Source organism: Aquabacterium sp., assembly GCF_048860245.1.
GTDB lineage: Bacteria > Pseudomonadota > Gammaproteobacteria > Burkholderiales > Burkholderiaceae_C > Aquabacterium.
The window spans coordinates 1-54,120 of the sequence record NZ_JBLIZW010000115.1; the positions used below are offsets into that span (position 1 = coordinate 1).

Annotated in this window: 59 protein-coding genes and 1 tRNA gene (1 of these 60 only partly in view); 36 read left to right on the plus strand and 24 right to left on the minus strand. The window is 62.1% G+C overall.

Features of this window, described 5'->3' with window-relative positions; genetic code table 11:
* The coding region (locus tag ACMV18_RS12840; RefSeq protein WP_420818170.1) for a pyridoxal phosphate-dependent aminotransferase at positions 1–966 on the minus strand (966 nt) is incomplete at its 3' end.
* A 112-nt stretch (positions 967–1,078) separates the two neighbouring features.
* Between ACMV18_RS12840 and ACMV18_RS12845 the strand changes: the two genes are divergently transcribed.
* The 3 genes from ACMV18_RS12845 (at position 1,079) to ACMV18_RS12855 (ending at position 4,095) form a co-directional block, all read left to right on the plus strand.
* Positions 1,079–1,459, plus strand: coding sequence for an Mth938-like domain-containing protein (locus ACMV18_RS12845; protein WP_420818171.1), 381 nt, complete (start codon positions 1,079–1,081; stop codon positions 1,457–1,459).
* A gap of 100 nt (positions 1,460–1,559) precedes the next feature.
* Entirely contained in the window at positions 1,560–2,039 is a 480-nt protein-coding gene (locus ACMV18_RS12850; RefSeq protein WP_374256752.1) for a peroxiredoxin, read from the plus strand.
* Positions 2,040–2,325: 286 nt separating this feature from the next.
* On the plus strand, positions 2,326–4,095 hold the full coding sequence (locus tag ACMV18_RS12855) for a PhoH family protein (protein WP_420818172.1): 1,770 nt from the start codon (positions 2,326–2,328) through the stop codon (positions 4,093–4,095).
* A gap of 71 nt (positions 4,096–4,166) precedes the next feature.
* Here ACMV18_RS12855 and rlmD read toward each other — a convergent pair whose 3' ends face one another.
* Genes rlmD through surE form a run of 4 tightly spaced genes read right to left on the minus strand, consistent with a single transcriptional unit; the run spans position 4,167 to position 8,259 of the window.
* Positions 4,167–5,594, minus strand: a complete 1,428-nt coding sequence (gene rlmD / locus ACMV18_RS12860; protein ID WP_420818173.1) for a 23S rRNA (uracil(1939)-C(5))-methyltransferase RlmD — start codon at positions 5,592–5,594, stop codon at positions 4,167–4,169.
* 52 nt (positions 5,595–5,646) lie between these two features.
* Positions 5,647–6,570, minus strand: a complete 924-nt coding sequence (locus ACMV18_RS12865; protein WP_420818174.1) for a peptidoglycan DD-metalloendopeptidase family protein — start codon at positions 6,568–6,570, stop codon at positions 5,647–5,649.
* 43 nt (positions 6,571–6,613) lie between these two features.
* Positions 6,614–7,513, minus strand: coding sequence for a protein-L-isoaspartate O-methyltransferase family protein (locus tag ACMV18_RS12870; protein ID WP_420818175.1), 900 nt, complete (start codon positions 7,511–7,513; stop codon positions 6,614–6,616).
* Positions 7,510–8,259, minus strand: a complete 750-nt coding sequence (surE, locus tag ACMV18_RS12875) for a 5'/3'-nucleotidase SurE (protein ID WP_374256760.1) — start codon at positions 8,257–8,259, stop codon at positions 7,510–7,512. Before surE ends, ACMV18_RS12870 begins: the two co-directional genes overlap by 4 nt.
* A gap of 197 nt (positions 8,260–8,456) precedes the next feature.
* Here surE and ACMV18_RS12880 point away from each other — a divergent pair, with 197 nt between their 5' ends.
* Positions 8,457–9,104 (plus strand): response regulator, encoded by a 648-nt coding sequence (locus ACMV18_RS12880; RefSeq protein WP_374256762.1) that lies wholly within the window; start codon positions 8,457–8,459, stop codon positions 9,102–9,104.
* Here ACMV18_RS12880 and ACMV18_RS12885 read toward each other — a convergent pair whose 3' ends face one another.
* On the minus strand, positions 9,105–10,919 hold the full coding sequence (locus ACMV18_RS12885) for a GspE/PulE family protein (protein ID WP_374256764.1): 1,815 nt from the start codon (positions 10,917–10,919) through the stop codon (positions 9,105–9,107).
* Positions 10,916–11,689, minus strand: coding sequence for a methyltransferase domain-containing protein (locus ACMV18_RS12890; protein WP_374256766.1), 774 nt, complete (start codon positions 11,687–11,689; stop codon positions 10,916–10,918). Before ACMV18_RS12890 ends, ACMV18_RS12885 begins: the two co-directional genes overlap by 4 nt.
* 27 nt (positions 11,690–11,716) lie before the next feature.
* Between ACMV18_RS12890 and ACMV18_RS12895 the strand changes: the two genes are divergently transcribed.
* On the plus strand, positions 11,717–12,256 hold the full coding sequence (locus ACMV18_RS12895) for a DNA-deoxyinosine glycosylase (protein ID WP_420818177.1): 540 nt from the start codon (positions 11,717–11,719) through the stop codon (positions 12,254–12,256).
* Positions 12,253–12,948 (plus strand): phosphatase PAP2 family protein, encoded by a 696-nt coding sequence (locus tag ACMV18_RS12900; protein WP_420818178.1) that lies wholly within the window; start codon positions 12,253–12,255, stop codon positions 12,946–12,948. The genes ACMV18_RS12895 and ACMV18_RS12900 overlap by 4 nt, the downstream gene beginning before the upstream one ends.
* Here the strand turns inward: ACMV18_RS12900 and ACMV18_RS12905 are convergent.
* Genes ACMV18_RS12905 through ACMV18_RS12920 form a run of 4 tightly spaced genes read right to left on the minus strand, consistent with a single transcriptional unit; the run spans position 12,930 to position 15,962 of the window.
* Positions 12,930–13,784: a TatD family hydrolase gene (locus tag ACMV18_RS12905; RefSeq protein WP_420818179.1), complete on the minus strand. Its 855-nt coding sequence runs from the start codon at positions 13,782–13,784 to the stop codon at positions 12,930–12,932. The two genes, ACMV18_RS12900 and ACMV18_RS12905, sit on opposite strands and share 19 nt — an antisense overlap.
* Before the next feature lie 21 nt (positions 13,785–13,805).
* Entirely contained in the window at positions 13,806–14,489 is a 684-nt protein-coding gene (gene lolD / locus ACMV18_RS12910; RefSeq protein WP_420818180.1) for a lipoprotein-releasing ABC transporter ATP-binding protein LolD, read from the minus strand.
* Positions 14,489–14,698, minus strand: coding sequence for a DUF2788 domain-containing protein (locus tag ACMV18_RS12915; protein WP_374256773.1), 210 nt, complete (start codon positions 14,696–14,698; stop codon positions 14,489–14,491). The genes lolD and ACMV18_RS12915 overlap by 1 nt, the downstream gene beginning before the upstream one ends.
* A gap of 10 nt (positions 14,699–14,708) precedes the next feature.
* Positions 14,709–15,962, minus strand: coding sequence for a lipoprotein-releasing ABC transporter permease subunit (locus tag ACMV18_RS12920; protein ID WP_420818181.1), 1,254 nt, complete (start codon positions 15,960–15,962; stop codon positions 14,709–14,711).
* A gap of 36 nt (positions 15,963–15,998) precedes the next feature.
* Here ACMV18_RS12920 and ACMV18_RS12925 point away from each other — a divergent pair, with 36 nt between their 5' ends.
* Entirely contained in the window at positions 15,999–17,003 is a 1,005-nt protein-coding gene (locus ACMV18_RS12925) for a hypothetical protein (protein ID WP_420818182.1), read from the plus strand.
* A gap of 51 nt (positions 17,004–17,054) precedes the next feature.
* The gene (gene recJ, locus ACMV18_RS12930) at positions 17,055–18,773 is read left to right on the plus strand and encodes a single-stranded-DNA-specific exonuclease RecJ (RefSeq protein WP_420818183.1); all 1,719 of its coding nucleotides are present in this window, start codon (positions 17,055–17,057) and stop codon (positions 18,771–18,773) included.
* Positions 18,774–18,796: 23 nt separating this feature from the next.
* Here the strand turns inward: recJ and ACMV18_RS12935 are convergent, their stop codons facing one another.
* The 3 genes from ACMV18_RS12935 to flgA form a co-directional block, all read right to left on the minus strand.
* The gene (locus ACMV18_RS12935) at positions 18,797–19,180 is read right to left on the minus strand and encodes a hypothetical protein (RefSeq protein WP_420818184.1); all 384 of its coding nucleotides are present in this window, start codon (positions 19,178–19,180) and stop codon (positions 18,797–18,799) included.
* A gap of 23 nt (positions 19,181–19,203) precedes the next feature.
* Positions 19,204–19,512 carry a flagellar biosynthesis anti-sigma factor FlgM gene (flgM, locus tag ACMV18_RS12940; RefSeq protein WP_420818186.1) on the minus strand — a complete coding sequence of 103 codons (309 nt, stop codon included), beginning with the start codon at positions 19,510–19,512 and terminating at the stop codon, positions 19,204–19,206.
* 131 nt (positions 19,513–19,643) lie between these two features.
* Complete coding sequence (gene flgA, locus ACMV18_RS12945) at positions 19,644–20,378, minus strand: flagellar basal body P-ring formation chaperone FlgA (protein WP_420818187.1); 735 nt, start codon at positions 20,376–20,378, stop codon at positions 19,644–19,646.
* Positions 20,379–20,547: 169 nt separating this feature from the next.
* Between flgA and flgB the strand changes: the two genes are divergently transcribed.
* The 14 genes from flgB (at position 20,548) to ACMV18_RS13015 (ending at position 33,746) form a co-directional block, all read left to right on the plus strand.
* Positions 20,548–20,985 carry a flagellar basal body rod protein FlgB gene (gene flgB / locus ACMV18_RS12950; RefSeq protein ID WP_374256785.1) on the plus strand — a complete coding sequence of 146 codons (438 nt, stop codon included), beginning with the start codon at positions 20,548–20,550 and terminating at the stop codon, positions 20,983–20,985.
* A 23-nt stretch (positions 20,986–21,008) separates the two neighbouring features.
* Positions 21,009–21,419 (plus strand): flagellar basal body rod protein FlgC, encoded by a 411-nt coding sequence (gene flgC / locus ACMV18_RS12955; RefSeq protein WP_374256787.1) that lies wholly within the window; start codon positions 21,009–21,011, stop codon positions 21,417–21,419.
* A 41-nt stretch (positions 21,420–21,460) separates the two neighbouring features.
* Positions 21,461–22,114 carry a flagellar hook assembly protein FlgD gene (locus tag ACMV18_RS12960; protein ID WP_420818188.1) on the plus strand — a complete coding sequence of 218 codons (654 nt, stop codon included), beginning with the start codon at positions 21,461–21,463 and terminating at the stop codon, positions 22,112–22,114.
* 53 nt (positions 22,115–22,167) lie between these two features.
* Positions 22,168–23,466, plus strand: coding sequence for a flagellar hook protein FlgE (flgE, locus tag ACMV18_RS12965; protein ID WP_420818189.1), 1,299 nt, complete (start codon positions 22,168–22,170; stop codon positions 23,464–23,466).
* A 38-nt stretch (positions 23,467–23,504) separates the two neighbouring features.
* Positions 23,505–24,236: a flagellar basal-body rod protein FlgF gene (gene flgF / locus ACMV18_RS12970; protein WP_420818190.1), complete on the plus strand. Its 732-nt coding sequence runs from the start codon at positions 23,505–23,507 to the stop codon at positions 24,234–24,236.
* A 52-nt stretch (positions 24,237–24,288) separates the two neighbouring features.
* Positions 24,289–25,071, plus strand: a complete 783-nt coding sequence (flgG, locus tag ACMV18_RS12975) for a flagellar basal-body rod protein FlgG (RefSeq protein WP_374256794.1) — start codon at positions 24,289–24,291, stop codon at positions 25,069–25,071.
* Positions 25,071–25,742 (plus strand): flagellar basal body L-ring protein FlgH, encoded by a 672-nt coding sequence (locus tag ACMV18_RS12980; protein WP_374256796.1) that lies wholly within the window; start codon positions 25,071–25,073, stop codon positions 25,740–25,742. Before flgG ends, ACMV18_RS12980 begins: the two co-directional genes overlap by 1 nt.
* 42 nt (positions 25,743–25,784) lie before the next feature.
* A complete protein-coding gene (locus ACMV18_RS12985) occupies positions 25,785–26,915 on the plus strand; it encodes a flagellar basal body P-ring protein FlgI (protein WP_420818191.1) in 1,131 nt (376 codons plus the stop codon).
* Positions 26,915–27,835: a flagellar assembly peptidoglycan hydrolase FlgJ gene (gene flgJ, locus ACMV18_RS12990; RefSeq protein ID WP_420818192.1), complete on the plus strand. Its 921-nt coding sequence runs from the start codon at positions 26,915–26,917 to the stop codon at positions 27,833–27,835. Before ACMV18_RS12985 ends, flgJ begins: the two co-directional genes overlap by 1 nt.
* Before the next feature lie 18 nt (positions 27,836–27,853).
* Positions 27,854–29,620 carry a flagellar hook-associated protein FlgK gene (gene flgK, locus ACMV18_RS12995; RefSeq protein WP_420818193.1) on the plus strand — a complete coding sequence of 589 codons (1,767 nt, stop codon included), beginning with the start codon at positions 27,854–27,856 and terminating at the stop codon, positions 29,618–29,620.
* Between the two features lie 14 nt (positions 29,621–29,634).
* On the plus strand, positions 29,635–30,858 hold the full coding sequence (gene flgL, locus ACMV18_RS13000; protein ID WP_420818194.1) for a flagellar hook-associated protein FlgL: 1,224 nt from the start codon (positions 29,635–29,637) through the stop codon (positions 30,856–30,858).
* Positions 30,859–30,898: 40 nt separating this feature from the next.
* Positions 30,899–32,110 (plus strand): EAL and HDOD domain-containing protein, encoded by a 1,212-nt coding sequence (locus tag ACMV18_RS13005; protein ID WP_374256806.1) that lies wholly within the window; start codon positions 30,899–30,901, stop codon positions 32,108–32,110.
* A 25-nt stretch (positions 32,111–32,135) separates the two neighbouring features.
* Positions 32,136–33,188: a serine/threonine protein kinase gene (locus ACMV18_RS13010; RefSeq protein ID WP_420818195.1), complete on the plus strand. Its 1,053-nt coding sequence runs from the start codon at positions 32,136–32,138 to the stop codon at positions 33,186–33,188.
* Between the two features lie 111 nt (positions 33,189–33,299).
* Positions 33,300–33,746 (plus strand): flagellar basal body-associated FliL family protein, encoded by a 447-nt coding sequence (locus ACMV18_RS13015; protein WP_420818196.1) that lies wholly within the window; start codon positions 33,300–33,302, stop codon positions 33,744–33,746.
* Between the two features lie 107 nt (positions 33,747–33,853).
* Here the strand turns inward: ACMV18_RS13015 and ACMV18_RS13020 are convergent, their stop codons facing one another.
* Complete coding sequence (locus tag ACMV18_RS13020; protein ID WP_374256812.1) at positions 33,854–34,156, minus strand: hypothetical protein; 303 nt, start codon at positions 34,154–34,156, stop codon at positions 33,854–33,856.
* A gap of 259 nt (positions 34,157–34,415) precedes the next feature.
* On the opposite strand from ACMV18_RS13020, the gene ACMV18_RS13025 reads away from it, so the two are divergent.
* Positions 34,416–35,357, plus strand: a complete 942-nt coding sequence (locus tag ACMV18_RS13025) for a lipase secretion chaperone (RefSeq protein ID WP_420818197.1) — start codon at positions 34,416–34,418, stop codon at positions 35,355–35,357.
* A 12-nt stretch (positions 35,358–35,369) separates the two neighbouring features.
* A complete protein-coding gene (locus ACMV18_RS13030) occupies positions 35,370–36,314 on the plus strand; it encodes an esterase/lipase family protein (protein ID WP_420818198.1) in 945 nt (314 codons plus the stop codon).
* Between the two features lie 67 nt (positions 36,315–36,381).
* Here ACMV18_RS13030 and ACMV18_RS13035 read toward each other — a convergent pair whose 3' ends face one another.
* Together ACMV18_RS13035 and ACMV18_RS13040 are read right to left on the minus strand one after the other, a co-directional pair.
* A complete protein-coding gene (locus ACMV18_RS13035) occupies positions 36,382–36,717 on the minus strand; it encodes a hypothetical protein (protein WP_374256817.1) in 336 nt (111 codons plus the stop codon).
* A 125-nt stretch (positions 36,718–36,842) separates the two neighbouring features.
* Entirely contained in the window at positions 36,843–39,362 is a 2,520-nt protein-coding gene (locus ACMV18_RS13040) for a cation-translocating P-type ATPase (RefSeq protein WP_420818199.1), read from the minus strand.
* Positions 39,363–39,498: 136 nt separating this feature from the next.
* Between ACMV18_RS13040 and ACMV18_RS13045 the strand changes: the two genes are divergently transcribed.
* From ACMV18_RS13045 to ACMV18_RS13085, 9 genes are all read left to right on the plus strand, one after another.
* Positions 39,499–39,906, plus strand: a complete 408-nt coding sequence (locus tag ACMV18_RS13045; RefSeq protein WP_420818221.1) for a DUF1924 domain-containing protein — start codon at positions 39,499–39,501, stop codon at positions 39,904–39,906.
* Positions 39,907–39,929: 23 nt separating this feature from the next.
* A complete protein-coding gene (locus tag ACMV18_RS13050; RefSeq protein ID WP_420818200.1) occupies positions 39,930–40,415 on the plus strand; it encodes a diheme cytochrome c in 486 nt (161 codons plus the stop codon).
* Positions 40,387–41,148: a cytochrome b/b6 domain-containing protein gene (locus tag ACMV18_RS13055; protein ID WP_420818201.1), complete on the plus strand. Its 762-nt coding sequence runs from the start codon at positions 40,387–40,389 to the stop codon at positions 41,146–41,148. Before ACMV18_RS13050 ends, ACMV18_RS13055 begins: the two co-directional genes overlap by 29 nt.
* 52 nt (positions 41,149–41,200) lie before the next feature.
* Positions 41,201–41,866 carry a winged helix-turn-helix domain-containing protein gene (locus tag ACMV18_RS13060; RefSeq protein ID WP_420818202.1) on the plus strand — a complete coding sequence of 222 codons (666 nt, stop codon included), beginning with the start codon at positions 41,201–41,203 and terminating at the stop codon, positions 41,864–41,866.
* A gap of 4 nt (positions 41,867–41,870) precedes the next feature.
* A complete protein-coding gene (locus tag ACMV18_RS13065; protein ID WP_420818203.1) occupies positions 41,871–43,223 on the plus strand; it encodes an ATP-binding protein in 1,353 nt (450 codons plus the stop codon).
* Between the two features lie 332 nt (positions 43,224–43,555).
* Positions 43,556–43,792, plus strand: a complete 237-nt coding sequence (locus ACMV18_RS13070) for a hypothetical protein (RefSeq protein WP_374256826.1) — start codon at positions 43,556–43,558, stop codon at positions 43,790–43,792.
* A 45-nt stretch (positions 43,793–43,837) separates the two neighbouring features.
* Positions 43,838–44,104 (plus strand): translation initiation factor IF-1, encoded by a 267-nt coding sequence (gene infA, locus ACMV18_RS13075; protein ID WP_374256827.1) that lies wholly within the window; start codon positions 43,838–43,840, stop codon positions 44,102–44,104.
* A 73-nt stretch (positions 44,105–44,177) separates the two neighbouring features.
* Positions 44,178–44,492 (plus strand): RNA recognition motif domain-containing protein, encoded by a 315-nt coding sequence (locus ACMV18_RS13080; RefSeq protein WP_420818204.1) that lies wholly within the window; start codon positions 44,178–44,180, stop codon positions 44,490–44,492.
* 18 nt (positions 44,493–44,510) lie between these two features.
* Complete coding sequence (locus tag ACMV18_RS13085; protein WP_420818205.1) at positions 44,511–45,224, plus strand: class I SAM-dependent methyltransferase; 714 nt, start codon at positions 44,511–44,513, stop codon at positions 45,222–45,224.
* 47 nt (positions 45,225–45,271) lie between these two features.
* Here the strand turns inward: ACMV18_RS13085 and ACMV18_RS13090 are convergent.
* Both ACMV18_RS13090 and hrcA read right to left on the minus strand, forming a co-directional pair.
* A tRNA-Ile gene (locus ACMV18_RS13090) sits at positions 45,272–45,350 on the minus strand.
* Between the two features lie 83 nt (positions 45,351–45,433).
* Positions 45,434–46,453, minus strand: coding sequence for a heat-inducible transcriptional repressor HrcA (gene hrcA, locus ACMV18_RS13095; protein WP_374256835.1), 1,020 nt, complete (start codon positions 46,451–46,453; stop codon positions 45,434–45,436).
* 96 nt (positions 46,454–46,549) lie between these two features.
* Between hrcA and ACMV18_RS13100 the strand changes: the two genes are divergently transcribed.
* The 3 genes from ACMV18_RS13100 to rapZ are packed head-to-tail and all read left to right on the plus strand — an operon-like array spanning position 46,550 to position 50,068.
* Positions 46,550–47,452 (plus strand): NAD kinase, encoded by a 903-nt coding sequence (locus ACMV18_RS13100; protein WP_374256836.1) that lies wholly within the window; start codon positions 46,550–46,552, stop codon positions 47,450–47,452.
* Between the two features lie 4 nt (positions 47,453–47,456).
* Entirely contained in the window at positions 47,457–49,175 is a 1,719-nt protein-coding gene (recN, locus tag ACMV18_RS13105) for a DNA repair protein RecN (protein ID WP_420818206.1), read from the plus strand.
* On the plus strand, positions 49,172–50,068 hold the full coding sequence (gene rapZ, locus ACMV18_RS13110) for an RNase adapter RapZ (protein WP_374259159.1): 897 nt from the start codon (positions 49,172–49,174) through the stop codon (positions 50,066–50,068). The genes recN and rapZ overlap by 4 nt, the downstream gene beginning before the upstream one ends.
* A gap of 13 nt (positions 50,069–50,081) precedes the next feature.
* Here rapZ and ACMV18_RS13115 read toward each other — a convergent pair whose 3' ends face one another.
* The 5 genes in view from ACMV18_RS13115 to ACMV18_RS13135 are tightly spaced (at most 50 nt apart) and all read right to left on the minus strand, a layout consistent with a single transcriptional unit that may run on beyond the window.
* Positions 50,082–51,005: an SDR family oxidoreductase gene (locus ACMV18_RS13115; protein ID WP_374259151.1), complete on the minus strand. Its 924-nt coding sequence runs from the start codon at positions 51,003–51,005 to the stop codon at positions 50,082–50,084.
* 50 nt (positions 51,006–51,055) lie between these two features.
* Positions 51,056–51,520 carry a PaaI family thioesterase gene (locus ACMV18_RS13120; protein WP_420818207.1) on the minus strand — a complete coding sequence of 155 codons (465 nt, stop codon included), beginning with the start codon at positions 51,518–51,520 and terminating at the stop codon, positions 51,056–51,058.
* Positions 51,521–51,534: 14 nt separating this feature from the next.
* Positions 51,535–52,332, minus strand: coding sequence for an SDR family oxidoreductase (locus ACMV18_RS13125; protein WP_374259153.1), 798 nt, complete (start codon positions 52,330–52,332; stop codon positions 51,535–51,537).
* Between the two features lie 14 nt (positions 52,333–52,346).
* Positions 52,347–52,628, minus strand: a complete 282-nt coding sequence (locus ACMV18_RS13130) for a Dabb family protein (protein ID WP_420818208.1) — start codon at positions 52,626–52,628, stop codon at positions 52,347–52,349.
* An 18-nt stretch (positions 52,629–52,646) separates the two neighbouring features.
* Positions 52,647–54,120, minus strand: partial view of an acyl-CoA dehydrogenase gene (locus tag ACMV18_RS13135; RefSeq protein WP_420818209.1) — the 3' portion only. 404 nt of this gene lie beyond the right edge of the window; the window shows 1,474 of its 1,878 coding nt (coding positions 405–1,878); the start codon falls outside the window, past its right edge; its stop codon occupies positions 52,647–52,649.

The window sequence follows — 54,120 nt, forward strand, 5'->3', positions numbered from 1 at the left end:
ACCGGGAATCTTGTTGAGCATCTCGAACGCCAGATCACGCTGCTTGCACAAACGGCCGCTCGGCGCCACCAGATCCTTGATGCTTTGATAGCCGCCCAACGCCGTCTGAATCGCCAACTGACCAGGGGTGTTGGCACACAGGCGCATCGACGCCAGCATGTTCAGGCCTTCGATGTAATCCTTGGCATGACGCTTTTCGCCCGACACCACCATCCAGCCAGCGCGGTAGCCGCACGAACGGTAGTTCTTCGACAAACCGTTGAAAGTCAGGAACAGCACGTCGTCGGCCAGCGAGGCCATGGACGTGTGGGTGTTGCCGTCAAACAGGGTTTTGTCGTAAATCTCGTCGGCCAGCACGATGAGCTGATGCTCACGGGCAACCTGGATGATTTCCTTCAACAGGCTCTCGGGGTACAGCGCACCCGTCGGGTTGTTGGGGTTGATGACGACAATGGCCTTGGTGCGCGGCGTGATCTTGGCGCGAATGTCGGCAATGTCAGGATTCCAGTCATCGGCCTCGTCGCACACATAGTGCACAGGACGACCACCTGACAGGGACACCGCTGCGGTGTAGAGCGGGTAATCCGGCGAGGGCAACAGCACCTCGTCGCCTTCGTTGAGCATGGCATTGAGCGCCATCACGATCAACTCGGACGCGCCGTTGCCCAGGTACACGTCATCAACCGTGACGCCCTGGATGCCCTTTTCCTGGCAGTAATGCACCACCGACTTGCGTGGGGCAAACAAGCCCTTGGAATCGGTGTAGCCCGCCGCGCCCGACAGGTTGCGGATCATGTCCTGCACGATTTCGTCAGGCGGCTCCAGCCCGAACACCGCCAAGTTGCCAATGTTGAGCTTGATGATCTTGTGCCCGTCTTCTTCCATCTGGCGCGCCTTTTCCAGCACGGGCCCACGGATGTCATAACAGACGTTGGCGAGTTTGCTGGACTTGGTAACGGGTTTCAAGACGGACTCCAGGACGGACGAAAGGAGGGAAAGCTAGAATTTAACCACACCCGCTCCCCACACGAGCCCCCCGAGCACGACGATGGGGCGGGCTTTTTGCCTTTTATGCACCATGAAACTGCACGCTGACCGCGCCGAAGGCGTCAATGTCATCCACGCCTGTGACACACAGTCCGTGTCCGTGAACGGAACGCGCTTCACACACAGCGTCCTGATCCCTCACGCCGGCGACGTTCAAGCCTGGCACCCTCGAACCGCTTCGGCCCTGCAAGCATCGGACTTTGAAGCGTTGGCCGCACTGCAACCCGAAGTGGTCATTCTGGGGACCGGCCTGCGCCAGCAGTTTCTGCACCCTCGGCTGACCGCCGCGCTGCTGAGTGCGCGCATCGGCGTCGAAACCATGGACACCACGGCCGCGTGCCGCACCTTCAACGTGCTCGCAGCGGAAGGCCGCCGCGTTCTGGCGGCACTGTTGATCGAGTCGAACGAGTGAACGGCCGCCCCCTCTTCCCGGTGAGCAGCCCCATATCGAGGAGATGCTGCGAACCGCTTATAATGGAAGGCTATTCAAGCAGGTAGCTGATCTCTAGAACATGACACCCGCCCTCAACAAACCTTTGCCGGAATTCGAGGCCGTCGCGACTGGCGGCGTGAAATTCACGCCCCAAGGCTATATCGGTCGAACCGTGGTGCTGTACTTCTATCCGAAGGACCACACCCCAGGCTGCACCACTGAAGCCATGCAATTCCGCGACATGCACAAGGAATTCGTCCAGGCTGGTGCCGTGGTGTTCGGCGTCTCGCGCGACAACCTGGCCTCCCACGACAAGTTCAAGGAAACCTTGGAGTTGCCTTTTGAACTGATCGCTGACACGGAAGAAAAGCTGTGTCACATGTTCGGCGTGGTCAAGAACAAGATCATGTACGGCAAGAAGGTCAAGGGCATCGAGCGCTCGACCTTCCTGATCGGCCCCGATGGCGTGCTGCGTGAAGAATGGCGCGGCATCAAGGTCGCCGGCCACGTAGAAGAAGTGCTGAAGTCTGTTCAAGGCATGAAGCAAGAAGCAGCCTGAGCCCATTCGCTCGCGGTCTGAATCAAGGCGCCCATGTGGCGCCTTTTTCATGCCCGCAGATGTCGCGCCATGCAGACACCCGGCAATGCCATGACGCAGACAACGTACAGCAGGCATGGAGTGTGCATAATGGTTTGCATGCACCTGAGCTTTATCCAACTCGGTTCACCTCTTTCCCTCACGTTGTCTTGCTGCGCCACCGGCAGCACCAAGACGACTCAGCCAAAGGCCGCACCTTGCCTGTGCGGCCTTTTTTGTTTCTGATTCATCCACTGCGGACCTGCCTATGCCCCTGCCCAAGCCGCCCACCAAACGTGCTGACATGCTGCCGGATGACGCGTATACCGCGCAAGCCAAACCGGCCCGGTCCACCAAGGCGCCCCAAAGCGTCTCCAAAGCCAAAGCTGCCATTGAACCTGCACTGAGCCCGACGCTGGAGTTGGTCACGCCGCCCGCGGCACCTGCGATGGATGCGCCTGCACCTGCCGTTGTCAATACGCCTCGCAAGAGTTCGGCAAAGAAAGGTAAAACGCTGGCCGCGCCGGTGGTGGCTGAGCGTACTGAGCCAGCGGCCACGCCAGTCGACAATACGCCCACCAAGACCCCGAAAGCAAAGCCGCAGGTCAATGGCACTCGCCGCGTTCGCACCAGCGACGGCCCGCCCAAGCTGTTTGTGCTGGACACCAACGTGTTGCTGCACGACCCCATGTCGCTGTTCCGCTTTGACGAACACGACATCTACCTGCCCATGATCACGCTCGAAGAGCTGGATGGGCACAAGAAGGGCATGACCGAAGTGGCGCGCAACGCTCGCCAAGTCAGTCGGGACCTGGATGCTTTGGCAGCCGACTTGAGCAATCGCCTGCAAGCCGATCCCGCTGCGGGCATTGACCTCGCCAAGACCGGGCACACGGAAGCCGGCGGAAAGCTGTACTTCCAGACGACCGGTCTGGCGGTCGAGCTGCCTATGGGTTTGCCACAGGGCAAGGCTGACAACCAGATCCTGGGCGTGGTGCAAGCGCTGCGCCACCGCCACCCCGGGCGCGATGTGGTGCTGGTGTCCAAAGACATCAACATGCGCATCAAGGCCCGCGCTCTGGGCCTGCCTGCCGAAGACTACTTCAACGACAAGACGCTGGAAGACGGCGACCTGCTGTACACCGGCGTGCTCGCCCTGCCCTCGGACTTCTGGGAGCGGCACGGCAAAGGCATGGAAAGCTGGCAGCAAGGCGGCGCCACTTACTACCGCGTCAGCGGCCCGATGGTGCCGGCTTTCATGGTCAACCAGTTCGTGTACCTGGAGAGCCCGGGTGCCACACCCTGGTATGGCAAGGTCGCGGAAGTCACCGGCAAATCGGCCGTGTTGCGGACACTGAAGGACTACGCGCACCAGAAGAATGCCGTGTGGGGCGTGGCCGCTCGCAACCGCGAGCAGAACTTTGCACTGAACCTGCTGATGGATCCGGAGTGCGACTTCGTGACACTGACTGGGTCGGCGGGCACCGGCAAGACGCTGATGACCCTGGCATCGGCCCTGTCGCAGGTGCTGGACGAGCGCCGCTACACCGAGATCATCGTGACCCGTGTGACCGTGCCTGTGGGTGAGGACATCGGCTTCCTGCCCGGCACGGAAGAGGAAAAGATGTCGCCCTGGATGGGCGCGCTGGATGACAACCTGGAAGTGCTCGCCCGCGGCGACACCAGCGCAGGCGAATGGGGCCGTGCAGCCACCAATGAACTGGTGCGCAGCAAGATCAAGATCAAGAGCATGAACTTCATGCGCGGGCGCACCTTCCTGAACAAGTTCCTCATCATCGACGAGGCGCAGAACCTGACGCCCAAGCAGATGAAGACCTTGATCACCCGTGCAGGCCCCGGCACCAAGATCGTCTGCCTGGGCAACCTGGCGCAGATCGACACCCCCTACCTGACCGAGGGCTCATCCGGTCTGACTTATGCGGTCGACAAGTTCAAGGGCTGGCCGCACAGTGGCCACGTGACCCTGGCGCGCGGCGAACGCTCGCGTCTGGCGGACTTTGCCTCTGAAGTGCTGTAAGTCGCAGCCCTTCTCCCAACAAAAAGCCGAGGTCAACGCCTCGGCTTTTTTCATGGTGATGTGGCGAACGATCAGGCGCGCTCGAACACGGCCATGCTTTCCACGTGCGCCGTGTGCGGGAACATGTTGACCGCGCCAGCAGACACGCAACGGTAGCCGGCCTGGTGCACCAGCAAGCCAGCGTCACGCGCCAGGGTGCTGGGGCTGCAGCTGACGTACACGATGCGCTGGGGCGGCACCCAGTCCGGCACCAGCGTCGGGTCCTGATGCAGGTCAGCCAGTGCCTTGGCCAAGGCGAAAGCACCTTCACGCGGCGGGTCGATCAGCCACTTGTCGGCATGGCCGTAGCCTGCCAGTTCTTGCGGCGTGATTTCAAACAGGTTACGCGCCACGAAGCTGGTGTTCTCGGCCACGCCGTTGTGACGGGCGTTTTCGCGCGAACGCGCCACCAGGGTTTCGCTGCCCTCGATGCCCAGCACCTCGCGCGCCTGGGTGGCCAAGGGCAGCGTGAAGTTGCCCAGACCGCAGAACCAGTCAATGACCCGCTCGCTCTTTTGCACCTGCAGCAGACGCAGCGCACGCCCCACCAACACCTGGTTGATCGCGTGATTGACCTGCGTGAAGTCGGTCGGCTTGAACGGCATGGTGATGCCGAACTCGGGCAAGGTGTAATCGAGCTTGGGCGCCGACTCGTCCAGCGGGTGGACAGTATCCGGGCCCTTGGGCTGCAACCACCAGGACAAGGTTTCCTGGCCGCCTTCAGCGGGACTGTGTTGGGCGGCAAAGTCCAGCAGACGCTGCGTGTCTGCGGCAGTCAAGGGCTCCAGATGACGCAGCACCAGCACGGTCACCTGCGTGCCCACCGCCACCTCGATCTGGGGCAGACGGTCACGCTGGTCCATGCTGCCGATCAGCTCGCGCAGCGGCATCAGCAAACGGCTGACGTGCGGGGGCAGGATTTCGCAGGTGCGCATGTCGGCCACGTAGCGCGATTTGCGCTCGTGGAAGCCCACCAGCACAGTGCCCTTTTTGGCCACGTAACGCACCGACAGGCGGCCACGGTAGCGGTAGCCCCACGCGGGTCCTTCAATGGGGCGCAGCAGGGTTTCGGCCTTGACCTTGCCCAAGTGCCACAGGTTGTCTTCCAGCACGCGCTGCTTGACGGCCACTTGGGCGCTGGCATGGAAGTGCTGCATCTTGCAGCCGCCGCACAAGCCGAAGAATTCACACTTCGGCGTCACACGCTGCGAGCTGTCACGACGACGGTCGGTCATCGTGGCCTGCTCCCAGTTGTTCTTGCGGCGGGTCACGCTGACGCGCACCTCTTCGCCGGGCAAGGCATCTTCAATGAAGACCACCTTGCCATCGGCACGGTGGGCCACGCCCTGGGCTTCAAGATCCAGGGATTCCACCTTCAGCCACTCCAGATGCGGCGGAACGGGTGCCACCTCGGCTTCAGCGGGGGCGGCAGAAACAGAAAAGGGGGATGATTCGCTCATCCCCCGATTGTCTCAGGACTCTGGGCCGATCCGAAAACCGGCTTGCATCGACTTAACGCGTGGGCAACTGCTTGACCGGGTCAATCGGCTTGCCTTGCTTGCGGATTTCAAAGTGCAGTTGCACCCGATCCGCGTCGGTGGCGCCCATTTCGGCGATCTTCTGACCCTTGCGCACCACCTGGTCTTCCTTGACCAGCAAGGTCTGGTTGTGAGCGTAGGCCGTCAGGTAGTCGCCGGTGTGCTTGATGATGACCAGGTTGCCGTAGCCGCGCAAACCGGAGCCGGCATACACCACGCGGCCGTCACCCGCAGCCACCACGGGATCACCCGCCTTGCCCGCGATGGCGACGCCCTTGCGCTTGCCCTCTTCAAACTGGCCGATGATGGCGCCGTTGGCGGGCCAGATCCAGGCAGGTTCGTCAGCGTCCTTGCTGTCCTTGGCATCTTTGGATGTGTCACGGGCATCGGAGGCAGGCGCTGCCGACGACGCGGCACTGGACGACGACGCAGGTGGAGTCGGCTTGGCACCGCCGGAGGCAGCCGATGCAGGCTTACCGGACTCCAACGGACGCGCTTCAATGCGAGACGACGCAATGGGCTTGGCCGCAGCCACCGGGGCCGCAGCAGTCCCAGCCTCAGCGACTGGCGGCACCACACGCAGCACCTGACCCACTTCGATCAGATTGGGGTTGGAGACACTGTTCCAGGTGGCGATGTCCCGCCACGTCTGGCCTGTTTCCAAACCAATTCGGATGAGCGTGTCACCGGGCTTGACGGTGTAGTAACCGGGCTTGCCAGCATTTTCAGCGCCTGGCGGCAGGCGCACGGGCTGCGACGAAGTGATGGGCGCAGCAGGCGCAGGGCCTGAGCGAACCCGATCATCCACCGGCGCACGATGGTTGGAAGATGCACAACCGGCCAGCACAGCCACAACGGCCAGAGCGGAGGCCAGACGACAGATAGAGGTCATGGACATGTAGAGGTTCGATGACGCCACCAGAACGTGGCGTCATTCCAGATCACGTGGTGCCAGATTTTAGGGGGACGAACAAGACCGCACCGGCACGACTGTATTGCAAAGAGCCATCCGGCAAGCGATCCAGCACGGTCAACACCTGCCCGGCCCCCTCTTGCGTGGGGGCCACCAACCGCCCACCTGGCGCCAGTTGGTCCACCCAGGCCTGAGGCAAAGCCGATCCGCCCGCCGCCGCAATGATGGTGTCGTAGGGCGCATGGGGCGCATGCCCCACCATGCCATCGCCGTAGATCAGACGGATTTCGGGCCATTGTGGCAGGGCCGTGCGCATTTGCTCCAGGTTGGTGCGCGCTTTGGCATGCAAATCATGCAAACGCTCGATCGACACCACTCTGCTGGACAAGTAGGCCAGCAAGGCAGCCTGGTACCCGCAGCCCGTGCCAATTTCCAGGCAGCGCCCGAGAGGGGGCCGCGCGGGCGTGACGCCCATCTCGGCGCCATTCAAACCGGGGCGGACACACAGCAATTGCATCATGGCGGCGACCACCGAGGGTTTGGAGATCGTTTGCCCCAAGCCGATCGGCAGGCTGGTGTCTTCGTACGCCTGATTGACCAAGGCGGTGTCCACGAACAGGTGTCGCGGCACGGCAGCAAACGCTTCCAGCACACCCGCATGACTGATGCCATCGGCCATCAAGCGCTCCACCATGCGTCGGCGCACATGCACCGAATCCAGACCGAGGCCTTGTGGTGCGTGTTGCCGGCGGCGCTCACGCTCGACGGCTTGCAGATGGGCCTGGGGCCTCAACAGCTCAGGCGCGTTGGGGGGAACGCGCACCCCGGATGAAGACGAAGGACGAGGCCCATGAGACCGGCTGGCTGCAAGCTGATCCAGTTGCAGCGGAAAGCGTCGTGGCTTGCGGTCCGATGGGCTTTGACTCATCTGGGCTCCAACCAAGTCTGCCAGGCGGGCAGACGCTGATGATCGGTCATGTCGACTTGCAGCGGGGTGATGGAGACCTGCCCGCTGCGTACGGCATGGAAGTCCGTTCCCTCGCCGTCTTCGCGTGCTTCACCGGCTGGGCCAATCCAGTAGAACAGATCGCCGCGTGGGTTGGCTTGCGCGACGGCTGGGAAACTGGCATGGCGACGGCCCAGTCGGGTGATCGCCCAAGGCGCCTGATCGGCCGTGGCCATGGCGGGAATGTTGACGTTGAGCAACCACGGCGCTTTGGCGGGAGGATGTGCCAACACGTGGTCAATCACCCGGCGCGCCACACGCGCCGCCACATCCAGATGGCCCCAGCCTTTGTCAACCAGCGAAAAGGCGATGGCGGGAATCCCGAACAGATACCCCTCGGTCGCTGCAGCCACGGTGCCGGAGTACAAGGTGTCGTCGCCCATGTTGGCGCCGTTGTTGATGCCGGACAGCACCAGATCAGGCTTGGGGATGAGACCGGCCGTCAGTGCCAAATGAACACTGTCAGAAGGCGTGCCACTCACATAGCGAAAGCCATTGGGCGCCGTGTGCAAACTCAAGGGCTGATGCAGAGTCAGTGCATTGGACGTGCCGCTGGCGTTGCGCTCAGGCGCAAACACATCGATCGTGCCAAGGCCTTGGCACGCCTCGACCAAGGCGGCAATCCCCGGGGCCAGATACCCGTCGTCGTTGGCAATCAGAATTCGCATGCGGTGATTGTAGAAGCGTCGTGTCGTCGCGTTGACAAAACACCCCAGTCTCGGGTTTCGGCCGTAGCGGGATGGGGCCATCGTCTGATAATGTCGCGCAACAGCACCCCAGCAGGGCCAACTCCAACGCACTGATCCCCAAGAGGTATCAGCACAACCACAGCAGTTTTCACAAAGGCTGCGTCGGCAGGACCGCCATGACCGTCAAGGTATTGATTCTGGAAGACAACCCCGTTGCACGAGGCTTCTTGTGCAAGGTGGTTCACGAAAGTCTCAGCGATGTCAGCGAGATCACCGAGGTCGCCGACCTGGAATCCGCCCGTCGCGAATTGGGCTATGCCGCAGGCAACCGTGCGCCGGTCGGCCCGGCGCCCTATCAGTTGATTCTGGTTGACTTGGAACTCCCAGACGGCAGCGGCCTGGAAATGCTGCGCGAGTTGTCGGCCTACCCGGCCACGCGCATCGTCACCACGCTGTATGCGGACGACGAGCACCTCTACCCTGCCCTGCAGATGGGCGCTCACGGTTACCTGCTCAAGGAAGACCGCTTCGAGATTCTGGTGGAAGAGTTGCAAAAGATCGTGCGAGGTCATCCCCCGCTGTCGCCTGCGATCGCTCGCCGTTTGTTGACGCATTTCCGCGCAGGTGAACAAGGCAGCCACAGCGGCCCCGCCCTGCCAGAAGCGGAAGCGCTGACGCAACGTGAAGCCGATGTACTGACCTACCTCAGCAAAGGCTTCACGGTCAAAGAGATTGCGTCGCTGATGGGCCTCAAATGGTTCACCGTCAACGACCACATCAAGGCCGTCTACAAAAAGCTGTACGTTTCAAGCCAGCAGGCTTGATCAGGTTTCCCACTGAGGGGTGTTGCGCAGCACCTCATCCAGTGTGGTGAGGCCCTCGGCCACCTTCATGATGCCAGACAGGCGCAGGGGACGCAGTCCTTCTCGTGCTGCCGTCTGCCGGATCTTGCGCATGTCGATCTCGGGATGCATCGCAGCGCGAACGCCCTCGGTGACGGGCAGCAACTCGTACAAGCCCACTCGGCCCTTGAAGCCAGTCATGCGGCAGTCCAGGCATCCGACAGGCTTGTACGGTTGCAGCTTGCCATTGAGGCGCCAAGGTTTGATCGCATCGGCCAGAGCTTCTGCATCGAGTTGATCATCGGGTTGTTTGCACGACGGGCAGAGTGTGCGCACCAAACGCTGAGCCAGCACGCCAATGACCGTGGCACTGATGAGGTAGCCGGGAACACCCAGATCGGTCATCCGTGTGATGGCCGAGGCGGCATCATTCGTGTGCAGGGTCGAGAACACCAGGTGCCCGGTGAGCGCGGCCTGCGTCGCCATTTCAGCGGTTTCCAGGTCACGGATTTCACCCACCATGATGATGTCGGGGTCCTGACGCATCAGGGCCCGCAGGCCATCCGCAAAGTTCAGGTCAATGGTGGACTGAACCTGCGTCTGGTTGAACGCAGGCTCGATCATTTCGATCGGATCTTCGATGGTGCAGACGTTGACCTCATCGGTCGCCACGCGCTTGAGCGTGGAGTACAGCGTCGTGGTTTTACCTGAGCCCGTCGGACCGGTCACCAAAATGATGCCGTGCGAACGGCCCACCAGTTGTTCCCACGTCTGGATTTCGGCCTGGGCAAAGCCAAGGGCATCGAATGACTTGATGGTGTTGTCAGGATCAAAAATCCGCATCACCAGCTTTTCGCCAAATGCCGTCGGCATGGTGGACAAACGCATTTCGACTTCGTCGCCACCCGGGTTGCGCGTCTTGATGCGGCCGTCCAGCGGGCGGCGCTTCTCCACCACGTCCATGCGGCCCAGCAGTTTGATCCGCGCGACCATGGCCTGCATCACCGACAGAGGCACCTGATAAACGGTGTGCAACACGCCATCAATGCGGAAGCGCATGGCGCCCATTTCCCGACGAGGCTCGAGGTGGATGTCGGAAGCACGCTGGTCGAACGCGTACTGCCACAACCAGTCCACGACCTGGATGATGCCCTGATCGTTGGCATCCAGTTGCCGGTTGGACTTACCCAACTCGACCAACTGTTCGAAATTGTGCGCCACCGAGTCGCCGGACTTTTTGTTGGCGTCCTTGACGGAACGCGCCAAGGTGTAGAACTCGGTGCGATAGCGCTGAAGGTCCAGCGGGCTGGCCACCACCAGCTTGACGGTCTTGCGGGTGTGCGCCTCGATTTCCTCGACCCAGGCTGTATCCAGCGGCTCGCAGGTGGCAATCGTGATGTCATGCAGCCCGAACTGCACCGGCAAGGCACGGCGCCGCTCGGCATAGTTGATGGACATGATGTCGCCCACACGAGAGACTTCCACCTTGAGCGGGTCGATGCGCAGGTAGGGCAGCCCCACTCTGCGAGCCAGCCATTCCGTGAGGGGTTCCAGGTCCAGCGTGCCCGACGTGTCGGCGCGCTTGAGGCCCAGTCCGGCAATCCGCACCAGGGGATGCTGCGCGCTGTCACCTGCAGCAAAACGCTGCGCCACCGTCTGGGCATCCTGTGGTGACAGCACCTTGTCTTCGGTCAGCCAATTGAGCAGCAACCGCCAATCCAGCAAGCCTTTGTGTGGACTGGCCGCTCGCGCAGCAGATGGGGCTGAAACGGCAGAAGACGAGGCGGCGGCGGTCATGTCTTGGCAGGGCGCGGTGAGGTCTGAAACGTAGACAGAAGCTTGACCCATTTTGGCGCAGGCAACTGATAGCGTGCTTGTAAAGTTTCTGCACGTTGCACCAAGGTGTCACGGTCGGGCAGGTCAAACCCTTTCCATGCCAACACGATGGTGTTGCCGTCCGTGGTGGGCTTGAGCTTGGCAACCCGGTGCTCGCCAAACGCTGCCTGAATGCGCGCGGCACTGCGCTCGAAACTGGCATCTCGCCCGAACAGGTTGACGGTCATGACGCCCCCGTCATCGAGCACGCGCCAGCATGCGCGATAGAAGTCCTCGTCGTCCAGCACCGGGCTGGCGGCCTCGTGGTCGTACAGGTCCACACAGAGGGCGTCGGCACTGGCCACATGGTCATCGTGGGTGACATAGCGCGCGGCATCCGCCTGAATGACGGTCAGTCGCTCATCGTCGTCGGGCAAATGAAACCAGTTGCGGCACACAGCGATGACCTGCGGATTGATCTCGACCGCGGTAGTCGGAAGTCGCAAGACGCTGTGGCAGTACTTGGTGATGGCCGATGCGCCCAGGCCCAATTGCAGGCACCGCGTTTCAGACAGCTCGGCAGGGTCACGCAGCAACAGCCAGGACATCATGCGCTGGATGTACTCCAACTCCAGCTTTTGCGGCTGTCGGATGCGCATGGCGCCTTGAATCCAGGGCGTTTCAAGGTGGAGATAGCGCACGCCCCGCTCTTCGGAGATCGTGGCTTCGGGCAAGGTAGGTTTCCGTTTCACGCCGGCGAGTGTGGCACAGTCGCGGGCATGGTTTGCACCTCATCCCGAACAGCGTCATCGCCACGCCTGCAAGGACTGGCACCGATCTGGCGCGCCGACGCCAAACTTCTGATTCTGGGCAGCTTCCCCAGCGTGGCGTCTTTGGCATCGCAGCAGTACTACGCGCATCCGCGTAACCATTTCTGGCCGCTGCTGTCCGCCATTTGGGGACTGCATGGGGCGGCTGCGTTGTCATCCCTCCCTTATGACGACCGTCTTCCGATCGTTCAGGCTCATGGTGTGGCCATTTGGGACGTGTACGCCGGATGCCAGCGCGAGGGCAGTCTCGACAGCGCCATTGAGGCCGCCGAGTTGAATGACCTGCCCGGATGGATGGCGCGATCACCGCACTTGCGCGCCATTGCACACAACGGTGGCGAGTCCGCTCGGCACATGAAGATCACACGGGCTCTGGGGCTGCCGGTTTTCAAGTTGCCGTCCACCAGCCCTGCGAACGCCTCGTGGTCTTTCGAGCGCAAGCTCCAGGCATGGCGAGAGGTGTTCATTCAGGCAGGTGTGGCGTCATGAAAAGAGTGTTGCACCGACTTCGCCACAACGTCGAAGCCCAACTGCTGTGGCCTCTGGGGCTGGCAACCGGCACCTTATGGGGCTTTCTGGCGCTGGCCAACGGCATGACCCGTGGCGCCACGCGTGCTGCTGACGCATGGATTCTTCAGTGGTGCCGGTCAGCAGGAGCCGATGGCGGCGCATGGGGCCCAGCGTGGCTGCCGGACGTCATGCGCGACATCACCGCGCTGGGCAGCCCCACGGTGCTGATCCTGGTCGGCACGGTGGTGTGGGCATATTTGCTGTTGGCTGGTCAGACCCGGATGGCATGGCTGTCTGCGCTGTCGTGTTTGGGCGGATGGGCCACCAGCACGGCCTTGAAAGGGGTCTTCATGCGTGAACGCCCCGAGTTGAGCTTTCACGGCACGCTGGCGGGCGGCTACAGCTTCCCCAGCGGTCACGCCATGATGTCGGCCATCGTGTTTCTGACACTGGCCATGCTGATCGCACGATTGGCGCCACGCACTCGCCTGCGCCTGTACGCCATGAGCGTGGCCACCTTGCTGAGCGGGCTGGTGGGCGTGTCCAGAGTCTATCTGGGTGTCCACTGGGCGTCTGACGTGGCCGCAGGCTGGATGGCCGGTGCGGCTTGGGCCCTGCTGGTGTGGGCCATTGCCCACTGGCTCCAGATCGGTCAGGAAGACAGCCGCTGAACCAGTCGCTGCAATTTGGGCAGAGCGGCCAGGGTGTTGGCTTCGGTTTGCTGTTCGGTGTGCGCCAGGGTCCAGCCGCGCAGCAACGCCAAGGTTTCGGCCATGCGGGGGAGCTCAGCCGGCTCGTTGCGGCTGTGCGCCCCTGCCGCGCGCTGCGCTGCGGTTTGGTACAACCAATGCGGCGGGATGTCTGGCGCATCGGTCTCCAAAACGATGGCCTCTGCGGGCACATCGGCTGCCAGGCGCCGGATTTGCAGCGCACGGTCGTAAGTCATCGCCCCACCAAATCCAAGCTTGAAGCCCAACTCGACGAAGGCGAGCGCCTGTTGCACGCTGCCATTGAAGGCGTGCGCAATGCCGCCCGCAATGGGCCGCCCCGCCGCTCGACAACGTCGCAAATGCTTGAGCAAGATGTCGGCGCTGCGGCGGACATGCAAGATAACGGGCAGGCCATGCTCAGCCGCCAGGATCAACTGTTCCGCATAGAAATGCTCTTGGCGTGCGCGGTGCGCCGCATCTTGCCAAGCAGGGATGAACGCATCCAGTCCGATCTCGCCCACGGCGACCAGACGCGGGTCATCCACCGAGGCCGCCAAGGCCACACGCAGCTGATGCAAAGCGTCGTCCGGTTCGTGATCCACATACAGGGGATGAATACCCAGGGCATACGCGCCCCGCGACTGGACGGCCACCTCGCGCGCTGAGTCAAAGGTCCGAGTGGACACCGCCGGAATGACCACCATGCCGACGCCCGCAGCAACAGCCCGGGACGCCACCGCGGCACGATCTGCGTCGAACTCCGGCGCGTCAAGGTGGCAATGGCTGTCGATCCACATGGCCGCCCTGCCGTGCCGGGTTCAGTCTGAGAAGCGACCGCTGACCAACTGGTGGCGCACCGCGCAACGTGCCGCCAGACTCGGGTCGTGGGTCACCATGACCACGGATGTGCCTTGATCGGCCGCCAACTGAAGCATCAAATCGAACACAGTGTCAGCCGTGACGCGATCGAGGTTGCCGGTGGGCTCATCGGCCAGAACGCAAGCGGGTTGCGTCACCAGCGCTCGGGCCACGGCCACACGTTGCCGCTCGCCGCCCGACAACTCTGACGGACGATGCTCGACGCGGTGCCCCAGCCCGACCCGGTCCAGCCACAGGTGTGCCTGCTCGCGTGCCTGAGCCAGTGATTGACGACGGATCATCAGCGGCATGGCCACGTTGTCGAGCGCACTGAACTCGGGCAAGAGGTGGTGAAACTGGTAGATGAAGCCGAGGTGCTGGTTGCGCCACACGCCTTGCTCGGCCGCACTCATGCCTGAGAGGTCCCGGCCCATCAACGCGACGCTTCCGCTGGAGGGGGCATCCAGTCCGCCCAGCAAATGCAACAGCGTGCTCTTGCCTGAACCCGAGGCACCGACAATCGCGACCGTTTGTCCGCGTTGCACCTTGAGATCAACGCCCTGCAGGATCGTGACATCCAGCGCGCCCTCGTGAAAGCGCTTGACCAGGCCCTGAGCAAGCAGGATGGGGGTGTCCGTGTTCATCAGATGTTCAGCAACCAGGCAATGATGTTCTTGGCCACAAAACCGAGCACACCGAAGCCCAGCACCAGGAACAGGACAAAGGTGCCGAACTTGCCCGCTTTGGACTCACGCGCCAGCTGCAAGATGATGAACATCATGTAGAGGATGAAGGCGCTCACGCCAATCGTCATGCCCCAATGCGCAATTTGCTCTTCCGTCAAACCAAACATATCTAACCGTTCATTCGTAACGCAGTGCTTCGGCGGGCTGAACGCGACTGGCGCGCCAACTCGGGTACAAGGTGGCCGCCAGAGACAGCACCAGCGAAATCAGCCCAATCGGGACGATGTCTGACCACTGCGGATCAGAGGGCATCTTGCTGATCAGGTAGATGCTGCCGGGCAGGAAGCTCACACCCAGCATGTGTTCAATGGCTGGCACGATCACGTCGATGTTGAAGGCCACCAGCAAACCCAGACCGAGTCCGCCCAGCGTACCCAAAATGCCCGACATGGCCCCCTGCACCATGAAAATGCCCATGATGGAACGGGGGCTGGCACCCAACGTGCGCAGGATCGCGATGTCCGCACGCTTGTCGGTCACGGTCATCACCAGCGTGGACACCAGATTGAAAGCCGCCACGGCCACGATCAGCGTGAGGATGATGAACATCATGCGCTTTTCGACCTGAACGGCATCAAACCAGTTTCGGTTGGTGTGCGTCCAATCGCGCACGATGTACTGTGCCCCCAGGGACTGGGCCAGTTCGTTGGCCACGGTGCGGGCCTGTTGCGCGTCTTTGAGCTTGAGCTGCACGCCCGTCGGGCCACCGGTGCGGAACAAACGCGCCGCGTCGTCGGCATGCATGAGCACCAGGCCGCTGTCATATTCGTAGTGACCGGCATGGAACACACCCACCACGGTGACTTGCTTGAGCCGGGGTACCACACCCGCCGGCGTCACCTGCCCGCTGGGCGCCACCACGGTGAGCGGATCACCTTCACGCACGCCCAACGATCGGGCCAGTTCTTCGCCAATGACCACGCCCCACTGTCCGCTTTGCAGGCGGGCAAAGGTGCTTTGCATGGCCGCAGCGAGAGGCGTGACCGAGGCTTCTTCGGCCGGAACGATGCCGCGCACCATCACGCCGCGCATGTCTTCGCCGCGGGCGATCAGGGCCTGAGCCGGCACGAAAGGCGCTGCACCGATGACGGCCGGGTTCTGCCGCGCCTGGTTGGCAACCGCCTGCCAGTCCAGCAACTGGCTTCCGTAGGCGTCGTACACCTCAATGTGGGCCACGACAGAGAGCATGCGGTCACGCACTTCTTTTTGGAAACCATTCATCACCGACAGCACGATGATGAGCGCCGCCACCCCCAAGGTGATGCCCAAAATGGACACCCCGGAGATGAAAGAAATGAAACCGTTGCGACGTGCAGAGCGGCTGGCGCGCGTGTATCGCCAGCCCACGCGCCATTCATAAGGCAAGTTCATGGTGTGGGAAGTGTACTCATTCGATAATCCCGCCTTATGCCTGCGTCTTCTTTGTCGTCTTCTGTTGCCCCCCCGCACTGGGTCATCCCGTATGCGGCCAGTCTGTCCGAGCCTTGCGTACAGGCTCTGCCTCACCTGGATCGATTGCCGCTGCCGCATCTGCGTCGGCTGTTAGAACAACTGCGCCCCCTTTCAACGCAGATCGGCGACGAATACGCCCTGTCCATGCCACACGAGCGCGTGCTGGCGACCGCCATGAACTGGCCCCTGGATGACGGTCATCAGCCTTGGGCCAGTTGGTGGGCCCGGCAAGATGGCCTGACACTGGACCCGGACAAGGCTTGGGGCCTGCTGAGCCCTGGGCATTGGTTGATGGGGCGCGACCACCTGACGCTGCTGGATCCCGAATCGCTCGACTTGAGTCCCACAGCGTCCCAGGCGCTGATGGAGGCCATTCGTCCGCTGTTTGAGGAGGACGGCTGGACCCTGCTGTGGGGCGCTCCCACCCGCTGGTACGCCGCACATCCGACGCTGGAAGGGCTGCCCACGGCCTCGCTGGACCGTGTGGTGGGCCGCAACCCCGATGTCTGGCTGACCGATCATCCTCAGGCACGCACCCTGCGCCGGCTGCAAAGTGAGGTGCAAATGCTGCTGTATCAACACCCCATCAATGATGAAAGAGAAGCCTCGGGGCTGCCCTCTGTGAATTCATTTTGGCTATCGGGCGTGGGTCGCCCCCCTCAGGTCCAGGCAGTACCGGAACACATCCACGTGTGCCCCCAACTCCGTACAGCCCTGTTGACGGACGACATGCCCAGTTGGCTGGAGGCGTGGACGCAACTGGATCGAGACGTCCTGGGGCCGCTTTGTGAGCGGCTGGACCGGGAGGAGCCCTTTCAACTCACGATGTGTGGCGAGCGTCAAGCCGTCACACTCGCCACGGTGCCTGCAGCGGGCTGGGTTCGCTCGTGCTGGCAAGGCATCCAGCGGCTGTGGCGACCCAAGCCACAGCCACTGAGCAGCCATTTGCGTGCGCTTTGAGCCCGCCGCACCACCCTCATCCGTTACAGCCCCCTGCCCGACAAGGACGTCATGAAACTCACCGCACGAGACGTGCCGCCACGCTCCGCCTGGTCGCTGGAACAAGCTGGCGTACACCCTCTTCTGGCTCGCCTGTTTGCAGCACGCGGCATTCAAGCCATGGAGGAGCTGGATGACAGCCCTGCTCGCCTGCTCCCCCCCAGCGATCTGCTGGGGGCCAAGGAAGCGGCCATCTTGCTGGCGGACGCCATCTCGCAAGGCCAGCGTCTGTGCATCGTGGCGGACTACGACTGCGATGGCGCAACCGCCTGTGCCGTGGGTCTGCGAGGTTTGCGCATGCTGGGGGCGCAGCCGCATCAGCTGAGCTATGTGGTGCCCGATCGTGCGGTGCATGGATATGGGCTGACGCCCCCCATCGTGGATTTGGTTCAGGCTCAGCGGGCAGATGTGCTCATCACGGTGGACAACGGCATGGCCAGTCACGAAGCCGTTCGCCTGGCCCGCAGCCGGGGCATGCGTGTGGTCATCACCGACCACCATTTGCCGGTCGTGCTGGACAACGGTGAGGTGAGCCTGCCCGAAGCCGATGTGATCGTGAATCCGAACCAGCCAGGCTGCCCCTTCGCCAGCAAAGCCCTGGTGGGCGTGGGCGTGATGTTCTACATCTTGCTGGCCATGCGAGCCGAGCTTCGCCAACGGGGCGTGTTTGACGCCAGCAACCAGCCCCGCATTGATGCGCTGCTGGACTTGGTGGCGCTGGGGACCATCGCCGACGTCGGGCGGCTCGACACCAACAATCGGCGACTGGTTGCGCAAGGGCTCAAACGCATTCGGGCGGGCCGCATGCAAGCCGGCATGGCTGCACTGTATGCGGCGGCAGGCCGAGACCCATCCCGCGCCACCAGTCAGGACTTTGGCTTTGCCATCGGTCCGCGCGTCAACGCAGCCGGACGCCTCGCCGAAATGGGCTTGGGCATCGAATGTTTGCTGACCGATGATCCGGTACGGGCGCAAACACTGGCGCAACAGCTCGATGCCATCAACCGGGAACGTCGGGATCTGGAATCCGGCATGCGTGAGCACGCCGAATCCCTTCTGGAGTCTTTGATGCCGGAAGGCGATCCGCCCCCTGCCCTGACCCTGTTCGATCCCGACTTTCACGAAGGGATCGTGGGCATCGTCGCATCACGTTTGAAAGACCGCTTGCACCGCCCGACCTTTGTGTTTGCATTGGGACAGGATGGTTTTCTGAAAGGGTCCGGCCGATCCATTCCGGGCTTTCACCTGCGAGACGCGCTGGACTTGATCAGCAAGCGCCACCCAGGCTTGCTGCGCAAATTTGGGGGGCATGCCGCGGCCGCAGGATGCACGATTGCCGAAGAAGACATCGACACCTTTGAAGAGGCTTTAGCTCGCATTGCGCACGACGGTCTGGATGCCAGCTTGCTGGCACGTCAACTGGCCACCGACGGCCCACTGGACGCGCAATGGTTTACGCCAGAAACCGTGGCCCAACTGGATGCCGCCGTGTGGGGCCCGGGCTTTGATGCGCCCGTGTTCAGTGACCACGTGGAGGTGCTGGGGCAACGTCTGGTGGGCGAACGACACCTGAAACTCAGTTTGCGCGTTCAAGGCCAAGTCCGAGACGGCATCTGGTTTGGTCGCACGGAGCCCTTGCCCGCCCAAGCGCAACTGGCTTTCCGCCTCAATCTGGATGAGTTCCAGGGACGGCAGCGGGTGCAAATGGTGGTGGAGGGCGCCGCCGACTGAGCCTGAGCAAGGCTCAGGCAGGCTCAACGATAGGCGTTGTTCAGCGCGCGAGCGGCAGGCGACTGCCCAAGCGAGCCATAGGTGTCGGAGGACTGGTCAGGGAACAAAGCCCCCAAGGTGCGCCCCAATGAACCCGTGGCCTGATGCACAGCGGCTTGTTGCCCCTGAATGCGTGTCTGCACTTGAATCAGGCGCTGCCGCAATTCTGGCGACAAGGGCGCAACACCGGCCCGCGCGGCTTCGCTGAAAACATCCAGCGATTCGGACAGGCTTTTTTGAAATCGAAGGCTTTGCGCCTCGATTTGAATGGGATCTGCAGAAACGAAAGCCGCATCCAAGGCGTCAAGGCATGACTGAATATCAGCAACACGCGCCAATACTCGGTCATGCACAGAGTGACGATCCATGCCAGCTTTCTTTCAGATCAGGCTCAAGCAGCTTGGCGCGGTTGCAGCAAGTCGCGTGCGTTGCTGATCAGCTTGTCAGCGATCACTTCCGCATTGACTTCGTAAGTGCCGTCGTCAATGGATTGCTTGACGCTGGACACCTTGCCCGCGTCAAAATCGCCGGCCTGACCGGCCATCAGCCCAGCGGCTGCAGCAGACAGTGTGACGGTTGGACTCTGGCCAATACCCCCATCCGATGACTTCGCCTTGCTGGACGAGGTCGTCGTGGTGGCCCCCTCGGTGCGGGGCGCGATACCGCCTAACGCCTTATCTAATGGGTTGCCAATCTTCATGATGTACTCCTTGCCCCGGTCAGTTCCAGGTGCTCACACAGGCCTTATCGGCGAGCGAGAACCAGACTTTAATGCCCAAATGGGCATACCCCGCAGGTACGGGGGATTTTCCGGGATGCGGGACAACGGTATCACAATATGAGTTCAGCGACACGTTCTGCAACAGGTTGGGCGCACACGATGCGACCATTATCCATGCGGATGCGGGCGCACTGACCTTCGTCTCCATGGGTGAGGGCTGTGCCTTCGGCCGCGACGGCAAAGCCTGCCCCGCGCACCTTCAGTTGTACGGGGTCCCCGGCAGCAAACCATCGCCGGGCCTTGAAATCATCCTGACGCACGCTCTGGCCTGGCTCCACTTGCCGCAGCACTGTCCGTCCAACCACCTCGCTGAGTTGCATCACGGCTGGCGACGTCTTCTCGGCAAGGTCTACCTCGGCCAGGCGGAAATCAGCGGCGACCACCGGCACGCCTGGACGCAACGGCGTCACGGGAACCAATGCTTCACCCCAGACCTTCACGGTCACAGGCCAAAACACGCTCCACCGAACCGGACCTTGCTCGCAACGCAGGCCCACACGGGTGCGCCCCCACATGGGCGAGCCCGCCGGCATGAAGGGCTGCACCTTGCTGCAAGGCGCCAATTTGAGTCGCGGATCCAACTGCCCCAACACCACTTCAATCCGCCAGGGCTTCTGCCCCACTGGCGCTTTCAATGTGGTCTGCTGCTTGGCCAGCAAATCTTGTACGTAGGCCCCGAGGGCATCGGCCCCTGAAGCATCACTGCCCACAGGCTGCGCTGCGACTGTCAGCGACAGGGCGCTGGCCACGCAGAACATCAGCAAGTGGATGAGCAGCTTTTTCATGGTGCATCCAATGTACGAAGCCACGCCACGCACCTAGGCAAAGAAATACAGCCTGAAAGACTGTTTATTCCGGCTCATGTTTTCGCGCCAGACGATCACCATCGGGGTCAGGCTGCATTGAGGTGTCAGCCATTGCTCGATAGACCAGCCCACCGCGGAGGGCCACACCATGCTGAACCGACTCACTGACTCGCTGAATTTCCAGGCCGAAGCGCTCAATCTGCGCTCCGAGCGTCAGCGTCTGATCGCCAGCAACATTGCCAATGCGGACACCCCCGGCTACGTCGCACGAGATTTCGATTTTGCCCAGGCCCTGCGTCAGGCCACCGGACAAGCATCCAGTGGCAGCAATGCTTTGAGCACCCCAAAACTTCAAATGGCGACCAGCGGCACCGGGCACCTCAACCGCGATGGCCAGCCAGCGGGTAGCCGCACCGCCCCAGATATGAATTACGCCGCGCCTGCGCAAACCAACCTCGACAGCAACTCGGTGGACATGGATCGCGAGCGCGCCAACTTTGCCGACAACACCGTGCACTACGAAGCCACGCTGCGCTTCATCAACTCGACGGTGCGAACGCTCAACACGGCCATCACTGGTCAATAAGACAGTGACAGAAGGAGAGCCCCATGTCGATGTTCAAAATCTTCAATGTCTCCGGTAGCGCCGTCAGCGCGCAATCGCAGCGACTCAATGTCGTCGCATCCAACTTGGCGAATGCGGACACCGTGGCCGGTCCTGACGGCTCTGCGTACAAGGCTCGTCAGGTGGTTTTCACCACGACCCCCATGGGCGAAGTGGGTACCGCAGGTGTCACCGTCAGCAAAGTCACCGAAGACAACACGCCCGGTCGCCGGACCTACGACCCCAAGCACCCTCAGGCCGATGCCGAGGGCTACGTGACCTACAGCAACGTCAACGCTGTGGAAGAGATGGTCAACATGATCGCCGCCTCGCGTTCTTACCAGAACAACATCGAGGTGATGAACACCGCCAAAACACTGCTGAGCAAAACCTTGCAGATGGGCCAGGGCAGCTAAGCCCTTCCCTGTCATCAGCCTCATCTGAATAAGGAACCGCCATGAGCACGACCGCAGTTTCCGGCACCAGCGCCGCCAGCACAAGCAGCACATCCACCAGTGCGACATCGTCAACCGATGCCTCGGACCGCTTCCTGAAGTTGCTGGTGACGCAGATGCAGAACCAGGATCCGCTCAACCCGATGGACAACGCCCAGGTGACCAGCCAGATGGCGCAGATCAACACGGTCACCGGCATCGACAAACTGAACACCACCGTCACGACTCTGAGCAGCAATCTGACGCAAATGCAGTTGCTGCAAGGTGCCAGCCTGGTCGGGCATGCGGTGCTGCTGGAAGGCAATCAACTGGCCTACAACAGCACCACAGGTAAAGCCGGCGGCGGGTATGAACTGGCATCGGCCGCAACCAAAGTGCAGATCGACATCGTCAACTCGGCGGGCACGGTTGTGGACAGCATCACGCAGACCGGCAAGGCGGCCGGTCGCCAGAGTTTCGATTGGACGCCGCCATCCGGCACCGACACCAGCAACCTGAAATTCAAGATCACCGCCACCAGCAACAACACGGCCGTGAAGTCCACGCCGCTGATGACGGACCTGGTTGAAGCCGTGAACACCACCGACGGGAACCTGACGCTCGAGTTGAGCAACAGCGGCAGCACCGCCTACAGCAAGGTCAAGGCCATTTCCTGATCGCTCATCGGTCATCACCCTATACAGCGCAGTCACCCTGAAAGGACATCATCATGGGCTTCCAGCAAGGTCTCTCCGGTTTGAACATTTCCAGCAAGAGCCTGGAAGTGATCGGCAACAACGTGGCCAATGCCAACACCTATGGTGCCAAGGCATCTCGCGCCGAGTTTTCGGACATGTACGCGGCGTCGTTGAGTGGCGGCGGCAGCAACAACATCGGTATCGGCGCACGCATTGGCGCGGTGGCTCAGCAATTCACGCAGGGCAACATCACCACCACAGCCAACAACCTGGACTTGGCCATCAATGGTCGAGGCTTCTTTGCGCTCAAAACCGCTCAGGGTGAAACGGTCTATTCGCGCAATGGTCAGTTCAAGCGTGACGCTGAGGGCTACATCATCAACAACGAGAAGCACCAGTTGCTGGGGCAAGCTCTGGATGAGACCGGCGCACCCGCCGGCCCGGCCGGCTACCCCATTCAGTTGACCAACGACAGCTCCCCACCTCAGGCCGCGACCAGCATCAACATGACGGCCAACCTGAATGCAAGCGCGTCATTGCCCAGCAACAACGCGACCACAGGTGGCATCAGCCTGGATGATTCCAAGTCGTACAACTTCGTGACCTCCCAAACCATTTATGGGACGAAGGGTGCGCCCGTGGCGGTCAATTACTACTTCCGCAAGACGCAAGACGCCGACCCGTCCACAACCCCGGTGACCAACGCCAAGTGGGAGGTGTACATGAGCGCCGACGGCAACACGAATGCCGCCTCGGTCAGCAAAGACGCGACAACTGGTTACCCCCTGCCCGTCACCACACTGGAGTTCAACTCCAGCGGAAAAGTCGTCAGCGGAGGCACCTTCACCATCACCGACTTCCCAGGCGGTGACAACGGCGCCAACTTCCCAACACTGGGCCTGGACCTGACCAACGTCACCGAATACGCCGGCAGCTACGCCGTGACCGATTTGAGTGGTGGCGGCTATGCAGAGGGCAACCTGTCGGATTTCATCATTGAAACCGACGGCACCGTGAAGGCGCGCTACACCAATGGTCAGTCCAAATCGATCGCCCGTGTGCAACTGGCCGACTTCAAGAACCTGAACGGCCTGCAGCCCGTTGGCAACAACGAATGGAAGCCCACCAATTCATCGGGTGAGCCTCTGCCGCTGGGTGCGCCGGGCTCTGGCGTGTACGGTCTGCTGCAAGCGGGCGCGCTGGAAGAATCCAACGTGGACCTGACCGGTGAGTTGGTCAACATGATCGTGGCCCAGCGTACGTATCAAGCCAATGCGCAGACGATCAAGACCGAGGACCAGGTGCTGCAGACCCTGGTGAACCTGCGCTGATCTTGAGGCGCGCTTCGACGAAGTAAAGGACAGACACCATGGACCGCATGATTTACCTCAGCATGGCTGGCGCCAAGATGAACATGCAGCGCCAGGACGTGCTGTCCAACAATCTGGCCAACGTCAGCACCACCGGCTTCCGCGCCGAACTGCAAGCCATGCGCGCGGTGCCCGTCCGTGGCGATGGGGCCAGCACCCGCGTGTACGGACTGGAAACCACCGTAGGCTACGACGACACCTCGGGCCCCCTGACCTTCACAGGCCGAGCGCTGGATGTAGCCCCGCAAGGCAAGTCTTGGTTGACCGTTCAAGGTCTGGACGGCACAGAGGCCTACACACGCGCAGGCTCTTTTCAGGTGAATGCCGAAGGCAACCTGGTCACACAAAGCGGCCTGACGGTGATCGGCGATGGTGGCCCCATCAACATTCCAACCAACACCACCCCTTCCATCGCCCCCGACGGCACAGTGAGTGCCCGCCAAACCAACGGCAAAGTCGTGGGCGTGGGCAAGCTGAAACTGGTCACCCCGGAAGCCAAACTGGTTCGGGGCGAAGACAGTCTTTTCCGATCGGCAGACGGTACTGAGCTGCCTGCGGATGCCACGGCCCGGGTGCAAGACGGGGCACTGGAAGGCTCCAACGTCAACCCGATCGAAACCATGGTGTCCATGATCGCGGCTGCGCGACAGTTCGAAACGCAGATGAAGATGATTCAGACCGCAGAACAGGACGAGAAAGCTGCCGCTCAATTACTGAGTGCCGGCGGCTGATCCGCCCCATGATGCAGCCAATCGACTCGATTGAAGTCAAAGGAGTACGGCCATGATGCGTTCCCTGTGGGTCTCAAAGTCAGGCATGGAAGCCCAGCAAACCCAGCTGGACCACATCTCTCACAACCTTGCCAACAGCTCGACCAACGGCTACAAGCAGTCTCATGCGGTCTTTGAAGACCTGATGTACCAGAACTTGCGGCAAAGCGGCGCCAACAGCTCGGAGCAAACGCAATTGCCCACGGGCTTGCAGGTCGGCCTGGGCGTACGTCCGGTGGCCACGGCGCGCGAGTTCACACAAGGCACGCTGCAACAGACCTCGAACACATTGGACGTGGCCATCCAGGGCCAGGGCTTCTTCCAGATCTCGATGCCGGATGGCACCACGCAGTACACCCGTGACGGCTCGTTCAAACTGGACTCGACGGGCCAGATCGTCACCAACAATGGCTACCCGTTGGCGCCCGGCTTCACCGTGCCACGCGAAGCCAGCAATCTGACGATTGGCAACGACGGCACCATCACCTACACCCTGCCTGGGCAAACCGCCCTGCAGACCTTGGGGCAGATTCAGCTGGCGACCTTTATCAATCCGGCCGGGCTGGATCCCAAGGGGCAAAACCTGTTTGCCGAAACGGCGGCATCGGGGGCACCGCAAACCGGCGCGCCCACGACCTCCAATCTGGGCTCACTCTCCCAAGGCTACGTGGAATCCTCCAACGTGAACGTCGTGCAAGAGCTGGTCACCATGATTCAGACTCAACGCGCTTACGAACTCAACTCCAAGGCCATCCAGACCTCGGATCAGATGCTGCAAAAGCTGGGACAAATGTGATGAACAAGCTGCTCGGATCGTCGCTGGCCGCCTGCATCGTTCTGAGCGGCTGCGCAGCCACCATCGCCCCCAAAGTCGACGTGGTCGAACCCACACAGGCGCGTCCGTCGCCCCAGGCTTATGTGCCCGCCAACAACGGCGCCATCTTTCAGGGTGCAGGCTATCGTCCCCTGTACGAAAACCCGCGCGCCCGAATGGTCGGTGACGTGATCACCATCGTGATCAGCGAGTCGATTTCCGCCAAGCAAGAAAACACCAGCACCATTGAGAAAAAGGCCTCGCTGGATGCGTCCATCTCTGCCCTGCCGCTGATGAACGCCACGCAACTGGCCAAGCTGGGCGCCACGGGCTCGAACAACAACAAGTTCGACGGCACGGGCAAAACCTCGGCCACCAATACCTTTACCGGCACGATCACCACCACCGTGGTCGAAGTCCTGCCCAACGGACACCTGATTGTCTCGGGCGAAAAGCAGATTGGCGTCGGACAGAACGTCGACATCCTGAGGTTCTCCGGACAGGTCGACCCCAACACCATTCAACCCGGCAATTCGGTCACCTCGACCCAGGTCGCCAACGTCAGGGTGGAGCAGACAGGACGAGGCGCCAAGCATGATGTGCAGGGAATAGGCTGGCTTGCCCGCTTCTTTTTGAGCATTTCGCCGTTCTAAAGATCTCCAGAATGGAGCCGACCCCTCAAAGGATTTGGCCCCATGAACACCACCCAACGCCCCTTCAAGCCACTGATTGCCCTGGCATTCCTGGCCGCTTCGGCGTCCATGTGGTGGTCAGCGCCAGCCCAGGCTGTCCGACTCAAGGAAATCGCCGCCGTTCAAGGCGTGCGAAACAACCAGTTGATGGGCTACGGCTTGGTGGTCGGCCTGGATGGCACCGGCGACCAAACCACCCAGACCCCGTTCACGGCCCAGAGCGTCAACGCGATGCTCCAGCAAATGGGCATCACCGTGCCCACCGGCACGGCCATGCAACTCAAGAACGTGGCCGCAGTGCTGGTCACGGCCACCCTGCCCCCCTTTGCACAGCCCGGCCAGGCCATTGACGTCAACGTGTCGTCCATGGGCAATGCCAAGTCACTGCGTGGCGGCACACTGATCGCCACCCCGCTGAAGGGCGCGGATGGCCAGGTCTACGCATTGGCCCAAGGCAACCTGATCATTGGCGGCGCCGGTGCTTCGGCAGGCGGCTCCAAAGTGCAAATCAACCACCTGAGTGCAGGTCGCATTCCGGAAGGCGCCACTGTGGAACGCGGCGTCCCCACGCCCTGGCTGCAAGGCAGCGTCATCCAGTACGACCTGCAATCGGACGATTTCAACACCGCCCGCGAGGTGGCCAACGCCATCAACCGCGCCAAGGGTGCCAACACCGCAGAAGCCATCAGCGGCCGCAGCATCCGTGTGAGCCTGCCGACCCAACCCGGTGAACGGGTGGCCTTCATGGCAGACCTGGAAAACCTCTCGATCGAGCAAGCCATTCCGGCTGCCCGAGTGATCATCAACGCCCGCACCGGCTCCATCGTATTGAATCAGGCGGTCACCATCGGGCCATGTGCGGTGGCACACGGCAACCTGTCGGTCACCATCAACTCTACGCCGGTCATCAGCCAGCCCTCGCCGCTGTCACAGGGCCAGACCGTGGTCACGGAGAAGGCCGACATCAAGATCAATCAAGAGCCTGGCTCCCTGATCCAGATGCCAGCAGGCACACGCTTGACCGATGTGGTCAAGGCCCTGAACGCGCTGGGTGCCAACCCGCAGGATTTGATCGCGATTTTGCAAGCGATGAAATCAGCTGGCGCCCTCAAAGCTGAATTGGAGGTCATCTGATGAGCATCCAAGGCACCTCTGGCCAGGGTCGAAATGGCCTCACGATGGATTTGCGCTCGCTGGAGCAACTGAAGTCCACGGCGGGCAAAGACCCCAAAGCCGGCATCAAGGAAACCGCGAAGCAGCTCGAAGGCCTGTTCATGCAGGAGCTCATGAAGAGCATGCGCGCCACCACCATGAACTCCGGCATGATGGACAACTCGGGCACCGACATGGGCACCAGCATGCTCGATACCCAGTTGGCCAACCAGATGACAGGCTTGCCTGGCGGCTTGAGCGACGTGATCGCACGCCAGTTGGCGCGCCAGATGGGCGTGAAGACCGATGACGACGGCAGCAACAACACCCTGAAGGGTGTGGGCGATTTGTCCCGTTACCAGATGAGCGCCCCCACACCATCGGCCACAGCCGCTGACACCAGCATCTCGGCCGATGGACGCAAACTGTCCAGCTCCGAGCAATTCGTCCGCAAGCACAAGGCAGCGGCGGACGCAGCAGAACAAGCCACGGGCATTTCCGCCTCCAACATCCTGGGCCAAGCCGCACTCGAATCCGGCTGGGGCAAGCACGAGATCAAGATGAGGGACGGCAGCCCGAGCCACAACCTGTTCGGCATCAAGGCCACGTCGAGCTGGAAAGGCAAGGTGGCCGAGGTCACCACCACCGAATACATCGGTGGGGTGGCACGCAAAGTCACAGCCAAATTCCGTGCGTATGACTCTTATGAAGAGGCCTTCAAGGATCACGCCCGCCTGCTGAGCCAGAGCCCGCGTTACAGTCAAACGGTCGCTCAGGCTGACACGGCGCGCGGCTATGCGCAAGGCCTGCAAAAGGCAGGCTATGCCACCGATCCGGCTTATGCCGACAAACTGACCAAGGTGATCAACACCACCCTGCGTCTGCAACGCACGGCCACCTGAGGCTGACTGGAGCACACGATGGGATCCGGCATCTACTCTCTTGGCACCAGCGCGATGTTCGCAGCGCAGGCCATGCTCGACACGACGGCTCACAACATCAGCAACGCCAACACGCCCGGCTACTCGCGCCAGCAGGTGGAATTGGCCACGGAAGGCGGCCTCTACACAGGCTCGGGCTTCTTTGGGCGGGGCGTCCGCGTGGCAACCGTCACGCGCGCCACCAATGATTTTCTGGTGCGCGAGGCCAACATCAACACCGCCAGTTCGGCTGCAGACCAGACACGCCTCAACAAGCTGACGCAACTGGAGGAAGTGCTGCCAACCGGTGAAAACGGCCTGGGCTATGCCGCATCCCAAATGCTCAATGCGTTTGTAGATGTGTCCAACCAGCCTCAGGATGTCTCGGCACGCCAAGTGGTGCTGTCTCGCGCCAAGGAGTGGGTCAGCCGCGTGAACACGGCTGCGCAGCAAATTGAAGAATTGCAATCGGGCGTGCTGTCTGACATGGGCAGCTCCATCGACCAGATCAATGCCTACACCAAGCAAATTGCCTCGCTGAACCAGGACATCGCCAAGTACACGGGCATCGGCCACAGCGCCAATGACCTTCTGGACCAGCGAGATTTGCTCGTCAACAAGCTCAACAAGCTGGTACAGGTCAACACGATCGAAGCCGATGACGGCTCACTCAGCGTGTTCATGAGCAGTGGTCAGTTGCTGGTGCTGAGCAACCAGTCCGAGACACTGGGGCTCGTGCGTGACCCAACCGACTCATCCAAAGGCCGCGTGGCCCTCATCACCAACGGAACCTCCCGCATTTTGGACTCTAGCCAGATTGTGGGCGGGGCCCTGGAAGGCTTGTTGACCTTCCAGGACAACGACCTGACCCAAACACGCGCCAATCTGAATGCATTTGTCTCTCAGTTCGCGGATGCCGTCAACAAGCAGCAGTCACTGGGCATTGACCAAAATGGTGCTCAAGGCACCCCGATGTTCAACAACACCACCAGTGCGATTGACATCACGCTGGGACTGAGCGCGCCCAAAGGCATTGCCGCAGCATCGCCCTACGTGGCTGCGCTGGGTGCACGCGATCCGTTCACGTCTGTTGTGCAGAACAAAAACAAAGGAACGGCCGACATCTCGTCCATGACGATGCTGCATGCCAGCTTGCCATCCGGCGTCACACCGCCCGTCACGGTGCAGTTCTATGAGGACAGCAGTTACGCCAGCGGCTTGCGCTACGAAATTTATTCTGACGGGGCCTCAACGCCCTATTGGACAGCAGGCTGGACACCTGGTCAGCCCATCACGGACGGCGATCCGGACCCGGCTGTGGACACAGCCAGCTTCAAGATGCTGCTGACCGGCGTGCCCAAGGGTGAAGAACTGGCCACCGACGGCGTGTACTCTGGCGACAGCATCACCATCTCCAGCACCACGTTCCCAGCCAACAACAACGGCAATGCCCAGGCCATGCTGGCTCTGCGTGACAACACCAAAATGATCACGCTGGACGGCGGGTCCACCTACGCGTCGGTGACCGACACCTACTCGCAGATGATTGGTGACTTGGGCGTTCTGGTTCAGAGCGGCAAAACCGAAGCCAGCATCTCCAGCACGCTGGAGACCAGTGCCAACCAGACACTGGCCAGCACCTCAGGTGTGAACCTGGATGAAGAAGCCTCCCGACTCATCCAGTTTCAACAGGCCTATCAGGCCGCTGCCAAAGTTCTCCAGGTGGCGCAGAAAGTCTTCGAGACCCTGCTCAACACCACTGCCTGATCAGGAGCATGACCATGCGCGTCACCACATCCCTCAGTTATGAACAGTCGATTGTCAACCTGCAAAAACGCCAGCAAGAGCTGAGCAACTCGCAGGTGCAACTGACCTCAGGCAAGCGCGTCAACAAAGCCAGCGACGATCCGACTGCCGCGGCACGTGCCGAGCGCGCCCTGACCTCGATTGCACGGACCGAAGCCAACCAACGCGCCATCGATGCCAGCCGCAATGTGATGAACATTGCCGAATCGGCCATGGCCGATTCGATTGACCTGATGCAGTCAGCGCGTGAAACACTCGTGGCCATCGGTAACGGCAGCTACACCGACAGTGAGCGTTCGGCCCTGGCCAACAAGCTGGCAGAAATCCGCAAGCAACTCCTGAACGTGGCCAACCGGCCCGACGGTGGTGGGGGCTACGTGTTCGGCGGCCAAGGCTCGTCATCGCCCCCCTTTGTGGACACGCCGACCGGCGTGGAATTCCAAGGACAGAGTGGCGAGATCATGGCCTCGTCCGGTGAAGCCTTGACGCTCACCGTCGATGGTCGCAAGGCATGGCTGCAGGCCAAGTCTGGCAACGGCGTTTTCACCGCTGCGCCCGACAGCGGGAACAGCGGCAGTGCCTGGGTCACATCCGGTGCCGTGACCAATCCATCTCAGTTGCCGTACCCCAGCAGTGCCGCAACGCCCCCCAGCTACTCGGTGGTGTTCACCGTCTCTGGCTCCACCACGACCTACGACGTCCTGGACGACAGCGGTACCGCGCTCGTCAGCGGGCAACCCTACAAGGCAGGCAAGGCCATCGACATCCCTGGTTTGGGTATGTCGGTGACCATCAGTGGTGGGCCAGGCAACGGCGACAAGTTCACCGTGGGTCAGTCCGAGCCCGACTTGAGCATTTTCGACAGCCTCGACAAAGCCATCTCCACACTCAAAACGGCTGGCATCAACAATGGTCAGGTCATGCAGGCCGTCAACACAGGGGTGACCGAACTCGACAGCATCCTCGGCAACATGCAAGGCAGCCGCTCGGCCGTTGGCGAAACGCTCAACCGCATGGACGGCGTCGAAAGTCGCAACAGCGCCCTCAAACTGGCTGCAAAGACGGAAAAATCCAACGCTGAAGACCTCGATATGACCGAGGCCATTTCAGAATTCACGAATCGGCAAAGTGGTTACCAAGCGGCGTTACAAAGCTATGCTTCCATACAGAAGTTGTCGCTGTTCCAATATATTGGCTAACAGCAACTGCTGACCTGTTTACCACCCGGATTCCCCTTTCATGGATCACCCCATCCTTGGCCAGACTGCTCTGGCTTACAGCCCTGTCATTGACCGCAATCGTGCGGTGATTGCCACGCGGCTCACCGTTCTCCCCCTCGTTCCTGGTGCGCCGCTGGATGCTGGTGCCTTGCTGGACGCCATCAGCGAAGCCTGGCCCGTGGGCGGCACTCAGCTGTGGCTCAACGTCACCAGTGAAACGCTGCTGCACGACCTGATGGTTGCCCAGCCCGCCACCCACATCCTGATGGAAGTGCCCGCCTTCATGGCTGGTGATGCGGCCAACATCGCCCCGATCCAGACCCTGGCCGCCAACGGCAACACCTTGCTGCTCAAGGGGCGCCCGCTGCAGGAGCTGCCCAAAGAGGTGCTGCCCTGCTTCAAGCACTCCATCATCGACTTTGAAGACGACCGCCGCATTCACAGTGGCAGTGGTGCGCAAGCCCCGAGCACGGCCCCGGCCGGCACCGTGCGCACCATCAGCCACGTTCAGGCCGGTGTGACCAATGTGGCCGACATGGAAACCGCCTTCCGCAAGGGCGCGATGGCGGTGCTGGGCTGGCCCATTGACGACGTGATCCAGGAAGGCAGCAAGCCCGCGGATCAACCCGCCTTGCAAGTCATCGTGCAATTGATTGACCAGGTGCACCGCGGCGAAGACATCGAAGTGCTGGAGAACACCCTCAAGCGTGATCCCCCTCTGGCTTTCAAGTTGATGCGCTACATCAACTCGCCGGCCTTCGGTCTGTCCGTTGAAATCAGCTCCTTCCGCCACGCGATCATGATCTTGGGCTACCAGCGCTTGAAGCGGTGGCTGGCTCTGCTGCTGGCCACCGCCAGCAAAGACCCCAACATGCGCCCCGTCATGTTCGCCGCCGTGCGTCGTGGCCTGCTGATGGAAGAATTGGCTCGCATCAGCGGCGACGACGAAATGCGCAACGAGCTCTTCATCTGTGGCGTGTTCTCGCTGCTCGACCGGATGTTCCGACAGCCCTTCAACGTGCTGCTCAAGACCATCCCGGTGCCGGAGCGGGTGTACCAGGCACTGGCAGACGAAAGCGGCCCCTACGAGCCTTACTTCCAACTGGTGAAAGCCGTGGAAGGCAACAACGTCTTCGACATCAAGGATGCCGCCGAGCGCCTGATGATCGATTTCAAGGACATCAACTCCTGCCTGCTCAAGGCCATGGCCAACGCGGCCCAACTGGAGTGAACCCTGGTCGCAGCTAAGATGCAGCATGCCTGCATCTGCGACCGACACACCCTACGCCGACCTCACACCCGACCTCGCACTCGACATCATCGAGTCTTTGGGGCAAAGGGTGGACGGTCGGCTCCTGCAACTGAACTCGTACGAAAACCGAGTCTTTCAGGTGGGGCTGGAGGACGGCGGCTTTGTCGTCGCCAAGTTTTACCGCCCAGGCCGCTGGCGTGACGAGCAAATTCTCGAAGAACACGCGTTCGCCCAAGAACTCGTCGAAGGCGAAGTACCCGCCGTCCCGCCGCTGACGCTCACTGCTGTAGACCACCCTCGCCTGCCCACGCCCAGCCACATCCTGGGTCCGCATCAGACCTTGGGATGCGCGAGTGGGCATCGTGTGTCCATCAGCCCCCGCCGTGGCGGCCGTGCCCCCGAACTTGAAGACCCGGACGTGCTCAGTTGGCTGGGGCGCTTTCTGGCCCGGCTTCACGTTGTCGGCGCCAAACGCCCCTTTGCGCACCGCCTGCGACTGGACGCCCACACCATGGGGCGAGCGCCCCGCCAATGGCTGCTGGAGCAAGACATCATCCCCATTGAGCAGCGGCCCCATTGGTCAGCGATTTCCGATCAAGCCATTGATCTGGCCCAGGCAGCGTTTGAGCGAGTGGATGACCTGCGATACCGCCGACTCCATGGCGATTGCCACCCTGGAAACGTCCTTTGGACACCCGACGGCCCCCACTTTGTGGATCTGGACGACGCCTGCATGGGTCCTGCTGTGCAAGATTTCTGGATGCTGCTGAGCGGAGAGTCCCGTGAGCGCCAGCAACAATTGAATGCGCTTCTGGACGGGTACGAGTCCGTGACCGAGTTTGACTGGCGCGAACTCAAACTGATCGAACCCTTGCGCACGCTCAGGCTCATTCACCACAGTGCCTGGCTGGCGCGCCGCTGGAACGACCCAGCCTTTCCCGCGGCCTTCCCCTGGTTCGCCAGCCCCAGTTACTGGCAACAACAGACCGATCTGTTGCGACAACAAATCGATCTGATGCAAAACATGGACACCGATCGCCCCATGTGGATGGACTGATCCGTCGCAGCGGCGTCTTGTGTGAAAAGATTCCGCCATGCTTTTTGTGGGATACCCCTCACCCGAGGGGTGTCATAGTAAGGTTCCGACTATCCAAAGAGGATCCCTTGCATGGCCACTTCGACCGCTTCTTCTGAGAACCGCAGTGATTGGGTGATGGAAATCTCCATCGGCTTGGGCATTCTCATTCTGGGCGTCGGGGCATGGCTGTTCAACACCTACGCCAAGCCTCAGGCGAGCAACCGACCTGTCCCGATCTGGTTGGGGATCAGCAAGGTCATGGCGCAGATGACCGATGGGCGGATGTTGAGTGTCAAAGTCAACCTGCAGCTCAAGAACAAAGACGATCAGAGCATTCTGGAACCGCACGCCACAGCACTGAAAGCCGTGGTGGAACAGGTGGCTGCCGACATGAACGAAGACGAGATCACCGGCCCGGACGCCATGGTGAACTTAGGCGAAGCCATTGAGAGTGGCGTCAATGACTATTTGAGGGAGCAGCGCCTCAAAACACGCATCAAACATGTGATGTTTGATGAAATGGTCCTGATGCCCTGAGGCGGGCATCGGCTGCCTAATTTAGAGGCACCCTAGCCTCTTCCTTAGGGGAACGCACGGTTCCCCCAAGTTTGCCAACATACTTATCCACAGGAAACGGGGATAAGTCAGCGCTTGGGCTCGGTGCTCAACCAGAGTTGCGACTGCAGACGTTGCACAAACAGGCCCGTGTTGAAGCCAACCCGGTTGGCCAGTTCCGTCAAACGCCCCACATGGTTGGGAATGGACTGCCCGACCAAATCGCGCATTTCCTGCAGACGGCCATACCAGCGTGCGTTAGACAACAACAACATTGCACAAGCTTTCTGCTCGGGCGTCACGCCTTCGACGTGCTGCCAAGCGGCAGGGTCGAACCGACCGTGCTGAGCCACGCAGAAATTCAGGAGTTGTTGTTCGGTGTAGCGGTTCATGGACCTGCTCACAAAATGGACATACCCCTCTAACGCGCGACGTCGAAGCTTGGATGACAAAACTTTTCAAAAACCTTTCAACGCCACGCCCCCTTGCCTGAGCGGGTATCCCCTAACTGGGGGATGCACCAATGTCACACATTCATCCTGCGCGCTCAAATGACGGCTCATCGCAACATATTCCACGCAACGTCACATCTTTATCGGCTGCCATCAAGCCCGACAAAAGAACGTTGCATGAATTGCATCAGACCGCCTCATGCACAACGGGATCACGATCACTGCCAACCGCTCTGGACGTCTGCTCTGGCTGTCCATGTCTGCCTTGGTGGCAGCGCTGAGCGTGTATGGCTATCGCCTGTTTCAAGCCGACCAGCCGTCTGACGTCGCTCAGCAGCCCGCCCCCTCCACTGGCATCATTCAAGCTCTCCCAGCCCCTTCGCTGAAAGGGACGGTCCCCGACGGGGCGCTGCATGACGGCAACGGCGAGCTGATTGTCAGCCCCGACCTGCTGCGCCGCTATGATTATTGGCTCACGACCTTTGGCGAGAAGCCCCTGGCGGCCATCAAAGCAGACATCCTGAAGGACCTGAGCAAAGAGCTCAATGGCGCGGCTCTCGCCCGCGCATCGAAGCTGCTGGACGCTTACCTGGCGTTCAAGACCGAACTGGCTCGGTTGACACCCGTTGCATCCGGCACCACCGACGCCGAAGCCCTGGGGCATCAACTGCGTGCCATCCGCGAGGTGCGTGCCCGCCACTTCTCCAGCGTCGAAATTGCCCAGCTCTTCGGACAGGACGATGCCCGGGACGACGATGCGCTGGCCCGACTGCGCATCGCTCAGGACCGCAACCTGAGCCCCACAGACAAGGAAAACAAGTTGCGCGAGCTGACCGCGCAGCTTCCCCCGGACATGCAGGCCAATCGCAATGAACCTGTCCTGCATTTGACCGTGAGCCAGGCCGTTGCCGAAGCTCGCGAACGCGGAGCCTCTGCTCAAGAGGTGCAGGCCATCCGCACTCGCCTGGTTGGGGCCGACGCCGCCCAACGCCTGGCAAAACTGGATGAAGAAGAAGCCGCATGGCAAGCACGCGTTCAGCAATACCTGAACCTGCGCAAAGCCAACGAAGCGGCAGCAGAAGCCTACAAAGAAGCGAATTTCAGAGAGAACGAAAAATTGCGCCTGACGGCGTATCAATAAATGGAGACCTTCATGAAGACACGCTTTGCTTCCTTCCTGATCGCAGCCGCTGCCACATTCGTGGGTCTGCTGCCTGCAGCCAATGTTCAAGCGGCTGGCTACACCCAAACCAAGTACCCCATCGTGCTGGTTCACGGCCTGTTTGGCTGGGACACCATCGCAGGCACTGTCGACTACTGGTACAAAATTCCCGACGCCCTGCGTGCCGATGGCGCCAAGGTGTACGTGACCCAGGTGTCTGCCGCCAACTCAACCGAAGTTCGTGGCGAGCAACTGCTGTCACAAGTCAAGCAGATTCTGGCCATCACCGGCGCATCCAAAGTGAACCTCGTGGGCCACAGCCATGGCGGCCCCACCGCACGTTATGTGGCTGGCGTGGCACCTGCGCTGGTGGCTTCGGTGACCAGCGTCGGGGGCGTGAACCGTGGTTCCGACTTCGCTGATGCCGTTCGTGGTGTTCTGCCCGATGGCAGCCCATTGACCGCTGCAGCCAAAACTTTGGTTGACTCCACCCTGGTGGCACTGATCCAAACGCTGTCGGGTAACGGTCAACTGCCGGCCAATGCGGAAGCCGCGCTGGTGTCCTTGACCACTGCTGGCTCCAATGCTTTCAACAAGAAGTTCCCTGCCGGCATCCCGACCACTGCTTGTGGTGAAGGTGCTTACGTTGTGAATGGCGTGCGCTACTACTCGTGGGGTGGTAACAAGCAATTCACCAACTTGCTGGATGTGGGTGATGCCGCCCTGGGCCTGACCGGCGCCTTCTTCAATGGCAAGGCCAACGATGGTCTGGTGTCCAGCTGCTCGATGAACTTGGGTCAGGTCATCCGCACCGACTACAAGATGAACCACTTGGATGAAGTGAACCAGTTCTTCGGTCTGGTCAACATCTTCGAGACCAGCCCGGTCGAGGTCTATCGTCAGCAGGCCAACCGCCTGAAGAACGCCGGTCTGTAATTCAACGGTCACACAAAACCAGGGCGCGGGCGCAAGGCCTGCGCCCTTTTTCATTTCCGAGCGTCGCTCAGTAGGCGTAAGCCATGCGCACCACTTTGCGTGCGGTTTCGCGCAGAGATGCTTCTTGCTGCGCCAACACCGAATCGGTCGCGCTGACCACGGCCTCGGGCACACCAGCCTCACCTGCGCTGCGCACCGCATCGCGTGAAGCGTTCAGCGCATCCAGCCCCAGGCTGAACAGCTGAGAGTTCATCGTGTTGAGGGCTCGTGCGAACGCACGCTCGTGCGTCTGCAGCGAGTTGGGAGAACCTCGCTCAAGTTGTGAGCAGTAGGCCGACGCGGCATTGAGTGGCGCCAGGCCCAGCCCCAACATGAGGTTCAAACCGGCTTGCGGGTTGTTCATGATGGAATAGAGAGCAATGAATGGCGCGCAGTATAGGGAAAACCCGAAGACCTTGCATCTCTGTCCGACTTCCCTTTAGCGCATCTGCCAATTTGTGCGCATTTCCGAGCCCCCTGCTCGGCTCATCAGCGCCGCTGAGGCAAGCCCCATGCCCCCACCGCAACGGCCAGTGCCACCAGGGAGACGGCCGCCGCCATCGCGTCCCACGTCGGTTGGCCAAAGTGCAGCAATTGACGCACGGGAGCCGCCAACACGCCCAGACACAAGGTGGTCAAGGTGATGCCGCTCACCACCCAAAATGCGCCAAAGCCAGGCCCCAGCAAGGCACGCCAGCCCAACCCCGTGGAGGCATTGGTGCCCACCAGCAGCAGGTTACCCAAGGTCAGGCTCACGATCGCCAGTGTGCGGGCCACGTCTTCTGGCATGGATTGATGCAGGGCCACGCCGTAAATGGCCAGCGTCGCGGCCAACAGCAGACCGCCCTGCCACAAGCCTTGCAGCAACATGGGCCAGCCGACGATGCTGTCATCCCCCTTGCGTGGCGGGCGCTGCATGCTGCTCGGGTCTTCGGGGGCGCCCTCAAAGGCCAGTGAACAAACGGGGTCGATCACCATTTCGGTCAGTACCACGTGTACCGGCAGCATGAGTGGCGGCAAGCCCATCAACACCGGCAACAGGGCCAGCCCAGCGATGGGCACATGAATGGCGGTGATGTAAGTCATCACCTTGCGCAGGTTGTCGAAAATGCGCCGGCCCATGCGCACGCCGCCCACGATGCGGCCAAAGTCTTCGTCCAGCAACACCAATCCGGCGGCTTCGCGGGCCACATCAGTCCCCCGTGCGCCCATGGCAATGCCAATATGAGCGGCCTTGAGGGCTGGTGCGTCATTGACACCGTCGCCCGTCATGGCGACGACCTCGCCCCGTGACTGGAAGGCCTGCACCAAGCGCAGCTTTTGTTCCGGCATCACCCGCGCAAAAACGCGCACCTGCCCCACAGCCAAGGCCAGGTCTGCATCGTCCATCTGCGCCAGCTGTTCACCGCTGAGCGCCCCGTGGGTGATGTCGATGCCGGCCTGGCGGGCAATGGCCAGCGCCGTGGCTGCGTGGTCCCCGGTGATCATGGCCACCTGAATCCCGGCCTGGCGAGCCTCGGCCACCGCCACGGGCACGCTGGCGCGCAAGGGGTCTTCAAAGGCCAGAAAACCCTGCGCGACGAAGTCGTAGTCGTGCTGACCGCCTTGTACCGCGCCATCACGCGACACCCCCTCGGCCACCGCCAGCACCCGAAAACCTTGTTCAGCCAAGGCATGCGCCTGTTGCATGAAGGCCTGTGTGGCCTCGGGGGGGAAGTGGCACAAATCGGCAATGGCCTCGGGCGCACCTTTGGCCGCTACACGGCAGCGCCCATCCGACATGGTCCAGGCATGAGACATGGCCAACAAAGCCGGACTGAGCGGGTATTCACGCTGCAGTTGCCAGTCGGGGTGCAGGTGTTCGGACTCGGCCAAGGCCCGGTCGCCGGCCGCCAGCACGGCGCGATCCATCGGGTCCACGCTGCCACGCCGGGACGCCAACATGGCCGTCTCCAGCAAGCGGTGCGCAAACTCGGGCAAGTCCGCCTCGTTCAGTTCGGCTTGCTCGCCCGAGGCACACACCAGACGACTCAGGCGCATGCGGTTTTCGGTCAACGTGCCCGTCTTGTCAACGCACAGTACGGTGGCCGCCCCCAAGGCCTCGATCACAGCCGGACGTTTGGCCAAGACTTGAATGCGAGCCAATCGCCAAGCCCCCATGGCCAAGAACACCGCCAGCGCCATCGGAAATTCTTCGGGCAGCATGGCCATGCCCAGCGCGATCCCTGACAGCGTGCCCTGCACCCACTGCCCCCGCAGCAGGCCGTACCACAGCACCAGCGACACGCTGAACACCAGGGCCATCAAGCCAAACACGCGCACCAGTTTGCGCAGGTGCTGCTCCAGCGGTGTGGGGGCTATTTCGATGGTGGCCAGCGAGGCACCAATTTGCCCCACACGCGTGGCCCGCCCAATTTGCAGCACCTCTGCCAAGCCGTGCCCGTCCACCACCAGCGTGCTGGCGTACACAAAGGGGCTGTCGTCGCCGCCGGGCGGCTGGGTGTCGGCAGGCGCTGGACCGTCCAGGTGCGCTTTGCGCACCGGTACCGACTCGCCGGTCAGCAGGGACTCATCCACCGACATGCTGCTGGCTTGACGCAAAACGGCGTCGGCCGCCACGCGCTCACCTTCGGCCAGCCAGAACCAGTCGCCTGGCACCAACTCGCGCGCGGGAATGCGCAAGGTCTGCCCCTGTCGCAGCACCCTCACTTGTGGCGCCGCCAGCTCCCGCAAGGCGTCCAGCGCACGCTCGCTGCGGCGTTCTTGAAAGATCACCAAGCCCACAGTGACCACGGCAAAGAACGCCAACAGCAAGCCTTCGCCCAGGTCACCAATGACCAGATAGATGGCCGCGGCCACGATCAGCAGCAGAAACATCGGCTCGGTCGCCACACTCTGGATCGTGCGCCAGAAGCCGTGCGTTTCGCGGTCGGCCATGTCGTTGAAACCATGTGTCGCGCGCCGCTGCGCCACGGTTTGATCGTCCAGTCCGGTCGGGGTGGAAGGCATGTTGAGGTCGCTCACATCAATCTCGGCGGGGCAGTCGACACCAGCACATTGTGCGGCAAGCCCCCCCCCTGTGCCTGAACCTTAAGACTGCGCTAAGGATGTGTGGCCATCATCCACATCAAGGAGGTGCACGATGATGCCCACACCACACTGGATGACCAGCCTGGCCTTGGCCCTGGGCATGCTGCCCGCCAGCCAGGCCGGGGCGCAAGCCAGCCGACCGGCGGATCTGCTTGCTGCGTACAGCCAGGAGGCTGGTCGCCCGGCCAACGCAGAGCAAGGGCGCCGCTTTTTCACCAGCACACATGGGGGCGAGTGGTCCTGCGCCTCATGCCACCAAAACACACCCAGCACCCCTGGGCGCCACGCGGCCACGGGCAAAACCATCGCGCCACTGGCGCCGGCCTTCAATCCTGAGCGATTCACCCAGGCCAGCAAGGTGGAAAAGTGGTTTCGTCGCAATTGCCGAGATGTGTTATCCCGCGAATGCAGCTCATCCGAAAAGGCCGACGTTCTGGCTTGGCTGATCACCCTTCGCCCCTGACTTTCATTGATGGGAGACGCCTCATGCCCCTCACCCTGCCCCTGCGCCCGCTACGCTGGGCCGCCCTGCTCGCCATCAGCCTGTCCGCCCCCGCTTGGGCAGACGGCGACGAGCACCGACTCGCCCGCGTGCCACTGCTGCCCGCCTATCAACAAGAGTGCAGTGCCTGCCATCTGGCTTATCCCCCGGGTCTGTTGCCCGCCGCGTCATGGCGCCGTGTGATGCGCGAGCTGCCTCAACACTTTGGCAGCGATGCCTCACTGGACGCCCAGACGGTGGCACAACTCACTCAATGGCTCGAAGCCAACGCACGCCCCGCACGCCGCACGCAAGACGGCCCTGCACCCAACCGGATCACCCAATCGGCCTGGTTTGTCCATGAACACGACGAACTGCCTGCCGGGATCTGGCGCCGCAAGGCCATTGGCAGCCCCGCCAACTGCATGGCCTGCCACCCACAAGCTGATCAAGGACGCTTCCATGAACACGACATCCGAATGCCTCGCTGACACGACGGGCAACCGCCCGACCGCTGCCTCACAAGCCCCTGCGCCCACACGCCGCACAGTCGATGCGCCGACGCGCACCTTCCACTGGTTGCTCGCTCTGAGTTTTGCCGGTGCCTATGCCACGGCCGAATCCGAGTCCTTTCGCCTGCTTCACACAACGCTGGGCTACACCATGGCCGGCCTGATCGTGGCGCGGGTCGTGTGGGGGCTGATCGGACCGCGGCCGGCACGTCTGAGCAGCTGGGGTGCACGCCTGCGCCCGTTGTGGACCCTGCGCCCCAACAATCTGCTGTCACGCATCACGTCCCTGCGCCCTTCGCTCAACATGCTGGCGGTGGTGGGCATCCTGCTCATGGCCACGGGCGGAGTATTGAGCGGCATCGCCATGGATCAAGAATGGTTCAACGCTGCCTTCATGGAAGACGCGCTGGAGGAGCTTCACGAGTTTGCTGGCAACGGCACCCTGATGCTGGTGATCACACACCTCGGCTTGTTGGTGATGGGGTTCAAGCGACAAGGCACGACGCAGGTGATGTCCATGGTCAGCGGTCGCATGCCCGGGAAGGGGCCTGATCTGGTGCACCACAACCGGGTGTGGCTGGGTGCATTGATCTTGATGTGCGTACTGGCCTTCTGGGCCTGGCAGTGGCAAACCCGTCCTGCGCCCACCGACCATCCCATCACGCACGCCACACATGCCCAGCACGGCCATCACACCGATGACGATGACTGACGTAAACTGAAACGCTCCCTTTTGAGCGCCCACACACATCGACCGGTGCCCCATGCGCATCCTGCTGATCGAAGACGACCCCCTGCTCGGCGACGGCTTGCAAGCGGGTCTGCGCGCCTCGGGCTTTCAGGTGGACTGGGTGCGAGATGGCGTGGCCGCCGAACATGAACTGGTGCAACAAGCCCACGCGGCAGCCGTTCTGGACTTGGGGCTGCCCCGCAAAGATGGGCTGGATGTGCTGGCCAGCGTCCGCCAGAAAGGCATCCACACCCCGATTCTGGTGCTGACCGCACGCGATGCCGTGCCCGACCGCGTTCGGGGCCTCGACATCGGCGCGGACGACTATGTCGTCAAGCCGGTGGACCTGCATGAGCTGGCTGCTCGGTTGCGGGCCATCGTTCGACGGGCTCATGGGCAACCGCAAGACCTGCTGCTCGCCCAAGGCATCGAACTCAACCCTGCCGCACGCACCGTCCGCACGGCAGCAGGCGACGTGAGCCTGAACACTCGCGAGTTCGACCTGCTTCACGCCTTGATGCTCAATGCCGGCCGCGTGCTGTCGCGCGAGCAACTGGAACAGCACCTCTACAGCTGGGGGCAAGAGGTCGAGAGCAACGCCATCGAGGTCCACATCCATCACCTGCGCCGCAAACTGGGCCCCGAGGTGATTCAGACCGTACGCGGCGTGGGCTACCGCATCCCCAAGGCCGGAAGCTGAATCCATGGCGCCCCGACAGTCATTGCAACGACGTGTGCTGTGGATGGTGCTGGGCGCCGTCACGGCGGTCTGGCTCGTCACCGCCGTGATCGTGTGGCGAGAGGTACAACACGAGCTCGATGAGCTGCTGGATGGCCACCTGGCCCAAGCGGCCGCACTGCTGGTGGTGCAGCAAAGCGGGGAGTCGATTGAGCACGACTCCACCCCAGATGCGCCCACCCTGCACCGCTATGCACCGAAGGTGGTGTTTCAAGTCTGGCACGAGGGCGTGCTGGTACGGCGTTCGGCCCAAGCCCCCCTCAGCCCCTTGGCGGATCACGACCATGGCTACAGCGCACAGGTGATCGACGGTCAGCGATGGCGCGTGTTTTCAACCCGTGGCGACACCAGCGACGTGGTCGTGCACGTGGGTGAAAGCGTCTCGGCCCGCACACACATCCTGACCTCGGCCATGCGCAGCATGCTCACGGCCCTGGGTTTGGCCTTGCCCATGCTCGCCTTGCTGATCTGGTGGGCGGTGCGACGCGGCATGACGCCCCTCGCCGAGCTGGCGCGCACCCTCAAAGGCCGGCATGCCGAAGAGCTGGCGCCGATCGAGTTGGCCCACGCTCCCACCGAAATGACCCCGGCCATCAAGGCCTTGAACGCACTGTTCGTGCGCATCGAAGGCCTGCTCGCCTCAGAACGGCGCTTCACTGCCGACGCCGCCCATGAACTGCGCACGCCCGTGTCGGCCATCCGCACGCAGGCGCAGGTGGCCCTGATGTCCACCACCGACGAACCACGCCAGCATGCGCTGCAGGCCACCATGGCAGGCTGTGACCGTGCGTCCCGTCTGATCGACCAGTTGCTGATGCTGGCACGCCTGGAAGCCGGTGACGCCCCGCCTTTGCAACCCACCGACTGGGTTCGCCTGACACGCACCGTGATCGCAGATCTGGCCGACAAGGCTCTGGACAAAGCCCAAACCATCGAGCTCGACGCACCGGCTCAACGTCAAGCAATGGGCAATGAACCCCTACTGATGGCCCTGATCCGTAACCTGGTCGACAACGCCATTCGCTACTGCCCCGAGCAGGCGCACATCATCGTCCACATTCCGGCTGAGGGCCTCATCCAGCTGACCGTCGATGACAGCGGACCGGGGATGACCGAGGCCGATCTGCGGCGCCTCGGTGAGCGGTTTTTCCGTGCATCGGGCCACGTGGCCTCAGGCAGTGGCCTGGGCTGGTCCATCGCCACACGCATTGCCAAGGTGCACGGCTGCCAACTGCTTGCCCAGCGCTCTGACACATTGAAGGGCCTTCAGGTGGCGGTCGTTGTCCGCTCGGATGCCCCTTCATCTGCGCTGCAATAAAAAAGCAAGCACAGTTTTCTGTTCGCTGTTATAGTGTTTGCGTTTGCTGCCGTTTCGCTTTCCTCCGCAGCACATGACGTCCTGCACGCATTACGTACGCGTTGCACCTTCAGCATCTGACCTGAGCCAGCACTTGGCCTCGTGCGATGCCCTCCCAGGCAAGCTTCGTCTGGTTCATCGCTCCCGCTCAGTCTGAGATCCATCCCTTGCGGTGGTTCGCCGTCAGGCAGGACAAGAATCTTCTCCATTCGTCAGTTCGCATCCGAAACCAACCCGGTCGTGAGGTCGCCTGACTCGCTTATTGGCTGCGCCATCTCGCAGCCCACATCTTTTTGAATCATCTCTCTCCCCAAGCCCAAACGGTGGGTCGCTTTGCGCTGTCCCCCATCACCCGGCAAACCGAAGACGGCCAGTACGCCGCTTCGCTCTCCATTCGCAGTGGCCGCGGCTCAGGCACACACGATCGCGTGTATCGCTTCACCCCGCTGTTTCCCACTGCCCAAGCCGCCGCACGCTTCGCGCTGGATCAAGGCTTGAGCTACCTCCGTCAGCCTGCCTTGCCCGCCTGACGGCGACATCAGGCTGCTCATTGCTTTTCGAACAAGGATTCATCCATGGCCAAAGAAGAACTCATTGAAATGCGTGGACAGGTCGACGAAGTGCTGCCCGACTCCCGCTTCCGCGTCACGCTCGAAAACGGTCACAGCCTGGTGGCGTATACCGGCGGCAAGATGCGCAAGCACCGCATCCGCATCCTGGCGGGTGACAAGGTGTCCCTGGAGCTGTCGCCTTACGACCTGACCAAGGGTCGCATCACCTTCCGTCATCTGGAGCCTCGTGCAAATGGAGCGCCTTCTGCGCCCCCACGCCGTCGCTTCTGAGTCAATCCTGACATTCGGCCTGACGCTGCGGCAGGCCTTCGACTCTCCGCAGCATGTTCTGAAAGGGTCCACAATGGACAACAAGCTTTACGTCGGCAACCTGCCCTACTCGATGCGCGACGATGACCTCCAACAGCAATTCGCTCAATTTGGCAGCGTCAACTCCGCCAAGGTCATGGTTGACCGCGACACAGGCCGCTCCAAGGGCTTCGGCTTTGTGGAGATGGGTTCGCGCGACGAAGCGCAAGCTGCCATCCGCGGCTTGAACGGCCAGTCGTTCGAGAACCGCGCACTGGTGGTGAACGAGGCTCGTCCTCGTGAAGAGCGCCCTGCCGGTGGTTTCGGCGGTGGTCGCGGTGGTTTCGGTGGCGGCGGCCGTCGCTACTGATCCCGATCAATCCAAGTGATGCGATCAGCAGAGCCCGGCTACCAGACCAAACAAACTCAGGTTGCCATACGGGGCACAGACAATCTGCTGATTCGCTCACTGCTGGACAGGCAGCAGTACGCCGACCCTCACGGGGAGGCGACTGCCGCCGGCTTCTCTGAAGCCAACTGGCCGCTGTTTGGCGTCCTCTGGCCATCCGGGCTGCAATTGGCCGCCCACATGGCATCCCGACTGCTCGTCTCTGGCGAGCGCGTCTTGGAAATTGGCTGCGGACTGGCTTTGGCCAGCCTCGTTTGCCACCGTCGTGGCATGGATGTCACGGCTTCTGACGCACACCCTTTGGCGCTGCATTTCCTGATGGACAACGTGGCGCTCAACGAACTCCCGCCCCTCACCTATCGACATGGTGACTGGGCTGCCGAGATCAGCGAACCGGTTCACAACCGCCATCCCGCTGTTCAAGGCCGATTCGATCTCATCATGGGCAGCGACGTGCTGTACGAACGTGATGTGTATGGCCACCTCGCAGGCTTCATCGCGCGACACGCCATGCCCTGCGCCGAAGTGCTGATCGTCGATCCCAATCGGGGCAACCGGTCACCGTTCATCAAGCGCATGTCAGCGCTGGGTTTCTCCCTGACCGAATCAACGCTGGACACCCCTGAAGCCGATGGGCTGCCCTATCGAGGGCGGCTGTTGCGTTTTTTAAGGCCGGCTTCAATGCACGCCTGAATGCAAAAAGCCTCACTCGCCGAGTGAGGCTTTTTCTTGGGTGAAGCTGGTAGGCCCCCCGGGAGTCGAACCCGGCACCAACGGATTATGAGTCCGCTGCTCTAACCAAGCATGAGCTAGAGGCCCTTTGGCTGCGCCCTTCAGGCGCCGCCTGGCATTGTAGAGCCTCCGTTACAGGCTTTTGAACCCTGCGCGTCCCGCGCACCACATCAAGGCTGACTCAGCGCGTTGGACACCAAACGAGACGTGATGTCCACGATCTCGATCATGCGGTCGTAGGCCATGCGGGTGGGGCCAATCACGCCCAGCGTACCGACCACTTGCCCGTTGATCTCGTAAGGGGCCGAGACCACCGACAGCTCTTCAAAGGGCACGATCTGGCTCTCACCACCGATGTAGATGCGCACGCCATCGGCGCGGCTGGACCCATCGAGCAAGCGCATGAGTTGCGTCTTCTGCTCGAACAGATCAAACATGCGACGCAAAGACCCCAGGTCGCTGGAAAAGTCTTCCACGGTCAGCAAGTTGCGCTCACCGGCCAGCACCAGCTGCTCGCTACGCTCGGCTTGCGCCTCGTCGCCAGCCTGCACGGCGGCCTGCATCAGCTGCGCCAAATCACTGCGCAGCTGATCCACCTCCAGCTTCAGGCGGGCCCGCATTTCGTCCAGCGTCAGGCCGGAGTAATGACTGTTGATGAGGTTGCTGGCCTCGATCAACTGGCTCTGCGTGAAATCCTGCGGGGTGAAGATGACGCGGTTTTGCACATCACCATCAGGCGACACCAGAATCACCAGCACCCGCTTGTCGCCCAGACGCAAGAACTCGATGTGGCGAAACACGCTTGCCTTGCGCGGAGAGGTCACCACGCCCACAAACTGCGACAGGCTGGACAGCATGTGCGCCGCATTGGCAATCACCCGTTGCGGCTGATCGGGCTGCAGGTGTTCGCGCGCTTCTTGGGCCAGTTCGCCCAGGCCCTGCGGGCGGGCGGTCAGCATGGTGTCCACAAACAGGCGATAGCCCTTGGGTGTGGGCACACGACCGGCCGAGGTGTGGGGACTGACAATCAGCCCCAGCTCTTCCAGATCGGCCATCACGTTGCGGATGGTGGCCGCAGACAGGTCAAGCCCCGACGCACGCGACAAGGTACGTGAGCCGACCGGTTGCCCGTCGGCGATGTAGCGCTCTACCAGCGCTTTCAGGAGGATCTTGGCACGGTCATCCAGCATGGCTGTTCCATTCTAGATTCACGCAAGGTTCGTGGCGTCCCTTTGTCGGCGGGGATTGACCTAATTTGACACAGTCACTGTGGTGTAATTCGCCGCATGTCCTCCCACTCGACCTGCCGCTTTCGCCACGCTGCCCTGGTTGGTAAATACCAGGCTCGCGGGATCCGCCCCATCCTGGAAGATGTGGCACACATCCTCGCCCGCGCCGGGGTGGATGTCTCTCTGGAGGAAGAAACGGCTCAGAACACGGGGATGACGGAATACCCCGCCTTGTCGATCAAGGAAATCGGCAAGCATTGCGACGTGGCCGTGGTGCTGGGGGGCGACGGGACCATGCTGGCCATCGCCCGCGAGCTGGCGCCGTTTGACATTCCCCTCATCGGGATCAACCAGGGGCGCCTGGGCTTCATCACCGACATCCCGCTCAAGGACATCAACACCATCTTGCCGTTGATGCTCAAGGGGCAGTATGAAGAAGAGTGCCGCGCCATGCTGGAGGGCGCCGTGCTGCGCCCCATCGACGGCGACACCTGCGAAACCATTTACGAAGGCTACGCCATCAATGAAGTGGTGGTGAGCCGGGGCGCCACCGCCAGCATGATCGAGTTGCGCGCCGAGATCGACGGGCAGTTCGTCACCAACTACCGCGCCGACGGTCTGATCGTGTCGTCGCCCACGGGCTCGACGGCCTATGCCATGTCGGCGGGCGGCCCCATCATGCATCCCAGCCTGGGTGGCTGGGTGATGGTGCCCATTGCCTCGCACACGTTGTCGAACCGCCCGCTGGTGGTGTCGGATGACGTGACCATCACGATTGAAATCGTGGCCGGCCGCGACGCCAGCATGAACTTCGACATGCAAAGTCTGGCCAGCCTCTTGCACGGCGATCGCGTGACGATTCGCCGATCGGCCCACAAGGTGCGCTTCCTGCACCCCGAGGGCTGGAACTACTACGCCACCCTGCGCCGCAAGTTGCGCTGGAATGAAGGAGTGAGTTGATCCCATGCTGCGGCGTCTGACCCTGCGTGACTTCGTCATCGTGACGAACCTAGAAGTGGACTTGGGCCGCGGCTTCACGGCTCTGACGGGTGAAACGGGCGCGGGCAAGTCGATCCTGATCGACGCCCTGCAACTGGCGCTCGGCAGCCGTGGCGATGCCGGCGTGGTGCGCGAAGGCGCAGCCCGTGCCGACATCACCGCCGAGTTCGAGCCCACGCCCGAACTGGCCCAACACCTTGCCCCCTGGCTGGAAGAGGCGGGCTTTGACAACCTGGAGCCGGGTGCGCCCTTGCTGCTGCGTCGTGTGGTCGACAGCCAAGGCAAGAGCCGCGCATGGATCAATGGCTCACCGGCCACGGCCACGCAGTTGCGTGAACTGGGCGAACATCTGGTCGACATCCACGGGCAACATGCCTGGCAAAGCCTCACGCGAGCTGAGTCGGTGCGCACCCTGGTGGATGCACAGGCTGGGGTCGACACCGCCGCCTTGCAACAAGCGTGGATCGCCCGCCGTGACGCCGCACGTCGTCTGGAAGAAGCCCGCAGCCGGCAAACCGACCTGGATCGCGAACGCGAGCGCCTGCAATGGCAAATTGGCGAGCTGGACAAGCTCAGTCCGCAGGCCGATGAGTGGGAGGCCCTCAATGCCGAGCACACCCGCCTGAGCCACGGACAAGCCATTCTGGACGCAGCACGACTGGCCCTGGATGCGGTCTCGGAAGCCGATGACAGCGCGGACAGCCTCACCTCCCGCGCCATTGATGCGCTGGAAGAGGTCGCCTCGGTCGAGCCGCATCTGGCCGATGCCCTGCAAGTGCTGCGCGACGCCCAAGCGCAACTGCAGGACGCCGCCCGCAGCCTCAACAGCGCGCTGCACCACACCGAACTGGACCCCGACCGGCTCGCCGAATTGGACAGCCGCATGTCGGCCTGGATGAGTCTGGCGCGTCGCTACCGGCGTCAACCACAAGAGCTGCCCGCATTGCTGCAAGGCTGGCGAGAGGAACTGGCCGAACTGGATGCCGCCAGCGATCTGGATGCGCTGGACCAAGCCGCCCAACGCGCCCACAAGTTCTGGCTGGATACGGCCAAAGCGGTCTCGAAGCAACGCGCGGCCGTCGCCCCCTCCTTGGCCCAAGCCGTGACCGATGCCATGCAGACGCTGGGCATGGGCGGTGGTCGCTTTGAAGTGGCCCTGACACCCCAGGACGAACCCCAGGCCTTCGGGCTGGAGTCGGTGGAGTTTCTGGTGGCTGGCCACGCCGGCAGCACCCCTCGGCCCATTGGCAAGGTGGCGTCAGGCGGCGAGTTGTCGCGACTGGCGCTGGCCATTGCCGTGACCACCTCGCAGCGCAGCGACGAGCGCAGCCAGGTCGGCACCCTCATCTTTGACGAAATTGACTCGGGCGTGGGCGGAGCCGTGGCCGACACGGTGGGGCAGCTCATGCGCCGTCTGGGCCACGATCGTCAGGTCATGGCCGTGACCCATCTGGCGCAAGTGGCAGCGTGTGCCCACCAGCATCTGGTCGTGGCCAAGTCGGTTCAGTCAGGCCAGACCACGAGCGCCATCCGCGCCGTGCGCGACGCCGAGCGGATTCACGAAGTGGCCCGCATGCTGGGCGGTGCCATCACCGACACCAGCCGCGCGCACGCCGAAGCCATGCTGCACCACGCCAGCCAGGATGCCAAGCCGGCCCGCCGCCGAAAGGATGCCACCGCATGAACGCCCTCGACATCGTCTTGCTGACCGGCATTTCTGGCTCCGGGAAGTCGGTGGCCCTCAATGCGCTGGAAGACGCCGGCTACTTCTGCGTCGACAACCTGCCGCCCGAACTGCTGCCCGGCATGATCGAGTTGGAGCGACAACGCCCGCCCGAGCTGCAGCGCCGCGTGGCCGTGTCAGTGGACGTGCGCAGCGTGCATTCGCTGCCGCAACTGATGCCGGTGCTGGATGCCCTCAAGCAAGGCGGCCACAAGGTGCGCTCGGTGTTTCTGGATGCCAGCACCGATGCGCTGGTACGCCGCTTCTCTGAAACGCGGCGCCCTCACCCCTTGTCTACACGTCAACCGGCCGCCACCGCCGAGGGGGAAACCTCCGGCGACCAGGCTTTGGTAGATGCCATCAATCAAGAGCGCGAACTGCTGGAGCCGCTGCGCGAGTTGTCGACGGTCATCGACACCACCCTGCTGCGCCCCGCGCAACTGCGGATGTGGGTGCGCAACATCGTGCAGGCGGCGCCGGCTCGCCTCACACTGGTATTCGAGTCGTTTGCGTTCAAGCACGGTGTCCCCATGGACGCCGACTTCGTGTTCGATGTGCGGATGCTGCCCAACCCCTTCTACCTGAAGGAGCTCAAGCCGCTGACCGGCCGTGATCAGCCTGTCATCGACTATCTGGACGCGCAGCCCGAGTCCGCTGAACTGTTGTCGCAGATCGAGGCCTTCTTGCTGCGCTGGCTGCCCGCCCTGGAGGGCGATCAGCGCAGTTACGTCACCGTGGCGCTGGGCTGCACGGGCGGCCAACACCGGTCGGTGTATTGCGTGGAGCAACTTTTCAAGCGCTTTGCCCCACGCGGGGTCGTCCTGGCCCGTCACCGGGAACAGGACGCCCGCTGACCCAAGCGGCGGATCAGCCTTGAGCCAGGGCCTGTTGCAGGGCCTGCTTGAGTTGCTGACCGATCTCGGGCTTGTCAGAGAACGGATCGGTGGGGTTGCGTCCCTGCACCACGTCTTCAAGACGGGTCTGCACCATGGCCAGCGCCTGTGGATGGGTGTAGATGTAGAACTTGCCGGCTTCGATGCCGTCGTACACCAGCTCTGCCGTATCGGCTGCGGTCACCTTGCCGGACGTCACAGCCTTCGAGCTCATGGCGTGCGCAATCATCTGGCTGGCCGTGGGCTTGGCATCGCTGCGCAGCTCGGCAGGACGGTTGCGGTAAGACTGGTGGATGCCGGTGGGCACGAAGTACGGGCACAGCACCGAAGCATGCACCTGGTCGCTCACCAGCGCCAAGTCCTGGTACAGGGTTTCAGACAGGCTCACCACCGCGTGCTTGCTGACGTTGTAGGCACCCAGATTAGGCGAGTTCAGCAGGCCAGCCATCGAGGCCACGTTCACGATGTGACCTTGGTAGGAAGGGTCCTTGCGCGCTGCAGCGAGCATCATCGGCGTGAAGATGCGCACGCCGTGGATGACACCAAACAGGTTCACACCCAGCACCCATTCCCAGTCACGCTGAGAGGCTTCCCAGATCAGGCCACCGTGGGCCACACCGGCGTTGTTGACCACGATGTGGGGGGCGCCGAAGCGCTCTTTGCACAGGTCTGCCAGCGCTTGCACGTCTTCCGCACGTGACACGTCACCGCGCAAGGCGGCCACCTTGGCGCCCGCTGCGGTCAGCTCGGCCACGGCAGCGTCCAGCGCGTCTTGCTGAACATCGGTCAGCACGAGGTTCAAGCCCTTCTTGGCCCCCAGGCGAGCGAGTTCGAGGCCAAAGCCGCTACCGGCACCGGTGATGACGGCCGTTTGGCCGGGTTGCAGATTCAAAGACATGTCAATTTCCTCTCCAATAAACGATGTGCCTCAGCGTCACACCCAGAACATCAATCGGAACCGGGGCCGCTCAGCGGCGAGCCCCCTTGTGCCAGCGCTTGTCGGCCTGTGACCGGCATCGCTCGCATGTACTTGAACGAGGCGGTCGCGTGGGCACACAACTGCCCTTTCTCGTCCACCACCTTGGCCTCACAAAACGCCATCGAGGCCGTGCTGTGCATCACCTGGCCCGTGGCGCGCAACAGGCCTTGACCAGGGCGCATGAAGGTCGTCTTCATCTCGATGGTCACAATGCCCAAGGCCTGCCCCAACGCCTCCGGCCGTAAGCTGCGCGCCGCATGCGCCATGGCGACGTCCAGCACGGTCATGACGATGCCGCCATGTGCCACGCCAAAGGCATTCGCATGTGCGGGCCCCAGTACCAGCGTGATCTCGGCCACCCCGCCCTCACAACGCTGGAGTTCACACCCCAGCTGCTCGACAAACGGGCTGACGATGGGAAACGGAATGGCCATGATCGTGTGCGGCCTCAGCCACCCGTGACGGCGCTCAAGCCACCATCCACGGCCAGCACCTGACCGGTGATGTGCTTGCCCGCCTCCGAGGCGAACAACAAGGTGGCGCCTTTGAGGTCTTCGTCATCGCCCAGACGCAACAAGGGCGCTTGCGCCGCCATCTTGTCTTCGCCCACGGCCGCAATGGTTCCTGCCGTCATCTTGCTGGGGAAGAAGCCTGGCGCAATGGCATTGACACGGATACCCAGGTGCCCCCACTCGGCGGCCAAGGCTCGGGTGAAATTGATCACCGCGCCCTTGCTGGTGTTGTAGGCGATGGTTTGCATGAACGGAGGATTACCGCCCAAGCCCGCAATCGACGACACGTTGATGATGCGCCCTTGCTTGCGGGGAATCATGCTGGCCTTGGCCACCGCTTGCGACAGCAGGAAATAGCCACGGATATTGAGATCCATGACCTTGTCCCACGCTTCGAGCGGATAGTCCTGCGCAGGCGCGCCCCAGGTGGCCCCCGCGTTGTTCACGAGGATGTCGATGTCGCCCACGCGCTCCAGCGTTTCTTGAACCAGGCGCTGGATGTCATCGGGCTTGCCCGCGTCTGCGGCAATCCAGCGGGCATCAATGCCTCGATCTTGCAGCGCCATCACCGCTTCTTCCAGGTCGGCGGCTTTGCGCGAACTGATGACCACCTTGGCCCCGGCCTCGCCCAGGGCCTGTGCCATTTGCAGGCCCAGACCGCGTGAACCACCCGTGATCAGTGCAGTCTTGCCCTGCAGGTCAAACAGTTGTTGAACCGTGCGAATCTCGGTCATGCTCTTGCGCCCTATCAGCAGAAGTAGTCCAGCACATGGCGGCTGGACGCCATCTCGCGGATCTGCGCCACCACCGTCTGGTGGTGCGGATGAGGCTGGTATGCATCCAGCGACGCCTTGTCCACAAAGGTGGACACCAGCACCACGTCGGCATTGGCTTCCAGCCCCTCGGTGCGAATGCCCACCTCGAATTCATGCATGCCCGCCACCAGGTCTTTGCAGCTGTCCAGCAAGGCTTTGACCTTGGGCGCGTTGGCCGGGTCCTTGAGCGAGAACATCACGATGTGTTTGATCATGTCAGCGGCCTTTCTGCCTCAGAACCAGTCGGCTTCCACGCGTGCACAGGTCAGATCCCGGCGCGACACCACGGCCAGCCAGGCGTCGATCTTGGGCAATTCATAGCCAAAGAAATAGTCTGCAGCAGCCAGCTTGCCCTTGAGGAAACCGTCGCCCAGCGGGCTCTTGTCCCACTGACCTTCGGCTTGGGCCGCCTTGGCGGCCAGCGCCAGCTCCAGCCAGATCCACGCCAGCACGGTGTGGCCAAAGGCTTGCAAGTACAAGGTGGCATTCGCCAGCGCCTCTTCAGGCTGTGCGGTGCTCCAGGCCGCCTTGGTGGTGGCGCCCACCTTTTGCAGGGCACCCGCCAAAGCGTTGGCATGCAGGGCCAGCCCTTCGACCTGACCCGCATTTTGAATGGTTTCGCTGATGCGCTCGGCCAGCACCGCCAAAGCCTTGCCGCCATTCATGATGACCTTGCGCCCCAGCAAGTCCATGCCCTGGATGCCGTGGGTGCCTTCGTGGATCATGTTGAGGCGGTTGTCGCGCCAGTATTGCTCCACGGGGAAGTCGCGGGTGTAGCCCGCACCACCCAGCACCTGGATGGCTTGGCTATTGGCTTCCAACGCCCATTCGCTGGGCCAGCTCTTGGCGATTGGCGTCAGCAGCTCCAGCAGCAGGCGTGCCTTCTCGGCTTCTGCCTCGGAGCCGGTTTGTTCATCATCGACCAACTGGGCGCACAGCATGGCCAGCGCCAAGCCGCCTTCGGCCACGGTCTTTTGCATCATCAGCATGCGCTTGACATCGGTGTGCTGAATGATCGGAATCTGGGGGCTGCCGGCATCCTTGCCTGCGGCGGTCATGGGGCGACCTTGCGGCCGGTCCTTGGCATACGCCAGCGAGGCTTCGAAGCCGGCATAGCCCAGCATCGTCGCGCCCAGACCCACACCAATGCGGGCCTCGTTCATCAGCGTGAACATGCACTTGAGGCCCTCACCGGGCTTGCCGATCAGGTAGCCCACCGCCCCGGCTTGACCATGCACAGGGAACTTGCCTTCGCCAAAGTTCAGCAGGGTGTTGACAGTGCCGCGGTAACCACACTTGTGATTGAGCCCAGCCAGCGACACATCGTTGCGCTGGTCGGTAATGGTGCCATCGGCCTCAACGAGCTTGCGCGGCACGATGAACAGCGAGATGCCCTTCACGCCGGGGATGGTCTTGCCATCCTCACCGGGAATCTTGGCCAGCACCAGGTGGACGATGTTGTCGCCCATTTCATGCTCACCGCCCGAGATCCACATCTTGTTGCCCTTGAGGCGGAAGCGCGGTCCCAGAGGATCCTGTTGCCACGGCAGTGCGCCATGCGCCTCACTCGCGGTGTCCGGCACTGCTTTGGTCGCGATGTCTGACAAGCTGGAGCCCGCTTGGGGCTCGCTCAGGCACATGGTGCCAAAGGTGCGCCCTTCAAAGCTGGGCTTGGCAAACACGTCGATCTGTTTGGGTGTGCCGTGC

What these genes read in the sequence shown, in the direction of transcription:
- ACMV18_RS12845 (WP_420818171.1), top strand. Translation starts at nt 1,079, where the DNA reads ATGAAACTGCACGCTGACCGCGCCGAAGGCGTCAATGTCATCCACGCC.
- ACMV18_RS12850 (WP_374256752.1), top strand. Translation starts at nt 1,560, where the DNA reads ATGACACCCGCCCTCAACAAACCTTTGCCGGAATTCGAGGCCGTCGCG.
- ACMV18_RS12855 (WP_420818172.1), top strand. Translation starts at nt 2,326, where the DNA reads ATGCCCCTGCCCAAGCCGCCCACCAAACGTGCTGACATGCTGCCGGAT.
- rlmD (WP_420818173.1), bottom strand. Translation starts at nt 5,594, where the DNA reads ATGAGCGAATCATCCCCCTTTTCTGTTTCTGCCGCCCCCGCTGAAGCC.
- ACMV18_RS12865 (WP_420818174.1), bottom strand. Translation starts at nt 6,570, where the DNA reads ATGTCCATGACCTCTATCTGTCGTCTGGCCTCCGCTCTGGCCGTTGTG.
- ACMV18_RS12870 (WP_420818175.1), bottom strand. Translation starts at nt 7,513, where the DNA reads ATGAGTCAAAGCCCATCGGACCGCAAGCCACGACGCTTTCCGCTGCAA.
- surE (WP_374256760.1), bottom strand. Translation starts at nt 8,259, where the DNA reads ATGCGAATTCTGATTGCCAACGACGACGGGTATCTGGCCCCGGGGATT.
- ACMV18_RS12880 (WP_374256762.1), top strand. Translation starts at nt 8,457, where the DNA reads ATGACCGTCAAGGTATTGATTCTGGAAGACAACCCCGTTGCACGAGGC.
- ACMV18_RS12885 (WP_374256764.1), bottom strand. Translation starts at nt 10,919, where the DNA reads ATGACCGCCGCCGCCTCGTCTTCTGCCGTTTCAGCCCCATCTGCTGCG.
- ACMV18_RS12895 (WP_420818177.1), top strand. Translation starts at nt 11,717, where the DNA reads ATGGTTTGCACCTCATCCCGAACAGCGTCATCGCCACGCCTGCAAGGA.
- ACMV18_RS12900 (WP_420818178.1), top strand. Translation starts at nt 12,253, where the DNA reads ATGAAAAGAGTGTTGCACCGACTTCGCCACAACGTCGAAGCCCAACTG.
- ACMV18_RS12905 (WP_420818179.1), bottom strand. Translation starts at nt 13,784, where the DNA reads ATGTGGATCGACAGCCATTGCCACCTTGACGCGCCGGAGTTCGACGCA.
- lolD (WP_420818180.1), bottom strand. Translation starts at nt 14,489, where the DNA reads ATGAACACGGACACCCCCATCCTGCTTGCTCAGGGCCTGGTCAAGCGC.
- ACMV18_RS12915 (WP_374256773.1), bottom strand. Translation starts at nt 14,698, where the DNA reads ATGTTTGGTTTGACGGAAGAGCAAATTGCGCATTGGGGCATGACGATT.
- ACMV18_RS12920 (WP_420818181.1), bottom strand. Translation starts at nt 15,962, where the DNA reads ATGAACTTGCCTTATGAATGGCGCGTGGGCTGGCGATACACGCGCGCC.
- ACMV18_RS12925 (WP_420818182.1), top strand. Translation starts at nt 15,999, where the DNA reads ATGCCTGCGTCTTCTTTGTCGTCTTCTGTTGCCCCCCCGCACTGGGTC.
- recJ (WP_420818183.1), top strand. Translation starts at nt 17,055, where the DNA reads ATGAAACTCACCGCACGAGACGTGCCGCCACGCTCCGCCTGGTCGCTG.
- ACMV18_RS12935 (WP_420818184.1), bottom strand. Translation starts at nt 19,180, where the DNA reads ATGGATCGTCACTCTGTGCATGACCGAGTATTGGCGCGTGTTGCTGAT.
- flgM (WP_420818186.1), bottom strand. Translation starts at nt 19,512, where the DNA reads ATGAAGATTGGCAACCCATTAGATAAGGCGTTAGGCGGTATCGCGCCC.
- flgA (WP_420818187.1), bottom strand. Translation starts at nt 20,378, where the DNA reads ATGAAAAAGCTGCTCATCCACTTGCTGATGTTCTGCGTGGCCAGCGCC.
- flgB (WP_374256785.1), top strand. Translation starts at nt 20,548, where the DNA reads ATGCTGAACCGACTCACTGACTCGCTGAATTTCCAGGCCGAAGCGCTC.
- flgC (WP_374256787.1), top strand. Translation starts at nt 21,009, where the DNA reads ATGTCGATGTTCAAAATCTTCAATGTCTCCGGTAGCGCCGTCAGCGCG.
- ACMV18_RS12960 (WP_420818188.1), top strand. Translation starts at nt 21,461, where the DNA reads ATGAGCACGACCGCAGTTTCCGGCACCAGCGCCGCCAGCACAAGCAGC.
- flgE (WP_420818189.1), top strand. Translation starts at nt 22,168, where the DNA reads ATGGGCTTCCAGCAAGGTCTCTCCGGTTTGAACATTTCCAGCAAGAGC.
- flgF (WP_420818190.1), top strand. Translation starts at nt 23,505, where the DNA reads ATGGACCGCATGATTTACCTCAGCATGGCTGGCGCCAAGATGAACATG.
- flgG (WP_374256794.1), top strand. Translation starts at nt 24,289, where the DNA reads ATGATGCGTTCCCTGTGGGTCTCAAAGTCAGGCATGGAAGCCCAGCAA.
- ACMV18_RS12980 (WP_374256796.1), top strand. Translation starts at nt 25,071, where the DNA reads ATGAACAAGCTGCTCGGATCGTCGCTGGCCGCCTGCATCGTTCTGAGC.
- ACMV18_RS12985 (WP_420818191.1), top strand. Translation starts at nt 25,785, where the DNA reads ATGAACACCACCCAACGCCCCTTCAAGCCACTGATTGCCCTGGCATTC.
- flgJ (WP_420818192.1), top strand. Translation starts at nt 26,915, where the DNA reads ATGAGCATCCAAGGCACCTCTGGCCAGGGTCGAAATGGCCTCACGATG.
- flgK (WP_420818193.1), top strand. Translation starts at nt 27,854, where the DNA reads ATGGGATCCGGCATCTACTCTCTTGGCACCAGCGCGATGTTCGCAGCG.
- flgL (WP_420818194.1), top strand. Translation starts at nt 29,635, where the DNA reads ATGCGCGTCACCACATCCCTCAGTTATGAACAGTCGATTGTCAACCTG.
- ACMV18_RS13005 (WP_374256806.1), top strand. Translation starts at nt 30,899, where the DNA reads ATGGATCACCCCATCCTTGGCCAGACTGCTCTGGCTTACAGCCCTGTC.
- ACMV18_RS13010 (WP_420818195.1), top strand. Translation starts at nt 32,136, where the DNA reads ATGCCTGCATCTGCGACCGACACACCCTACGCCGACCTCACACCCGAC.
- ACMV18_RS13015 (WP_420818196.1), top strand. Translation starts at nt 33,300, where the DNA reads ATGGCCACTTCGACCGCTTCTTCTGAGAACCGCAGTGATTGGGTGATG.
- ACMV18_RS13020 (WP_374256812.1), bottom strand. Translation starts at nt 34,156, where the DNA reads ATGAACCGCTACACCGAACAACAACTCCTGAATTTCTGCGTGGCTCAG.
- ACMV18_RS13025 (WP_420818197.1), top strand. Translation starts at nt 34,416, where the DNA reads ATGCACAACGGGATCACGATCACTGCCAACCGCTCTGGACGTCTGCTC.
- ACMV18_RS13030 (WP_420818198.1), top strand. Translation starts at nt 35,370, where the DNA reads ATGAAGACACGCTTTGCTTCCTTCCTGATCGCAGCCGCTGCCACATTC.
- ACMV18_RS13035 (WP_374256817.1), bottom strand. Translation starts at nt 36,717, where the DNA reads ATGAACAACCCGCAAGCCGGTTTGAACCTCATGTTGGGGCTGGGCCTG.
- ACMV18_RS13040 (WP_420818199.1), bottom strand. Translation starts at nt 39,362, where the DNA reads ATGCCTTCCACCCCGACCGGACTGGACGATCAAACCGTGGCGCAGCGG.
- ACMV18_RS13045 (WP_420818221.1), top strand. Translation starts at nt 39,499, where the DNA reads ATGCCCACACCACACTGGATGACCAGCCTGGCCTTGGCCCTGGGCATG.
- ACMV18_RS13050 (WP_420818200.1), top strand. Translation starts at nt 39,930, where the DNA reads ATGCCCCTCACCCTGCCCCTGCGCCCGCTACGCTGGGCCGCCCTGCTC.
- ACMV18_RS13055 (WP_420818201.1), top strand. Translation starts at nt 40,387, where the DNA reads ATGAACACGACATCCGAATGCCTCGCTGACACGACGGGCAACCGCCCG.
- ACMV18_RS13060 (WP_420818202.1), top strand. Translation starts at nt 41,201, where the DNA reads ATGCGCATCCTGCTGATCGAAGACGACCCCCTGCTCGGCGACGGCTTG.
- ACMV18_RS13065 (WP_420818203.1), top strand. Translation starts at nt 41,871, where the DNA reads ATGGCGCCCCGACAGTCATTGCAACGACGTGTGCTGTGGATGGTGCTG.
- infA (WP_374256827.1), top strand. Translation starts at nt 43,838, where the DNA reads ATGGCCAAAGAAGAACTCATTGAAATGCGTGGACAGGTCGACGAAGTG.
- ACMV18_RS13080 (WP_420818204.1), top strand. Translation starts at nt 44,178, where the DNA reads ATGGACAACAAGCTTTACGTCGGCAACCTGCCCTACTCGATGCGCGAC.
- ACMV18_RS13085 (WP_420818205.1), top strand. Translation starts at nt 44,511, where the DNA reads ATGCGATCAGCAGAGCCCGGCTACCAGACCAAACAAACTCAGGTTGCC.
- hrcA (WP_374256835.1), bottom strand. Translation starts at nt 46,453, where the DNA reads ATGCTGGATGACCGTGCCAAGATCCTCCTGAAAGCGCTGGTAGAGCGC.
- ACMV18_RS13100 (WP_374256836.1), top strand. Translation starts at nt 46,550, where the DNA reads ATGTCCTCCCACTCGACCTGCCGCTTTCGCCACGCTGCCCTGGTTGGT.
- recN (WP_420818206.1), top strand. Translation starts at nt 47,457, where the DNA reads ATGCTGCGGCGTCTGACCCTGCGTGACTTCGTCATCGTGACGAACCTA.
- rapZ (WP_374259159.1), top strand. Translation starts at nt 49,172, where the DNA reads ATGAACGCCCTCGACATCGTCTTGCTGACCGGCATTTCTGGCTCCGGG.
- ACMV18_RS13115 (WP_374259151.1), bottom strand. Translation starts at nt 51,005, where the DNA reads ATGTCTTTGAATCTGCAACCCGGCCAAACGGCCGTCATCACCGGTGCC.
- ACMV18_RS13120 (WP_420818207.1), bottom strand. Translation starts at nt 51,520, where the DNA reads ATGGCCATTCCGTTTCCCATCGTCAGCCCGTTTGTCGAGCAGCTGGGG.
- ACMV18_RS13125 (WP_374259153.1), bottom strand. Translation starts at nt 52,332, where the DNA reads ATGACCGAGATTCGCACGGTTCAACAACTGTTTGACCTGCAGGGCAAG.
- ACMV18_RS13130 (WP_420818208.1), bottom strand. Translation starts at nt 52,628, where the DNA reads ATGATCAAACACATCGTGATGTTCTCGCTCAAGGACCCGGCCAACGCG.